This is a genomic window from Pseudomonas sp. LBUM1646 (assembly GCF_059716165.1).
On sequence record NZ_CP166810.1, the window covers coordinates 6,867,333 to 6,925,003 of the forward strand.

At 60.2% G+C, this 57,671-nt stretch carries 48 protein-coding genes (2 of these 48 cut by a window edge); 22 read left to right on the top strand and 26 right to left on the bottom strand.

What is annotated here, in order from left to right; translation table 11 throughout:
• Positions 1 to 838, bottom strand: the 5' portion of a protein-coding gene (locus tag ACA071_RS31435) for a HipA domain-containing protein (protein ID WP_497642540.1). The gene continues 515 nt to the left of window position 1, outside the view; 838 of the gene's 1,353 nt are visible here — the first part of the coding sequence; it begins with the start codon at positions 836 to 838; its stop codon lies beyond the left edge, outside the window.
• Between the two features lie 241 nt (positions 839 to 1,079).
• Between ACA071_RS31435 and ACA071_RS31440 the strand changes: the two genes are divergently transcribed.
• The gene (locus ACA071_RS31440) at positions 1,080 to 4,037 is read left to right on the top strand and encodes an autotransporter outer membrane beta-barrel domain-containing protein (protein WP_497642541.1); all 2,958 of its coding nucleotides are present in this window, start codon (positions 1,080 to 1,082) and stop codon (positions 4,035 to 4,037) included.
• A gap of 201 nt (positions 4,038 to 4,238) precedes the next feature.
• Positions 4,239 to 6,461 carry an autotransporter outer membrane beta-barrel domain-containing protein gene (locus ACA071_RS31445; RefSeq protein WP_497645414.1) on the top strand — a complete coding sequence of 741 codons (2,223 nt, stop codon included), beginning with the start codon at positions 4,239 to 4,241 and terminating at the stop codon, positions 6,459 to 6,461.
• Positions 6,462 to 6,608: 147 nt separating this feature from the next.
• On the opposite strand, the gene oadA is transcribed toward ACA071_RS31445, so the two are convergent.
• Positions 6,609 to 8,417, bottom strand: a complete 1,809-nt coding sequence (gene oadA, locus ACA071_RS31450) for a sodium-extruding oxaloacetate decarboxylase subunit alpha (protein ID WP_497642542.1) — start codon at positions 8,415 to 8,417, stop codon at positions 6,609 to 6,611.
• Between the two features lie 11 nt (positions 8,418 to 8,428).
• Positions 8,429 to 9,844: an acetyl-CoA carboxylase biotin carboxylase subunit gene (locus tag ACA071_RS31455; RefSeq protein WP_169372405.1), complete on the bottom strand. Its 1,416-nt coding sequence runs from the start codon at positions 9,842 to 9,844 to the stop codon at positions 8,429 to 8,431.
• Between the two features lie 190 nt (positions 9,845 to 10,034).
• Between ACA071_RS31455 and ACA071_RS31460 the strand changes: the two genes are divergently transcribed.
• Positions 10,035 to 10,997, top strand: coding sequence for a LysR family transcriptional regulator (locus ACA071_RS31460; RefSeq protein ID WP_497642543.1), 963 nt, complete (start codon positions 10,035 to 10,037; stop codon positions 10,995 to 10,997).
• Here the strand turns inward: ACA071_RS31460 and ACA071_RS31465 are convergent.
• From ACA071_RS31465 to ACA071_RS31475, 3 genes are all read right to left on the bottom strand, one after another.
• Positions 10,939 to 11,151, bottom strand: coding sequence for a PA3496 family putative envelope integrity protein (locus tag ACA071_RS31465; RefSeq protein ID WP_497642544.1), 213 nt, complete (start codon positions 11,149 to 11,151; stop codon positions 10,939 to 10,941). The genes ACA071_RS31460 and ACA071_RS31465 overlap by 59 nt on opposite strands.
• Positions 11,152 to 11,347: 196 nt before the next feature.
• Positions 11,348 to 12,214, bottom strand: coding sequence for a transcriptional regulator HexR (hexR, locus tag ACA071_RS31470; protein ID WP_008027445.1), 867 nt, complete (start codon positions 12,212 to 12,214; stop codon positions 11,348 to 11,350).
• Between the two features lie 273 nt (positions 12,215 to 12,487).
• Positions 12,488 to 15,361: an EAL domain-containing protein gene (locus tag ACA071_RS31475; protein ID WP_497642545.1), complete on the bottom strand. Its 2,874-nt coding sequence runs from the start codon at positions 15,359 to 15,361 to the stop codon at positions 12,488 to 12,490.
• A 258-nt stretch (positions 15,362 to 15,619) separates the two neighbouring features.
• Between ACA071_RS31475 and uvrD the strand changes: the two genes are divergently transcribed.
• The 4 genes from uvrD (at position 15,620) to ACA071_RS31495 (ending at position 19,973) form a co-directional block, all read left to right on the top strand.
• A complete protein-coding gene (gene uvrD, locus ACA071_RS31480) occupies positions 15,620 to 17,803 on the top strand; it encodes a DNA helicase II (RefSeq protein WP_497642546.1) in 2,184 nt (727 codons plus the stop codon).
• Between the two features lie 127 nt (positions 17,804 to 17,930).
• Positions 17,931 to 18,371 carry an EamA family transporter gene (locus ACA071_RS31485; protein ID WP_497642547.1) on the top strand — a complete coding sequence of 147 codons (441 nt, stop codon included), beginning with the start codon at positions 17,931 to 17,933 and terminating at the stop codon, positions 18,369 to 18,371.
• 179 nt (positions 18,372 to 18,550) lie between these two features.
• Positions 18,551 to 19,417, top strand: a complete 867-nt coding sequence (locus tag ACA071_RS31490; RefSeq protein ID WP_497642548.1) for a Tim44 domain-containing protein — start codon at positions 18,551 to 18,553, stop codon at positions 19,415 to 19,417.
• Positions 19,418 to 19,565: 148 nt separating this feature from the next.
• Positions 19,566 to 19,973, top strand: coding sequence for an SMI1/KNR4 family protein (locus ACA071_RS31495; protein ID WP_007943369.1), 408 nt, complete (start codon positions 19,566 to 19,568; stop codon positions 19,971 to 19,973).
• Between the two features lie 160 nt (positions 19,974 to 20,133).
• Here the strand turns inward: ACA071_RS31495 and ACA071_RS31500 are convergent, their stop codons facing one another.
• Complete coding sequence (locus tag ACA071_RS31500; RefSeq protein ID WP_497642549.1) at positions 20,134 to 21,897, bottom strand: cation:proton antiporter; 1,764 nt, start codon at positions 21,895 to 21,897, stop codon at positions 20,134 to 20,136.
• Positions 21,898 to 22,100: 203 nt separating this feature from the next.
• Between ACA071_RS31500 and ACA071_RS31505 the strand changes: the two genes are divergently transcribed.
• A complete protein-coding gene (locus tag ACA071_RS31505) occupies positions 22,101 to 22,583 on the top strand; it encodes an acyl-CoA thioesterase (RefSeq protein WP_128874549.1) in 483 nt (160 codons plus the stop codon).
• A 102-nt stretch (positions 22,584 to 22,685) separates the two neighbouring features.
• On the opposite strand, the gene pdxY is transcribed toward ACA071_RS31505, so the two are convergent.
• On the bottom strand, positions 22,686 to 23,558 hold the full coding sequence (gene pdxY, locus ACA071_RS31510; RefSeq protein WP_497642550.1) for a pyridoxal kinase PdxY: 873 nt from the start codon (positions 23,556 to 23,558) through the stop codon (positions 22,686 to 22,688).
• Between the two features lie 119 nt (positions 23,559 to 23,677).
• Between pdxY and ACA071_RS31515 the strand changes: the two genes are divergently transcribed.
• Complete coding sequence (locus ACA071_RS31515) at positions 23,678 to 24,091, top strand: DUF3301 domain-containing protein (protein ID WP_092275874.1); 414 nt, start codon at positions 23,678 to 23,680, stop codon at positions 24,089 to 24,091.
• A 91-nt stretch (positions 24,092 to 24,182) separates the two neighbouring features.
• Here the strand turns inward: ACA071_RS31515 and ACA071_RS31520 are convergent, their stop codons facing one another.
• On the bottom strand, positions 24,183 to 25,148 hold the full coding sequence (locus ACA071_RS31520; RefSeq protein ID WP_497642551.1) for a CobW family GTP-binding protein: 966 nt from the start codon (positions 25,146 to 25,148) through the stop codon (positions 24,183 to 24,185).
• A 27-nt stretch (positions 25,149 to 25,175) separates the two neighbouring features.
• Here ACA071_RS31520 and ACA071_RS31525 point away from each other — a divergent pair, with 27 nt between their 5' ends.
• Positions 25,176 to 25,532: an NADH:ubiquinone oxidoreductase gene (locus ACA071_RS31525; RefSeq protein ID WP_497642552.1), complete on the top strand. Its 357-nt coding sequence runs from the start codon at positions 25,176 to 25,178 to the stop codon at positions 25,530 to 25,532.
• On the opposite strand, the gene ACA071_RS31530 is transcribed toward ACA071_RS31525, so the two are convergent.
• From ACA071_RS31530 to dksA, 3 genes are read right to left on the bottom strand one after another with little or no spacing between them, the layout of a single operon-like run.
• Positions 25,529 to 26,161 carry a DUF1826 domain-containing protein gene (locus ACA071_RS31530; protein WP_497642553.1) on the bottom strand — a complete coding sequence of 211 codons (633 nt, stop codon included), beginning with the start codon at positions 26,159 to 26,161 and terminating at the stop codon, positions 25,529 to 25,531. The two genes, ACA071_RS31525 and ACA071_RS31530, sit on opposite strands and share 4 nt — an antisense overlap.
• A complete protein-coding gene (zigA, locus tag ACA071_RS31535; protein ID WP_497642554.1) occupies positions 26,161 to 27,366 on the bottom strand; it encodes a zinc metallochaperone GTPase ZigA in 1,206 nt (401 codons plus the stop codon). Before zigA ends, ACA071_RS31530 begins: the two co-directional genes overlap by 1 nt.
• Before the next feature lie 27 nt (positions 27,367 to 27,393).
• Positions 27,394 to 27,798: an RNA polymerase-binding protein DksA gene (gene dksA / locus ACA071_RS31540; protein WP_497642555.1), complete on the bottom strand. Its 405-nt coding sequence runs from the start codon at positions 27,796 to 27,798 to the stop codon at positions 27,394 to 27,396.
• Between the two features lie 124 nt (positions 27,799 to 27,922).
• Here dksA and ACA071_RS31545 point away from each other — a divergent pair, with 124 nt between their 5' ends.
• Positions 27,923 to 28,300 carry a glutamine synthetase gene (locus ACA071_RS31545; protein ID WP_497642556.1) on the top strand — a complete coding sequence of 126 codons (378 nt, stop codon included), beginning with the start codon at positions 27,923 to 27,925 and terminating at the stop codon, positions 28,298 to 28,300.
• Here ACA071_RS31545 and ACA071_RS31550 read toward each other — a convergent pair.
• Positions 28,297 to 29,499 (bottom strand): N-acetylmuramoyl-L-alanine amidase, encoded by a 1,203-nt coding sequence (locus ACA071_RS31550; RefSeq protein ID WP_497642557.1) that lies wholly within the window; start codon positions 29,497 to 29,499, stop codon positions 28,297 to 28,299. The genes ACA071_RS31545 and ACA071_RS31550 overlap by 4 nt on opposite strands.
• 86 nt (positions 29,500 to 29,585) lie before the next feature.
• On the opposite strand from ACA071_RS31550, the gene folE2 reads away from it, so the two are divergent.
• The 7 genes from folE2 to ACA071_RS31585 are packed head-to-tail and all read left to right on the top strand — an operon-like array spanning position 29,586 to position 35,717.
• A complete protein-coding gene (gene folE2, locus ACA071_RS31555; RefSeq protein ID WP_497642558.1) occupies positions 29,586 to 30,485 on the top strand; it encodes a GTP cyclohydrolase FolE2 in 900 nt (299 codons plus the stop codon).
• Positions 30,482 to 31,150 carry a metal ABC transporter ATP-binding protein gene (locus ACA071_RS31560; protein ID WP_497642559.1) on the top strand — a complete coding sequence of 223 codons (669 nt, stop codon included), beginning with the start codon at positions 30,482 to 30,484 and terminating at the stop codon, positions 31,148 to 31,150. The genes folE2 and ACA071_RS31560 overlap by 4 nt, the downstream gene beginning before the upstream one ends.
• Positions 31,150 to 32,016 (top strand): metal ABC transporter permease, encoded by an 867-nt coding sequence (locus tag ACA071_RS31565; protein ID WP_497642560.1) that lies wholly within the window; start codon positions 31,150 to 31,152, stop codon positions 32,014 to 32,016. Before ACA071_RS31560 ends, ACA071_RS31565 begins: the two co-directional genes overlap by 1 nt.
• Before the next feature lie 11 nt (positions 32,017 to 32,027).
• Positions 32,028 to 32,903: a metal ABC transporter substrate-binding protein gene (locus ACA071_RS31570; protein WP_497642561.1), complete on the top strand. Its 876-nt coding sequence runs from the start codon at positions 32,028 to 32,030 to the stop codon at positions 32,901 to 32,903.
• Positions 32,900 to 33,460 (top strand): gamma carbonic anhydrase family protein, encoded by a 561-nt coding sequence (locus tag ACA071_RS31575; protein ID WP_429513261.1) that lies wholly within the window; start codon positions 32,900 to 32,902, stop codon positions 33,458 to 33,460. The genes ACA071_RS31570 and ACA071_RS31575 overlap by 4 nt, the downstream gene beginning before the upstream one ends.
• Before the next feature lie 2 nt (positions 33,461 to 33,462).
• Positions 33,463 to 34,800: a dihydroorotase gene (locus ACA071_RS31580; RefSeq protein WP_497642562.1), complete on the top strand. Its 1,338-nt coding sequence runs from the start codon at positions 33,463 to 33,465 to the stop codon at positions 34,798 to 34,800.
• Positions 34,801 to 34,823: 23 nt separating this feature from the next.
• Positions 34,824 to 35,717, top strand: coding sequence for a His/Gly/Thr/Pro-type tRNA ligase C-terminal domain-containing protein (locus ACA071_RS31585; RefSeq protein ID WP_497642563.1), 894 nt, complete (start codon positions 34,824 to 34,826; stop codon positions 35,715 to 35,717).
• 76 nt (positions 35,718 to 35,793) lie between these two features.
• Here ACA071_RS31585 and ACA071_RS31590 read toward each other — a convergent pair whose 3' ends face one another.
• On the bottom strand, positions 35,794 to 36,315 hold the full coding sequence (locus ACA071_RS31590) for a DUF3617 domain-containing protein (RefSeq protein WP_497642564.1): 522 nt from the start codon (positions 36,313 to 36,315) through the stop codon (positions 35,794 to 35,796).
• A gap of 131 nt (positions 36,316 to 36,446) precedes the next feature.
• On the opposite strand from ACA071_RS31590, the gene cls reads away from it, so the two are divergent.
• On the top strand, positions 36,447 to 37,886 hold the full coding sequence (gene cls, locus ACA071_RS31595) for a cardiolipin synthase (protein ID WP_497642565.1): 1,440 nt from the start codon (positions 36,447 to 36,449) through the stop codon (positions 37,884 to 37,886).
• Here cls and cfaB read toward each other — a convergent pair.
• The 5 genes from cfaB to hflK (ACA071_RS31620) all read right to left on the bottom strand — a co-directional run bounded on the left by cfaB (position 37,883) and on the right by hflK (ACA071_RS31620) (position 45,254).
• Positions 37,883 to 39,067, bottom strand: coding sequence for a C17 cyclopropane fatty acid synthase CfaB (gene cfaB, locus ACA071_RS31600; RefSeq protein ID WP_497642566.1), 1,185 nt, complete (start codon positions 39,065 to 39,067; stop codon positions 37,883 to 37,885). The two genes, cls and cfaB, sit on opposite strands and share 4 nt — an antisense overlap.
• A gap of 226 nt (positions 39,068 to 39,293) precedes the next feature.
• Complete coding sequence (locus tag ACA071_RS31605; RefSeq protein WP_497642567.1) at positions 39,294 to 41,204, bottom strand: cation-translocating P-type ATPase; 1,911 nt, start codon at positions 41,202 to 41,204, stop codon at positions 39,294 to 39,296.
• A complete protein-coding gene (gene hflK / locus ACA071_RS31610; RefSeq protein ID WP_497642568.1) occupies positions 41,201 to 42,259 on the bottom strand; it encodes a protease modulator HflK in 1,059 nt (352 codons plus the stop codon). Before hflK (ACA071_RS31610) ends, ACA071_RS31605 begins: the two co-directional genes overlap by 4 nt.
• Positions 42,256 to 43,296 carry a protease modulator HflC gene (gene hflC, locus ACA071_RS31615; protein WP_497642569.1) on the bottom strand — a complete coding sequence of 347 codons (1,041 nt, stop codon included), beginning with the start codon at positions 43,294 to 43,296 and terminating at the stop codon, positions 42,256 to 42,258. Before hflC ends, hflK (ACA071_RS31610) begins: the two co-directional genes overlap by 4 nt.
• Entirely contained in the window at positions 43,293 to 45,254 is a 1,962-nt protein-coding gene (hflK, locus tag ACA071_RS31620; RefSeq protein WP_497645415.1) for a protease modulator HflK, read from the bottom strand. Before hflK (ACA071_RS31620) ends, hflC begins: the two co-directional genes overlap by 4 nt.
• A 224-nt stretch (positions 45,255 to 45,478) precedes the next feature.
• On the opposite strand from hflK (ACA071_RS31620), the gene lpdA reads away from it, so the two are divergent.
• Positions 45,479 to 46,879, top strand: a complete 1,401-nt coding sequence (gene lpdA, locus ACA071_RS31625; RefSeq protein ID WP_497642570.1) for a dihydrolipoyl dehydrogenase — start codon at positions 45,479 to 45,481, stop codon at positions 46,877 to 46,879.
• A gap of 108 nt (positions 46,880 to 46,987) precedes the next feature.
• On the opposite strand, the gene ACA071_RS31630 is transcribed toward lpdA, so the two are convergent.
• The gene (locus ACA071_RS31630; RefSeq protein ID WP_497642571.1) at positions 46,988 to 47,464 is read right to left on the bottom strand and encodes an Lrp/AsnC family transcriptional regulator; all 477 of its coding nucleotides are present in this window, start codon (positions 47,462 to 47,464) and stop codon (positions 46,988 to 46,990) included.
• A 145-nt stretch (positions 47,465 to 47,609) separates the two neighbouring features.
• On the opposite strand from ACA071_RS31630, the gene ACA071_RS31635 reads away from it, so the two are divergent.
• On the top strand, positions 47,610 to 48,239 hold the full coding sequence (locus ACA071_RS31635; RefSeq protein WP_497642572.1) for a LysE family translocator: 630 nt from the start codon (positions 47,610 to 47,612) through the stop codon (positions 48,237 to 48,239).
• Between the two features lie 3 nt (positions 48,240 to 48,242).
• On the opposite strand, the gene ACA071_RS31640 is transcribed toward ACA071_RS31635, so the two are convergent.
• The 6 genes from ACA071_RS31640 to ACA071_RS31665 all read right to left on the bottom strand — a co-directional run bounded on the left by ACA071_RS31640 (position 48,243) and on the right by ACA071_RS31665 (position 56,480).
• Positions 48,243 to 50,384 (bottom strand): hypothetical protein, encoded by a 2,142-nt coding sequence (locus tag ACA071_RS31640; protein ID WP_497642573.1) that lies wholly within the window; start codon positions 50,382 to 50,384, stop codon positions 48,243 to 48,245.
• A complete protein-coding gene (locus ACA071_RS31645) occupies positions 50,371 to 51,567 on the bottom strand; it encodes a DUF3142 domain-containing protein (RefSeq protein WP_497642574.1) in 1,197 nt (398 codons plus the stop codon). Before ACA071_RS31645 ends, ACA071_RS31640 begins: the two co-directional genes overlap by 14 nt.
• Before the next feature lie 71 nt (positions 51,568 to 51,638).
• Entirely contained in the window at positions 51,639 to 52,460 is an 822-nt protein-coding gene (locus tag ACA071_RS31650; RefSeq protein WP_497642575.1) for a class I SAM-dependent methyltransferase, read from the bottom strand.
• The gene (locus ACA071_RS31655; protein ID WP_497642576.1) at positions 52,454 to 53,608 is read right to left on the bottom strand and encodes an acyltransferase family protein; all 1,155 of its coding nucleotides are present in this window, start codon (positions 53,606 to 53,608) and stop codon (positions 52,454 to 52,456) included. The genes ACA071_RS31650 and ACA071_RS31655 overlap by 7 nt, the downstream gene beginning before the upstream one ends.
• Complete coding sequence (locus ACA071_RS31660) at positions 53,605 to 54,909, bottom strand: glycosyltransferase (RefSeq protein WP_497642577.1); 1,305 nt, start codon at positions 54,907 to 54,909, stop codon at positions 53,605 to 53,607. The genes ACA071_RS31655 and ACA071_RS31660 overlap by 4 nt, the downstream gene beginning before the upstream one ends.
• Complete coding sequence (locus ACA071_RS31665) at positions 54,903 to 56,480, bottom strand: glycosyltransferase (protein WP_497642578.1); 1,578 nt, start codon at positions 56,478 to 56,480, stop codon at positions 54,903 to 54,905. The genes ACA071_RS31660 and ACA071_RS31665 overlap by 7 nt, the downstream gene beginning before the upstream one ends.
• A gap of 440 nt (positions 56,481 to 56,920) precedes the next feature.
• Here ACA071_RS31665 and ACA071_RS31670 point away from each other — a divergent pair, with 440 nt between their 5' ends.
• Positions 56,921 to 57,671, top strand: the 5' portion of a protein-coding gene (locus ACA071_RS31670) for a GDP-mannose 4,6-dehydratase (RefSeq protein WP_497642579.1). 164 nt of this gene lie beyond the right edge of the window; 751 of the gene's 915 nt are visible here — the first part of the coding sequence; its start codon is at positions 56,921 to 56,923; its stop codon lies beyond the right edge, outside the window.

The following is a 57,671-nucleotide window of genomic DNA, read 5'->3' on the forward strand; positions in this document are numbered from 1 at the left end:
TACCGGGCGTGGTTATTTGTGCCAGAGAGTAGATCGACTCCACAGCAAAACGCTCGACCCCCAGAGGGGACACGTGACGATCAAAACGCTGCATCCACAAACTAGGCTTGGTCGCCTCTTCTAATGCCAAGCCCTGTTCTGCCACCGTCTCGATGCCTAGCGTTTGTAATGCCTTGTAGTAGTGGTACTCACTTCTGAGAATGTCCTGATCGTTCCTGTTTCCTTTATTGCGAGAGAATTTCACGAACCAATGCTGGGTAACGTCTGCGTCGTCCAGTACTGCATCGGGATATAGATTTCTGTCCTTGCCCTGAGCCAGCAAAAGCTTTGGTGCCTCGCCGCCGGCTCCCGTTGCCCCACCCATTTCAGCGCCCTGCTCATAGGCATACTCAAGAAACCGGTTATCACGACTAATGACATCCTGGCGTTTAAACCCTATTGGCTCACGCTGATCTACCGCCTCGGCGGATTCCTTTATGCGCATATTGCCAATCGGTGCCGGAGTGCTTTTGGCCAGTAAATAAAGATCGGCACTGATGTCAGCAGGCTTGTCGCGAGCTATGCGTGCCAACAGAAATTTCTTGGCCGCGCCAGCAGGCGCAATGTCATGCACAAATGCTGGCGTGTTGGATCGCCGGCCATTCCATTCCAAGGGAAATCTGGCACTCACAGCTGTAGCAAAAGGTGTCCCAATATCCTCATAGTTCTCGAAAAGATAAGCTTGTTCGTAACCAAAGCTGCATCGACTTTCGAAGCCCTTTTCAGAACTATCGAAACTTAAAACCATAGCGTCGTGCCATTTCCGGCCCGTATAAATCTGTAAAGTCAGGTTATACATGTCGTCAACACCTGCATTTAATTGCATTTTTCGAAGGCTATCTCATATTGATAATGCAATATAGTGCATATTCGCCAATATAATCGCCTTACCAAACGCAATAAAATGCAGATTTTGTTTCACCAAACCACATAAAAATGCAAAACAATGCGTATGTCTCTCTCCTTACTCCCAGACATCATTCTGTAAAAACCCTCCGCTATACAAGACAGCCCGCTTATAACAAAAAGGCTGTCCACCCATGCCCTTCTTGCCCCAGCGTCTCGCCCTGACCATCGCGCTGCTGATCAGCGCCACCGCCGCCCACGCCAAAACCGTGCAGATCGACACCGCCACCACCGCTGCGCAGACCCTCGGCGGGAGCGACACCCTGACGATCTCCACCCCTGGCAGCATCACCAACAGCGGCAAGACCGTCAGCCTGAAGGACAAGACCAGCGGCGCCGGCGTGGTGATCGATAACTCGGGCAAGATCATCTCCACCGGTGGCCGGGCGATCGACAGCAGCGGCGACCTGACTCAGGCGCGCAACTACAGCATCTATAACCGCAGCGGCGGGCAGGTCCTCGGGTTCAATGATGCGTTGCGCATCGACAGCAACTTCGCCAGCGGCAGCCTGTTGATCGATAACAGCGGCATCATTCGGTCCACCACCGGCCAAGGGCTGGACATGGATGCGCTGCGCAGTGACAACGTGAAAACCACGATCATCAACCGCGCGGGCGGGCTGATTCGTGGGGATGCCAGCGACGGCATGAAGACCGGCGCCAACGCGACGATTACCAACTACGGCGAGATCTCCACCGGCGACTCGCACAACGCTGACGAGAAGTTCGACGGCATCGATATTGATACGGCGACCGGCGTGACGGTGACCAACTACGGGACCATTTCCGGCGGGCGCCACGGCATCACTACCGATCTCGGCGCCACCCTGGTCAACTACGGCCAGATCACCGGTCGCAATGGTTCGGGTTTCGGCTCCGATGGCGACGGTACAGTGATCAACCACGGTACGATTACCGGCGCGTACTCGGGGCTGCAACCCAACGGTGACGGCGATGGCGTGGACATCGACAACATCGCTCACATCGAAAACTACGGCACCATTCAAGGCGTCGGCGCGGGCGGCGTGGACAAGGGTGGTTTCGCCAACGGCAGTGAAGGCATCGCGTTGGGCGGCGGTTATGTGCTGAACGCCAAAGGTGCGCTGATCAGCGGCGCCAACAGTGCCATTCTGGTGGACGACGGCAGCGGCGGCTCTGGCGTGGCGGCGACCACGCTGGAAAACTTCGGCACCATTCAGGGCCTCGACGGTTTCGGCGTGAAGTTCGTCGGCGAGTTCGCCGACAGCGTGATCAACGGCGGCACCATCACCGGCAGCAACGGCCTGGCGCTGGACCTCGGCGGCGGCAACGACAGCCTGACTTTGCGCAACGGCAGCCACTTCGTCGGCGTGGTCGATGGCGGCAGCGGTTACGACCAAGTGGTGATGGACGACGCGGCGGGCGGCAGCTTTGGCGCCAGTCGGAATTTTGAATGGCTGGAAGTGAAGCAAGGTGCCTGGACCCTCACTGGCAGCGGTGATTTCAGCGACGGCGGCGCGGTGCGCAATGGCGCGACGCTGATCAACCAGGGCGGGATTGCCGGCAGCCTGACGGTGGATGCGGGCGGCGTGTATGCCGGCGGTGGTTTGGTGGGCAATCTGCTGGTCAACGGTACGTTGCAGACCAACACCCTACTCGGCACCGCGACCATCGCTCACGATTTGACCTTCGGCAGCGGCGGCAGCCTGGCCTACGGCGTGAATGCCGATGGCAGCAGCGCCCCAGTGATCGTCGGCGGCACCGCCAATCTGAATGGCGCTACTCTGGCAGTGAATCCCGGCAGCGGCACCTATCCGTGGCAAAGCCACTACACCGTGCTGCAAGCCGCGAGCATCAACGGCGCATTCGGCAACGTCACCAGCGACTACGCGTTCCTGACGCCGACCCTCGCTTACACTCCGACTCAGGTCGACCTGACCTACACCCGCAACGACATCGACTTCAACCAATTCGCGGCCACCGGTAACGGCAACAACGCCGCCAACAGCCTGGCCTCGATGGGCAAAAACAACGCGCTCTACAACGCCTTGCTCAACACCACCAACGCCACAGCAGGCGCGGCGATCGAGCAATTGGCCGGCGCGAGCAACGCCAACCTGACCAGCGCCACCCTCGGCGCCAGCAGCCAGATTGGCGGCAGCATGCTCTCGGCGATGCAGCAAATGGGCGGTGGCTCAGGCTTGCTGGTGGGCCTCGATCAACGGGACACGCCAGTCCTCGCGTCCACCGGCGTACCGTCCGAAGCACGCAACCTCAACGACCCGAATGCCCAGGGCCGACTCTGGCTGCAAGCCATCGGCGGCTACGGCAAGATCGACGGCGAACATGGCAGCAGCGGTCTGGAACAACGCACCAAAGGCAGCGTGCTGGGCGCCGACTGGGCGCTCAATCCACAATGGCGATTGGGTGTGCTCGGCGGTTACTCGAAAACCGATCTGGATGCCACGGGTGTCGATGGCAATGTCGAGAGCTGGCACGCCGGGATCTACGCCCTGCGCCAAAGCGGCCCGTTCGCGCTACGCCTCGGCGCCGCCTACAGCGGTCATCAAGGCGAAAGCAAACGCACCGTCGCCTTCAACGGTTTCAACGATCGGCCAAAAGGTGATTACGACGCTGACAGCCAGCAAGCCTTCGCCGAACTGGGTTACGCGCTGGGCAGCGGTCGACTCAGCGCCGAACCCTTCGCCAACCTCGGCTACCAGCGTTATCACCGCGACAGCTATCAGGAAAAAGGTGGAGCCGCCGCGTTGCAGGTCGACGAACAAACTCAGGACAACTTCAGCAGCACCTTCGGCGTACGCCTGGCGCACCTGAGCACCCTGGATAACGGTATGAGCCTGACCCCGCGCATGACGGCTGGCTGGAAGCATACGTATGGCGATGTCAGCAGCTCGACTCGCCAAGCGTTTGTGGTCGGTGGCACGGCGTTCAGTGTCGATGGCAGTTCGCTGGATCGTGACAGTCTGGTGCTTGAGGCCGGGCTGGATCTGGGCATTTCGGCGCGTCATAGCATCGGCGTTGCCTACAGCGGCGAGATGGGAAGTAACAGCCGTAATCACGGGTTGATTGGGCAGTGGCGAATGAGTTTCTGACCGTTGTGATAGCTGGCGACGTCTGGATTGGTTGTAGGTAAAAGCGCCAGTCACAGCAGGTAAAAACTGCCGTTCCCCTGCGGCTGGCTTTTTTCGACAGATAAATCTGACACAACCTGCAAACCTGCCGGAACCGGCTGACATCGCCACCTATAGCCTCTCTCTTAAAGTTTGGTCTTCTGTCAAAAGAGATCAAACTCGATGTCTGCTCAACACAAATTTCGACCACAACACCTCGCTCTGGCCATTGCGCTGGCGCTGGGATGCGCTGAATTTTCAAACGCTCAAGAGCTGTCTACTCACACCGAACCGACAGCCCCTCCCGAGGTAATGGAACTACCGGATGCCGAGCTTAAGAGCGATCCGTTTGACAGGCTTCAAACCTTTATTACGGCTGAAGACACCGCTACCGAAGTGATCGACTCACCTCAGCGTGTTGTAAAAGGAAAAGATGTCAACGATCTCATCATCGTGGGGAACGGTGGCAGCATCAAAGGTCGGGCTGATGGCGGCGGCGGAATCAACGTCATGCATCTTGACGCTTCTGACGGTGGCGAACTGGGCGACACGCGTAACTTCGACGGCCTGCTCCATTCGCAGGGCGCGTGGACATTGACCAGTAAGAGCGATTTCAAAGAAGGTGTGATGGTGTTCAAGGACGGCATTCTGACCAACAACGGGAAAATCCTGGGTGGTGCGATTGCAATAGGACAGCTCATCAACAAAGGCGATATACGGGGCAACGTGTCCGTCGAAGAAAGCGGTACTTTCGCAGGTGCCGGCACCGTCGGCAGCCTGGAAGTGCACGGCCTCGTCGACGTCAATAGACTGCATGGCGCCCCCAGGGTCAAAGGTGACTTGAGCCTTTTCGACACAGCCGTATTGGCCTACGAGGTCAATCCCGATGGCCCTGGAGAAACGATCAAGGTCGGTGGCACTGCCAACCTGGGCGGTGCCACGCTGAAAATCGTCGCAATGCCGGCTGAATATCCGCAAAGCAGCCAGCACACCATCATCGAAGCCAAAAAGGTCGAAGGCGAATTTGGCAAGGTCCTCAACGACCTGGCCTACATGACCCCTACCGTGCATTACGACAAAAAGAACGTCGGCCTGACCTACGCCCGTAACGATGTGCCTATAGAGAGTCTTGCCACCACCGAGAACTCACAGAAGTTCGCCGAAAGCATCGAAGAACCACAAAACATCCCGAAAACTCAAAGACCGTCTGACAACGCGAACACAGTGATCGCCGAAGTGACGCCATCCACTCCCGCCGAGACTGCCGAAGCAGCTCCATCCATCGCGGCAGAAACGCCCACACCAACGCCGGCCACCATCGCCAGCACTTCAGTCACAGCTCAAAAACCAGCCCCCACAACGAACGCCGCCGTCACCGCTCTGCTCGCCTCCAACAAGCAAACAGCCTCACTGGCCCTTGAACAACTGGCCGGTTCCAGCAACGCCAATCTCGCCAAAGCGACCCTGAGCAGCGTCGATCCGGTCAGTGGCAGCATGCTCTCAGCCATGCGTCAGCTGGATAGTACTCAAGGAACCCGTAGCCTGCGTGAGAGGAGCAGTGCACCACGCCTGGCCGCCGGCAGCGAAGACAATAGCCGGGTCTGGCTGAAAGCACTTGGCCACGGCGGGAAACTGGATCGCGATGCTGACCCCTTGCAACACTCGACCAAGGGTTTGCTGCTTGGAGCGGACTGGAGCATCGACGAGGAATGGCGCCTGGGGGTAATGGGCGGCAAATCCCGAACTCAGCTGGACAGTCGTGAACTCGAAGGAGATCTCGACAGCTGGCACTTGGGTGCTTATGCATTGCGCCAGAACGGTCCGATGTCACTTCGTCTTGGCGCGACTTACAGCAGCCACGACGGCAGCACGGATCGCCGGGTGGCTTTCACAGGGTTCAGCGATCGTCCCAAAGGCCGTTATGACGCCAGCACCCAGCAAGCTTTCGCCGAAGTGGGTTACAACCTGGGCCGCGCAAACGTCAGCATCGAACCGTTTGCCAGCCTCGGCTATCAACGCTATCAGCGTGACGGCTACACCGAAAAAGGTGGGGCCGCAGCACTGAAAGTCAATGAACAGACCCAGAGCAACATGAACAGCACGTTTGGCCTGCGTCTGGCGAAGGTCGATACCTTGGATAACGGCATGCGACTGACGCCGCGTTTCAGTGCCGGCTGGAAACACACTTACGGTGAGCTCAACACCCACACCCGCCAACGATTGGTCGCTGGCGGCAGCAACTACACCGTTAACGGTGTGGAACTGGATCGCAACAGCCTGCTGGTTGACGCGGGCCTGGATCTGGGGGTTTCGGCAAACCACAGCGTTGGGGTTGGCCTGACCGGCGAGATCGGCAGTGACAGCCGTAATCACGGCGTAACAGGACAGTGGCGGATGGCGTTCTGATCAACAACTGACATACCACAGCTATGTAGGAGCGAACCGTCGCACCGCTCGCTCCTACAATGGTGTGTCGTGACCTCAAAAAACAGGCAAAAAAAAGGGGAGCACATGCCCCCCCGAGGTTTAAAGCGGTCTATCGAGGCTGTTAACTCAGCCTTCGATCTCGATCAGGATTTCGCCCGGGTTCACCCGGTCGCCCTTGGCCACGTGGATGGCAGTGACTTTGCCGGCGATGGCGGCCTGGACTTCAGTTTCCATCTTCATGGCTTCGGTGATCAGCACGGATTGCCCGGCTTTCACCGTGTCGCCTTCCTTGACCAGCACATCGACGATGTTGCCTGGCATGGTGGTGCTGACGTGGCCCGGTGCCGTGGCTTGCTTGCGCTTGCTGCTGCCGCCGCTGACGAATTCGTTGAGCGGTTCGAACACCACTTCTTCCGGCATGCCATCGATGGACAGGTAGAAGTGACGCTTGCCTTCAGCCTTGACGCCGACACCGGTGATGTCGACGCGGTAGGTTTCACCGTGGACGTCGATGACGAACTCGGTCGGCACGCCTTCGCCACCAGCCGAGGTCACGCCACCGGCTTCAGGAATCGGCAACAGCACTTCAGGTGTCAGGGTGCCGGCGTTGCGTTCTTCAAGGAACTTGCGGCCGATGTCCGGGAACATGGCGTAGGTCAGCACGTCTTCTTCGGACTTGGCCACTGCACCAATTTCGGCACGCAGCTTGGTCATTTCCGGCTTAAGCAGGTCGGCCGGACGAACGTCGATCACCTCTTCGCTGCCAATGGCCTGACGACGCAGTTTCTCGTTCACCGTGCCCGGCGCCTTGCCGTAGCCACCTTGCAGGTAGAGCTTCACTTCGTTGGTGATGGTTTTGTAACGCTCGCCAGCCAGCACGTTGAAGAACGCTTGGGTGCCAACGATCTGCGAGGTCGGGGTCACCAGCGGCGGGAAGCCGAGGTCTTCACGAACCCGCGGGATTTCAGCCAGCACTTCGCTCATGCGATTGAGTGCGCCCTGCTCTTTCAGCTGGTTGGCCAGGTTGGAAATCATCCCGCCCGGTACTTGGTTGACTTGCACGCGGGTGTCGACGGCGGTGAACTCGCTTTCGAACTGGTGGTACTTCTTGCGCACGGCGTAGAAGTACAGACCGATCTCTTGCAGCAGCTCCAGGTTCAGACCGGTGTCGAACTCGCTACCTTTAAGGGCCGCGACCATCGATTCAGTGCCTGGGTGGCTTGTGCCCGAGGCGAAGCTGGAGATCGCGGTGTCGATGTGGTCGGCGCCGTTTTCGATGGCCTTGAGTTGGCACATGGTGGCCATGCCAGCGGTGTCGTGCGAGTGAATGAACACCGGCAGCGACTGCTCGGTTTTCAATGCTTTGACCAATTCGCCGGTGGCGTACGGAGTCAGCAGGCCAGCCATGTCCTTGATTGCCACCGAGTCGCAACCCATGGCTTCCATTTGCTTGGCTTGCGCCACAAAAGCGTCAATGGTGTGCACCGGGCTGGTGGTGTAGGCGATGGTGCCCTGGGCATGTTTGCCGGCGGCTTTTACGGCTTCGATGGCGACGCGCAGGTTACGCACGTCGTTCATGGCGTCGAAGATGCGAAACACGTCGATGCCGTTGACCGCGGCCTTGGCGACGAAGGCTTTGACCACATCGTCACTGTAATGGCGGTAGCCCAACAGGTTCTGGCCACGCAGGAGCATTTGCAGACGCGTGTTAGGCAGCGCCGCGCGCAGTTGGCGCAGACGCTCCCACGGGTCTTCTTTGAGGAAGCGTACGCAGGCGTCGAACGTCGCGCCGCCCCAGCATTCCAGCGACCAATAGCCGACTTTGTCGAGCTTGTCGCAGATCGGCAGCATGTCTTCGGTGCGCATGCGGGTGGCGAGCAGCGATTGGTGGGCGTCGCGCAGGATTGTGTCGGTTACGTGGATTTTCTTAGTCATTGGAGTATTCCTCACAGGCCTGCGTGGGCGGCGATGGCGGCGGCGATGGCCAGGGCCAGCTCTTCGGGTTTGCGCTTGATCGAGTAGTTGGTCAGTTCAGGGTGGGCTTCAACGAAGCTGGTGTTGAACTGGCCGCTACGGAATTCCGGGTTACGCAGGATTTCCTGGTAGTACGCGGCGGTGGTTTTGACCCCTTGCAGACGCATGTCGTCGAGGGCGCGCAAGCCACGGTCCATCGCCTCTTCCCACGTCAACGCCCACACCACCAGTTTCAGGCACATGGAGTCGTAGAACGGCGGAATGGTGTAGCCGGTGTAGATCGCCGTGTCGGTGCGCACGCCGGGGCCGCCGGGCGCGTAGTAACGGGTGATCTTGCCGAAGCTCGGCAGGAAGTTGTTTTTCGGGTCTTCGGCGTTGATCCTGAATTGCAACGCGAAACCGCGGTGCTGGATGTCTTCCTGTTTCACCGAAAGCGGCAGGCCGGACGCGATGCGGATCTGCTCACGGACGATGTCGATGCCGGTGATTTCTTCGGTGATGGTGTGTTCCACCTGCACCCGAGTGTTCATCTCCATGAAGTACACCTCGCCCTCGGCGAGCAGGAACTCCACGGTGCCAGCGTTCTCGTAACCCACAGCCTTGGCCGCACGCACCGACAGGTCGCCGATATAGGCGCGCTGTTCCGGGGTCAGTTGCGGGCTCGGGGCGATTTCGATCAGCTTCTGGTTACGGCGCTGGATCGAGCAGTCACGCTCGAACAGGTGCACCACGTTGCCAAAGCTGTCGCCGAGGATCTGCGCTTCGATGTGTTTTGGATTGACGATGCATTTTTCCAGGAACACTTCCGCGGAACCAAAAGCTTTGGTCGCTTCAGAAATGACCCGAGGGAACGCTTGTTCAAGATCTTCTCGGCTATCGCAGCGACGGATACCCCGACCGCCACCACCGGAGGTGGCCTTGAGCATTACCGGATAACCGATGCGGTCGCCTTCAACCAAGGCTTCGGCGATGTCCGCGACATTGCCTTCAGTCCCTGGGGTGACCGGCACGCCCGCCTTGATCATGCTGCGACGGGCTTCAGTCTTGTCGCCCATGCGGCGAATGACTTCAGCCGATGGGCCAATGAACTTGATGCCGCGCTCTGCGCAGATATCGGCCAGTTCAGCGTTTTCCGAGAGGAAACCGTAGCCGGGGTGCAAAGCATCGCAACCGGTTTCTACCGCCAGATTCACTAGCTTGCGCGCATTCAGGTAACCGGCCAGTGGGTCGGCACCGATGCTGTGGGCTTCGTCCGCACGCTTCACATGCAAGGCGTGCCGGTCGGCATCGGAATAGACCGCGACCGAGCGAATGCCCATCTCGGCGCAGGCACGCACGATTCGTACGGCAATCTCACCACGGTTGGCGATCAGGATCTTTGTTATCACTTGGAGGTTCCCTTGAGCCGGTGGTACCCACGACCTGTTAGGCCAGGTCGACGCGTGACTAAATGTTTCGATTTAGTCGCAGCCCCACACTAGCCCCCATGAGGGATTAACAAAAATGATTAATAATTGGGTCAGGCATAAGTAAAGACTTATAGTTGACTCACCAGCCTGCGGTGAGAGCGTCTATAAAATGCGTAAGTCATTGATGCGTATGACATTGCGTCAATTACAGATCTTCAATGAGGTCTGCGATCTGAGGTCCTACAGCCGAGCAGCTGAGGAAATGTCCCTCACACAACCTGCCGTGAGCCTACAGATTCGTCAACTTGAGGAGCTGATCGGTCAGCCGTTGTTCGATTACGTCGGCAAAAAACTCTACATGACAGAGGCCGCCGAAGCCTTGCAACGCGCCAGCCGAGACATTTTCGGGCGCCTGGAAAACCTCGATATGCAGTTGTCGGACATGCAGGGATCGTTGCAGGGCCAACTGAAACTGGCGGTGGAATCCAGCGCCAAGTATTTCGTACCGCACCTGTTTGCCGCGTTCAAGCGCCAGCATCCGGAAGTGAACCTGCAACTGACGGTGGTCAACCGTGGGCAGGTGATCCGGCGCCTCTCCGACAACCGCGATGATTTGGTGATCATGTCCATGGTGCCGCAGGACATGGGGTTGGAGTTTTTGCCGTTTCTCAACAATCCGATCGTGGCGGTAGCGCCGCCGGACCATCCTCTTTGCCACATGGGACCGCTGCGCTTACAGGATCTGGAGCCCTACACGCTGTTGTTGCGCGAGCCCGGCTCCGGGACGCGAATGGCCTGCGAAGAGTATTTCAAAGAGAAGCGCGTGCACTTCAACCAGACCCAGGAGGTCGCATCAGCCGAAGCTCAGCGGGAATGTGTGTTGGCGGGTCTGGGCGTCGCGCTGTTGACGCGCCACGCCCTGAACCTTGAGTTGGCGACCGGCGGATTGATCGAGTTGCCAATCGAAGAGCTGCCGCTGTATCGCAGCTGGTGTCTGGTGCAGGCCAAGGCCAAACGCCTGTCACCGGTAGCGCACGCGTTCCTTGCGTTTATCCGCAGCGAACGGGTGCAGATCAGCGCCCTGGTTGGGCGTTTCGACGGGAAACTGCGGGAGCTGCCTGCCAATAGTTGAGTTCCAGCTCGTCAGGAAAATCACCAATCTCGGCCAGAAGCTGGCGGCGTTCGCAGCGATCTTCGATAGCACGGCGAAATTCCATGCGGCGCTGGTCTTCTTGCTGACGACGGGTTTTGAGGGCGCTGTTGCGTTCTTCGTAGGGCTGGGCCATTTCGAGTCTCCCAAGGCGATTACGGGAGTTACACGATGAACGCTGGGGATGACGGTTTGGCGGCGGGTGGGTTACAGGAATGTGAATATTGGCAGGCTCTGCAGACAGCCAAAAAGCAAAGATCGCAGCCTTCGGCAGCTCCTACGGGTGTTCACATTCCCCTGTAGGCGCTGCCGAAGGCTGCGATCCTTTGATCTTAGTCGTCCAGCGCTTTCACCGATTTAGGCGACAGTCGCAAGCTGCGAAGGCTGCGCTTGACGCTCTTGAGGTGGTTGACCAGGCTCGGGCCGCGCGCCATGGCCACGCCCATCGCCAACACGTCGATCACCACCAGGTGGGCGATGCGCGAGGTCAGCGGTGTGTAGATTTCGGTGTCTTCGTGCACATCGATCGCCAGATTGACGGTCGACAGCTCGGCCAGCGGCGTCTGGCTCGGGCACAAGGTGATCAGCGAGGCGCCGCTTTCGCGCACCAGGTTCGCGGTGATCAACAAATCCTTGGAGCGCCCGGACTGGGAAATGCAGATCGCCACGTCGGTCGGTTTCAGCGTCACCGCCGACATTGCCTGCATATGCGGGTCGGAGTAGGCCGCCGCAGTCAGCAACAAACGGAAGAATTTGTGTTGGGCATCCGCCGCCACTGCACCCGACGCGCCAAAGCCATAGAACTCGACCCGCTGCGCCTGAGACATCAGCGACACCGCCCGCTGCAACTCCACCGGATCGAGCTTCTCGCGAACCTCCATCAACGTGTGCAGGGTGGTGTCGAAGATTTTCAGGCTGTAGTCGGCGACCGAATCGTCTTCATGAATCGCGAACTGCCCGAAGCTCGCACCGGCCGCCAGACTCTGCGCCAGCTTCAACTTCAGATCCTGAAAACCCGAGCAACCGATAGCGCGGCAAAAGCGCACGATGGTCGGCTCGCTGATGCCCACGCTGTGGGCCAGGTCAGCCATGGAACTGTGCATCACCGCCGCAGGATCAAGCAGCACGTGGTCGGCGACCTTGAGCTCCGACTTGCGTAACAGGTGACGGGACTGGGCGATGTGTTGCAGCAGATTCAAAGGGGTGGACTCTTTGTTATTGGCAGTTGCCGGGGATGTAGCACGCTTGTAGTTATACTACATGAATCTGCTTTTTGCCTGCTCAATGCGTAACTCAATATCCCCATTCCACGCGTCGTGCGCTCCATGTAGCACCTTTGGTCCTTGTAGCAGCTGGCGCAGCCTGCGTTCGGCTGCGCAGCAGTCGTGAAACCTGAATACTGAATTTTCCTGTTAAACCGCAGAATGCCTATTCACGGCTGCTTCGCAGCCGAACGCAGCCTTCGGCAGCTGCTACAAAGGATTTGCGTCCTTTCGCAGCAGCTCAGCCAGATCAGCCGCTTCCACCGGACGACTGATCAAATAGCCCTGCACTTCATCGCAGCGCTCGCCGTTCAAAAACGCCAGCTGCTCTTCTCGCTCCACGCCTTCAGCCACGACTTTCAATGACAAGCCATGCGCCATGGCAATGATCGCCCGGGTGATCGCCGCATCCTCACCGCCCTCCCCCAAGCCACGGATAAACGCCTGATCAATCTTCACGTAATCCACCGGGATGCGCTTGAGGTAACTCAGGGACGAATAACCAGTGCCAAAATCGTCGATCGCCAACTTCACGCCCAAATCACGCAGCTGCTGGAAGGTCGCGATGATGTGTTCGACGCTGTCCAGCAACTGGCTTTCGGTGAGCTCCAGTTCCAGGTAATGCGGCGCCAGACCGGTTTCCTCCAGCACCTGCCGTACCAGGCTGACCAGTTTGCCCTGACGCAACTGATGCACTGACAGGTTGACCGACACCCGTATCGGCTCAAGCCCCTGGCGCTGCCATTCGCAGGCTTGCCAGCAGGCCTGGCGCAGCACGAACTCGCCGATCGGGCCAATCAGCCCGGTTTCCTCGGCCAGGCCAATGAAATCGCTGGGAGGCACCCGACCCATGGTCGGATGATCCCAGCGCACCAGGGCTTCGGCCGCGTTCAGCCGGCCAGTGGCGAGGCAGAGTTTCGGCTGGTAAAACACCTTCAACTGCTTTTCTTCGATGGCTTTGCGCAGTTGGTTCTCAAGCTGCAAACGCTCAAGGGTGCTGGCTTGCAGGCTGTCGGTGTAAAACTGGAAGTTGTTACCGCCCAAGTGTTTGGCGTGCTGCATGGCCATATTCGACTGACTGACCAAGGCAGAAACTTCCCGCGCGTTGTCCGGCAACATGCTGATGCCCATGGACGCGCTGACCACCAGTTCATGCCCTTCGACCGTCACTGGCAAACGCAGCTTGGTCGACAAGCGAGTCGCCACTCGCGCCAGGCTCGACAGGTTGCCGTAGGCGTCGAACAACACCGCGAACTCGTCGCCGGAGAGCCGCGCGATGGTGTCCGCCTCCGGCAGCGCATTGACCAGCCGCCGGGCCATTTTCTGCAATAGCTGGTCGGCGATTTCATGGCCGAGGCTGTCGTTGAGCAACTTGAAGCGATCCAGATTGATGTGCAGCAACGCCAGGCTGCGCCGACCGCCCTGGCGCACCCGCTGATGCGCCTCGCGCAGCCGTTCGCGGAACAGCGAACGGTTGGCCAGGCCGGTGAGTTCGTCGTAATGGGTCAGGTAGCGCATACGCTCTTCGGATTCGCGACGCGCAGAGAGATCGGCGAAGAAGCCGACAATGTGACTGACTTTCCCCCGACTATCGCGCACAGCGTTCAACTGTAGCCACTGCGGATAGAGCTCGCCGTTTTTGCGGGTTTCCACCAGTTCGCCTTGCCAACTGCCATGTTGCTCCAAGGCTTGGTGAATCGCGGTGTAGTGCCGACGGGCATCACGGCTGCACGGCAACTCGACGACGTTGCGCCCGAGCATGTCCTCGATGTCGTAGCCGGTGACGCGGCTGAACGCTTGATTGACCGCAATCAGCGCGTAATTCGGATCGAAAATCACAATGCCTTCGCTGGCCGCTTCGAACACCGTCGCCGCCAATTGCCGCTGTTCTTCCTCGCCTTTGCTGGCGCTGATGTCGCGGCGGGTGCCGACCATACGAACCACACGGCCATTTTCGCTGCGCTCCACCGCACGGCCACGGTCTTCGATCCAGACCCAATGGCCATCGCCATGGCGCACACGGTATTCGATCTGGTAATCCTCACTACGGCCCTTCAAATGCTCGACCAGCGCTCGTTTGAGGGGCGGCACGTCATCGGGGTGCAGCCGCGGCCTGAGGTGACTGAGCATCGCCGTCACGTATTCCGGCGCCAGGCCGAACAGCTCCTGGATTTGCGTGTGATGGACCTCGTCGGTTTGCAGGTTCCAATCCCACAGCCCCAGCTCACTGGCCTTCAGCGCTAGGGCCAGGCGCGCTTCGCTCTTGCTCAAGGCTTGAGTGGCGGTGACCAGTTCCTGGCTACGCTGGGCAACACGGTTTTCCAGTTCGACCTGGGCTTCGCGCAACTCTTCTTCGGCGCTGCGGCGCTGATCGATTTCCTTCGCCAGTTCGTGATTGAGTTGGTCGCCCTGGGCTTGAGCAAGCTGCAAATGCTCGATCAGCGCCTGATTCTGGAAGCGCCGCAGTAAGCCGCGATCGATTAGCCGATTGACCTGCCAGGCCACCACGCTCAACGCGCCCAGCAGAATCAGGCCGAACCAGCCCCAGCCCTGCTGCTGTTCATCGCCGCCCCAGAACATATAGCCGATGGCCGGCAACAGACAGGGCAAGGTAAAGGAGAGAAACGCCGGCAGGCTGACGGCGTAGGCCACGCTGGCCGAGAGTGCTGCAGCGCCGATCAGGCCGAAGACCCAGGCTTGCTGGATGAAGGTGTCGACGGGCACCAGGGCGATGCCGGCGCCGGCGAGGGTCAGGCCGGTCATGGCCGAGCCCAGTAAAAACATGCGAATCCAGATCGGATGGGCCTGGCGGTTGGGGATCGCCGAATCGAAGGCCGCCACTTGAATCACCCGCAGCGCCACCAGTGACAACAACCAGACCAGCCAGACGCTGACCAGGAAGTATCGTTGCGGGCTCCAGAGCAAACCGGCGCAGACCAGACCATTGATCAGCATGAACAGCGTCGGCAACAGCGAGCCCTGGTACAGCAGGCGCGTGCGTTCGACCGCCATTTCCATGGCGTACTGCTTGCGGATAACCCGGGGCTCTACAGAGGGGCCCGACAGGTCGGAACTGAGGGTCATAGGCAATATTCTTGTTCTTATAATGAGCGTGTTGAGCCCGAATTGTGCACGGAGCATACACAAGCAAGCGCCGGGACCAAACTGCTCCAGATCACAAAGTAGACCAAAGTATCGACCACCGATGTCGCTGGAAAAGCGCCCGAGCAAGCCCCGCCGCCGCTTGCAGCCAGTGACCGACCGGTCGTCCTCCGTCGATCTTTCATCGGCTAATTCAAAGCGATGTTTGCCCGGTGTGGCGCCGCCCCCTAGAATGCCCCGATGCGCGATGATCTCTCCCTTTTGCTGAACTCCCTCAACGATGCCCAACGCCAGGCCGTAGCTGCCTCCGTGGGTCGTCAGTTGGTCCTGGCCGGTGCTGGCTCCGGTAAAACCCGAGTGCTGGTGCACCGTATCGCCTGGTTGATCCAGGTCGAAAACGCCTCGCCCCACTCCATCCTGTCGGTGACCTTCACCAACAAGGCCGCTGCCGAGATGCGTCATCGCATCGAGCAGTTGATGGGGCTGAACCCGGCCGGCATGTGGGTCGGCACCTTCCACGGCCTGGCGCACCGCTTGCTGCGGGCGCACTGGCAGGAAGCCAAGCTGAGCCAGACCTTCCAGATTCTCGACAGCGACGACCAGCAACGGCTGGTCAAGCGGGTGATCCGCGAGCAGGGCCTGGACGAGCAACGCTGGCCGGCCCGTCAGGCCCAGTGGTTCATCAACGGGCAGAAAGACGAAGGTCTGCGCCCGCAACATATTCAAGCCAGCGGCGACCTGTTCCTGGCCACCATGCGCAGCATTTATGAAGCCTACGAGGCCGCGTGCCTGCGCGCCGGCGTCATCGACTTCTCCGAACTGCTGCTGCGCGCCCTCGACCTGTGGCGCGACAATCCAGGTTTGCTGGCGCACTACCAAAAGCGCTTCCGACACATTCTGGTGGACGAGTTCCAGGACACCAACGCCGTGCAGTACGCTTGGTTGCGGCTTCTGGCCAAGGGCGGCGATAGCCTCATGGTGGTCGGCGACGACGACCAGTCGATCTACGGCTGGCGCGGGGCGAAAATCGAGAACATCTATCAGTACTCCGACGACTTCCCGGACGCTGAAACCATTCGCCTGGAACAGAACTACCGCTCCACGGCCGGCATCCTCAAGGCTGCCAACGCCCTGATCGCCAACAACACCGGGCGCATGGGCAAAGAGCTGTGGACCGATGGCGGCGAAGGCGAAGCCATCAACCTGTACGCCGCGTTCAATGAGCACGATGAAGCACGCTACGTGGTGGAAACCATCGAAAGCGCGCTGAAAACCGGTTTGGCTCGCAGCGATATCGCGATTTTGTACCGCTCAAACGCCCAATCACGCGTTTTGGAAGAAGCCTTGCTGCGCGAGCGCATTCCGTACCGCATCTATGGCGGCCAGCGCTTCTTCGAGCGGGCGGAAATCAAGAACGCCATGGCCTACCTGCGCTTGCTCGAAGGCCGTGGCAACGATGCGGCGCTGGAACGAGTGATCAACGTTCCGGCTCGCGGCATCGGCGAGAAAACCGTCGAAGCGATCCGCGACCACGCCCGTCACAGCGATGTGTCGATGTGGGAAGCCATGCGCCTGCTGGTCGCCAATAAAGGCCTGACCGGTCGTGCTGCCGGCGCGCTTGGGGCGTTTATCGAGCTGATCGAGAACCTCGCGGCCAAGTGCATGGAGATGCCGCTGCACCTGATGACCCAGACTGTCATTGAGCAGTCGGGGCTGATTGCCTATCACGAAGCGGAAAAAGGCGAGAAGGGCCAGGCTCGGGTAGAAAACCTTGAGGAACTGGTCAGCGCCGCGCGCAACTTCGAAAACGCTGAAGAAGACGAAGACCTGACGCCGCTGTCCGCGTTCCTCGGCCATGCGTCGCTGGAAGCCGGCGACACCCAGGCCGACGAGCATGAAGACAGCATTCAGCTGATGACCCTGCACAGCGCCAAGGGCCTGGAATTCCCTTACGTGTTCCTGGTGGGCATGGAAGAAGGCCTGTTCCCGCACAAGATGAGCCTGGAAGAACCCGGTCGTCTTGAAGAGGAGCGCCGCCTGGCCTACGTCGGCATCACCCGAGCGATGCAGAACCTGGTGATGACCTATGCTGAAACCCGACGCCTGTACGGCAGCGAAACCTACAACAAGGTGTCGCGTTTCGTACGGGAAGTGCCGAAAGGCCTGATCCAGGAAGTGCGGTTGTCCAACAGCGTCAGCCGTCCGTTCGGCGGCGGCCAGCAGCAGAGTTCCAGCAGCCTGTTTGGTGGCAGCGAGATCCCGGACACCGGTTTCAGCCTGGGGCAGGCTGTGCGGCATTCGGTGTTTGGCGACGGCGTGATCCTCAACTTCGAAGGCGCCGGAGCGCAGGCTCGGGTGCAGGTGAACTTTGGTGAAGGCAGCAAGTGGTTGATGCTGGGTTACGCGAAGCTGGAAGCGATTTAGTACGGCCAGATCATTCCCACGCTCTGCGTGGGAATGCATCCCGTGACGCTCCGCGTCACAGCGGACGCAGAGCGTCCATGGCGGCGTTACCACGCAGAGCGTGGGAACGATCAATGGAGGAACGCTCATGGGCTCAGGCTTCTTTTCCTCCTGGACATTCTGGGCCCTGTTGTCGGCGGCATTCGCGGCGATGACCGCCATCTTTGCAAAGATCGGCATCGAAAACGTCAATTCCGACTTCGCCACCCTCCTGCGCACGATGGTGGTGCTCGTCAGCCTGGCCTTGATTTTGTACGCCACGGGCCAATATCAGTCATTAGGATCGATCTCTGCCAGGAGCTATCTGTTCCTGCTGCTGTCAGGGCTGGCGACTGGTGCCTCATGGATCTGTTACTTCCGCGCGCTGAAACTCGGCCCGGCCTCGCTGGTCGCCCCCGTCGACAAACTCAGCGTGGTACTGGTCGCGGTGCTCGGGGTGTTTCTGCTGGGCGAAAGACTCGACCTGCGCCAATGGGGCGGAATCGGGTTGATCACGGCCGGCGTGGTCCTGCTGGCACTGCGACGCTAGGTTTCCTTCCTACAACGCTTATCTACTTGTCCTACGGACGAAAGGTAAAAGGCCCTATTGCGCTGACTGAAGCTGAACGCAACCTGTCAGGCAAAAGCCCGAAACACTCTGCCGCTAGCCAGTGACACTTCAGCTGTGCAACATGGCCCGCGTGCAATCCACAAATGGGAATTCCCCTTATGAAACGTTTTCTTAGCATCGCCATGGCGCTGTGCATCGGCCTGACGATGAGCCTCGACGCCAATGCCAAACGCTTTGGCGGCGGCAAAAGTGTCGGCGCTGCGCCGACCCACCAGACCAGTCAAATGGCGCCTTCTTCTGCCGCGGGCGGCGCTGCTGCTACCGCGGGTGCTGCCGGTGCCGCTGGCGCCGCTGCCAAGGCCGGCGGTGCTTCGCGCTGGCTCGGTCCTCTGGCCGGTATCGCTGCCGGCGGCCTGCTGGCCTCCATGTTCATGGGCGGCGGCTTCCAGGGCATGCAGATCTTCGACATCCTGATCATGGCCGTCATCGCCTTCCTGATCTTCCGTTTCATCGCCGCCCGTCGCCGCAAGCAACAGGAGCACCTGGCTCCGGCTGGCGCGCCGATGCATCGCGAAACGTTCGAGAACAAGCCGGCCGGCGGTTCGATCTTCGGTGGCTCGGCAGCACCTGCCGCTCGTCCAGTGATCAACGCTCCCGCCTGGTTCAATGAACAGAACTTCATCGAAGCGGCCCGCAGTCACTTCCAGTCGCTGCAGCAGCACTGGGACGCCAACGAAATGGACAAGATCGCCGAGTTCGTGACCCCGCAAATGCTGGAGTTCCTCAAGCGCGAACGTGCCGATCTGGGCGACGGTTTCCAGTCGACCTACATTGATAACCTCAATGTCCAACTGGACGGTGTGGATGATCGTGCGGACAAGACCATCGCCACCCTGACCTTCAGCGGTGTGTCGAAGACCTCGCGTTTCGACCAGGGCGAAGTGTTCAGCGAAAGCTGGAACATGGAACGTGCACAGGGCGAGAACCAGCCTTGGCTGGTCGCCGGTATCCGCCAGAACGGCTGAACCGACGCGCGTTAAGCCTGTCGCAATGTTATCCCTATAAAAAGCCCCGGCCTCGGCCGGGGTTTTCTATTTCGCGGTTGCATCTATAGCGAGCTACTGTATAAACCGCCCCAACTAAACCGCGCCATCAAGCAAGAGGATCCCGGACGTGGAAGAAATCATCGAACAACTGCGTGAAGCCAACGAACCGGTACCGGTCCCCTTGGAGTTGCCCGACGAAGATCAGATCGTGGAAATCGAAGAACAGCTGTTCATCGACATCCCGTTTGTCTTTAGAGAATTTTTGCTGACCGTCAGCGACGTGGTCTACGGCAGCCTGGAGCCGGTCACCGTGACCGACCCGCAATCCCACACCTACCTGCCGGACGTTGCCGCCAACGCTTGGGACGCGGGTGTTGATCGCAGCATGATCCCGATCTGCCAGGACGGTGATGACTACTATCTGGTCGAAGAAGACGGCACCGTGGTGCTGTGGCAAGCCGAAGAAGAACTGATTGCCGAAGAAACCTGGGAATCGGTATGGCACTGGGCGCGGGACGTCTGGCTGGAAAGCTGATCAAACCCAACTTACCCGTGTAGCAGCTGCCGAAGGCTGCGTTCGGCTGCGAAGCAGCCGCAAAATCGGGCAATGAGGTGTTTCAGGTTAACCGTGTCATCCGGGTTTACGACGGCTTCGCAGCCGGACGCAGGCCGCGCCAGCTGCTACAGGCCTGAACTCAATGCCCGGACGCATCCTTGTGGTTGTCCAGGGTTTCCAGCAAGGCCACCTGCATGCGCGTGTGCACGCGGATGAACCAGCGCCAGAGCAACGCCGCCACGGCGGCCGTGACCACGGCGATCAGCACCAGCAACTTGTTGGTCGGCAGAATACTGGCCGACAAGGCTGCCAGCAGCAGGAAAATCACCAGCAGCGAGAGGATCGGGATCACTTCGGCGATCACCCGGTGCACTCGCTGTGTGTGGCGGCCGGCCATTTCCGGTTTCACACCCATCTCCGCCAACAGCATCGACAAGGCCTTGAGCTTGCGATAGGCGGCGATCAGGAACGGCAACGACAACAGCAACGCCCCACCCCAGATCAACGCTTTCTGCCAACTCGGTTCGCTGATCCACGCTTGCAGATAAGTGGACATGCGCTCGGCGAAAAACGCGCCCGAAAAGAAAATCGCGATCACCAACGCCAGATTGACCCCAACCTGCAACAGAATCCGCCGAATCATCGACGCCAGCAGCGCGCCCTCGCCTTGCGGCTGAATGCTGCGCAGCCATTCGCCATACATCCCCAGCACGCGGCTCAGGCGCCCCGGCATGACCGCCGCCAGCTTAATCGACAGTGGATCGGCTGCGCGGATCAGGTAAGGCGTCAGCAGCGTGGTGATCACCGACACAGCGACGGCCACCGGATAGAGGAAATTGCTGGTGACCTGCAAGGTCATGCCCAACGCGGCGATGATGAAGGAGAATTCACCAATCTGTGAAAGACCCATCCCGACCCGCAGTGAGGTGCGTCCGTCATTGCCGGCGATAAAGGCGCCGAGGCCGCAGGACAACATCTTGCCCAACACCACCGCCACGGTAATCACTGCAATCGGCCAGGCGTATTGCAGCAGGATCAGCGGATCAAGCATCAGCCCGATGGCAACGAAGAAGATCGCGCTGAACAGGTCCCGAACCGGCTCGATCAAACGCTCGATTTTCAGCAACTGCCGGGACTCAGCCATGATCGCGCCAATCAGGAAGGCGCCGAGGACCATGCTGTATTCAAGTTTGACCACCAGCAGGCAAAAGCCGAAACACAAGCCCAGCACGGTGATCAACAGCATCTCGTTGCTTTCGAATTTGGCCACGTAGGCCAACAGCCGCGGCACCAGCAGAATGCCGATGACCAGCGCGACGATCATGAACAGCGAGAGCTTGCCCACCGTGGAAAACACTTCGCCAGAGCTGACGGTGCCGCTGACCGCGATGCTCGACAGCAAGGCGATGATGCCGATACCGAGGATGTCTTCGACGATCAGCACACCGAAGATCAACTGGGCGAAACGCTCGTTCTTCATCTTCAGGTCGTTGAGGGCCTTGACGATGATGGTGGTCGAGGAAATCGCCAGGATCGCCCCAAGGAACAGCGAGTCCATGGTGTTCCAGTCGAACCAGCGGCCAATTTCGTAGCCGATCCAGATCATCAGCACGATTTCCAGGAACGCCGCGATAAACGCCGTGGCCCCGACCTTGAACAGCTTGCGCAGGCTGAACTCCAGGCCCAGGCAGAACATCAGGAAAATCACCCCGAGTTCGGCGAGGGTCTTGATGGTCTCTTCGTCGTGGATCAGGCCGAACGGCGGTGTGTGCGGGCCGATGATGAAACCGGCGACGATATAGCCGAGGACCACCGGTTGTTTGAATCGATGAAAGAGCACGGTCACCACACCCGCGACCAACATGATCACTGCCAAATCCTGGATGAAACTGATGGCATGCATGGTATGGGGCTCCTTGAAATCGACTTCCCGGAGCGTAACACCGCGACTTCCGGCAGAAAGGCGGTGCAATATATGGAAACAGATCGATCCGCGCGTGACGGCAGCCCCTTGCCCGGCGTCCCGATAACTGTTGGTTTTGAAAAGCCGACCACGCACCCGCAGAGGTGCGCTCCCGAAATCCTGCCTTGACCCGTGAGAACGCTATGGAACCCGGAAACGCCCAACTGTCGATGACGGTATTGATGACCCCCGACATGGCCAACTTCTCTGGCAATGTCCACGGCGGCACCCTGCTCAAATACCTCGACGAAGTGGCCTACGCCTGCGCCAGCCGTTATGCCGGTCGCTACGTGGTGACCTTGTCGGTGGATCAGGTGATTTTCCGCGAGCCGATTCATGTCGGCGAGCTGGTGACCTTCCTGGCATCGGTCAACTACACCGGCAATACCTCCATGGAGGTGGGCATCAAGGTGGTGACCGAAAACATTCGCGAACGCTCCGTGCGCCACACCAACAGCTGCTTCTTCACCATGGTCGCGGTGGATGACCAGCGCAAACCGGCCGCCGTCCCACCGCTGCAACCGCAGAACAGCGAGGACAAGCGCCGCTTCATGCAGGCCCAGCAGCGTCGGCAGATTCGTCAGGAACTGGAAAAGCGGTATCAGGAAATCAAAGACGACGCCTGAGGCATTCGCTCTTTAGATCGCCATCGCGGGCAAGCCTTGCTCCTACGGATCTGAACCGAACGCGCACGATGCGAACGACTCGGACCTGTAGGAGCGAAGCTTTTAAAGGCTGATCGGGGTTGCTTCGAACCGCACCCGCGGATGCGCGATCCGGTCCTGCGCCCGTACCAGCTCCAGCTCATAGCTGGCGCACGCCTGGGTTTCCAGCAGCACTTCATGCACCGCGGCAGCGGTGAACTCGAACGCCGCCACCAGGCTGTCGCCCAACAGCACGCGAGCCAGGAACAACCCGGACGTCAGGTCACCCACACCCACCGGCTGACGCGGGAATGCCAACAACGGCCGACGCAAATGCCAACTTCCCTCGGCGGTCACGAGCAGCATCTCGAAAACCTCTTCAGGTTTGCCGGGATAGTCCAAATGCTTGACCAGCACAGCCTTCGGACCACGTCCCAACAGCGCTCGCGCCATGGCCAGGCAATCGAACAGCGACTGCGGCTTGCGCCCCGAGAAGCTGTCCAGCTCCAGCTGATTGGGGCACATAAAGTCCGCTACAGCGGCGGCTTCCTCCAGCAGGAAGTCGCTGACCTCGGCCGGCACGCTGCAACCCTTCTCCGGGTGGCCCATCACCGGGTCGCACAGATACAGCGCCTTGGGGTTGACCGACTTGATCCGCGCCACGCCCGTGAGGATCGCCCGGCCTTGGGCGGCACTGCCGAGGTAGCCCGACAGCACCGCATCGCAGTTGCCCAGCTCGCCAATCGCCGCGATCCCTTCCACCAGCTCGGGGATTTGATGAGGCGGCAATATTTCGCCCGCCCATTGCCCATATTGTGTGTGGTTGGAGAACTGCACGGTGTTGAGCGGCCAGACATTCACCCCGACCCGCTGCATCGGGAAAACCGCGGCGCTGTTGCCAGCGTGACCGAACACCACGTGGGACTGGATGGCGAGCAGATGGGGCGTACGTTTCATGCGGTGAGTTTCCGTAAAACGATTGAAATTCGAGCCGCGCAGTATGCGACTAAACACAGCCTGTACGACAGACCGGCGACACAGTTAAGCTGGCACTATCTTGTTGGAGCACTTTGTTGATGCTGACCCTCGGAAATATCTTCGTGCTGATGCTGCTGGCCACCGGCGGCGCGTGGCTGTGGCATAACCACGGTTTGCGCGAGCGCGCGCTGGAACGGGTCAAGCAGCATTGCGCCAAACTCGAAATCGAGTTGCTCGACGGCAACGTGGCGCTGAAAAAAATTGGTTTTATCAAAGATGCCAATGGTCGTCGGCGTTTGGCGCGTGTGTATAACTTCGAATTCACCGTGACCGGCGAAACCCGTCATACCGGGACCATTACCCAATTCGGTGCGCACAGCGCGCAGATTGAACTGGCGCCCTATCCGATGCCGTTCGACGACACGCCGCCGGTGGTTGAGGTGGTTAAACCTCGTGGTGAAGTGATTGAGATGAGCCAGTGGCGGCAGGAACACACTAAGTGGCGTCCTTGAATTAAAAGCAAAAGATCGCAGCCTTCGGCAGCTCCTACAGGGATTGCATTCCAAATGGAGGGGTTGCCGAAGGCTGCGATCTTTTTATTTTTTAACTCGACCGGCAGTCGACTAATGCTCTTTGCAACGCATCGACATCCTGCGGCTCACTGAAGATCAGCTCAATCCGCGAATCCTGCCGCCATTCACTCGCTTGCCAATCCAACACCGAGTTATCCACCGCATTCGCCGAAACCCAGCCTTCGACGCTGTGGATAACCAGTTTCGCCCGCCGCCAGGCAAGGCGTTCAAGCCATTGGGCCACTCGCACTGCATCGAACGTCTGACTTGGATGCCAACGCCAACCAATGCTCCAGCCACCCTCCTGTTCCTGGCTCAAGCAAATGGGAAACGCGGGATCGGTCCAGATAGCGGGCATCTGCGCCAACCCCTTGGGGACGATGAAGTTATCCACACCCGCGACAGCCTGACTCCCTAGCCCCGGCAATTCGCGCAATGGCAAGACCGCCTGCTGTGTCCAGTAAATCGGCCGCGTTGGCAGCTGCGCGGCAATTCGCTGACGATCAGCGTCATCAAGGTCTTCTGACTTGTTCAGCAGCAACAAACCCGCGCTGTTCAACGCCTCCTGTTGCGCCGTCGGCAGCGGTTTTCCGGCCGCGAGTGCCTGGGCATCCAGCACTAGCACACATGGCTGAACCGCCAGCACGCCCTGCCACGGCGCCTCGTTCAACTGCCGCAGCAACTGCGCCGGATGCCCCAGCCCGGAGGGTTCGATAAACAGCCGATCCGGCCGCGCCTTGCGCAGCAACCGCCCGAGACCGACCTGGAACGGCGCACCATTGACGCAACACAAACAGCCCCCGGCCACTTCGCCCAGTGCGATACCATCGGCGTCCTGGGTCAACAGCGCGGCGTCGAGGCCGATCTGGCCGAACTCGTTGATCAATACCGCCCAGCGCTCATTCGCCGGCCGCTGTGCCAGCAGGTGCTTGATCAGGCTGGTCTTGCCGGAACCCAACGGACCGGCAATGACGTGAGTGGGGATGTTCTGCAACATGGTCGAAGTTTTCTGAGGAGGTAGAGGATGCGGTTGATGGGATTGTCGTTGCTGCTGGCGCTGACGTCGGGCGAGGCGCTGGCCCAGGCGTGTGTGGTTCACAGCACGGCGGAACGGCTCGACGTGAAAGTCTGTCAGCAAAACCGCAACATCCCGGAAAAACTCTTCGCTGACGGTTTCTGCCAGCCGAACCTTCCGGGGCAGAAAGTCGATGTGCAATACGTCGACCAATGCCCCACTGGCGCCTTCGGCGTGTGCAGCAATGCCCAAGTCGCCAATATGCCCTACCGCCAGGATATTCACTATTACGGCGTGGCCACCGATGCGGCGTATTTGAAGCCGTTTTGCGAGGCTCAGAGCCAGGGAAACTGGCTCAACCCCTAGCTCAGCCAGTCGAGTGTCAGGATTAACCGACGCTCGCCCGGCGCCGGTTGTGGCGAACGGTGGATCAGGCCGAAGCCTTCGTTGCCGTGCCACTTCTCACCTTTGAGTAGCGCCACGTCGCCGCTGTTGACTTGCTGGATCTGCGACTGGGGTTCGGCCTCGGGTCTGCCCAGTTTCTGACGATCCATCGCCCCTTCTTTCAGCCACTGGCTACCGACGCCGGCATAGGTGGTGATCAGTCGAACCGGCACGTGATCGACGTGGAAGCGTGGGCACATGGCTTTGTCGAGCACTCGCAAGCGCAGGCCGACGCGCCTGGCGCCGAGCAAACAGGCGAAGGCGCTGACCAGCCAGGAGACGTCGGCGATGAAGCCTTCGTAACCTTCGAGGTCGCTGAAGCCTGAGGCCAGTCCACGCAGGATGGGTTCGGTGTCTTCGGTGAGCAACTCCATAGACAGTGAATCGGCCAGCGGTTCGTTCAGGGACAGTAGCAAACTGGCGAAATCGGCGATGTGGAGCGGCAGTTGGCGCTGCCAGACGGCGAGATTGGTGTCGTCATGGAGGATTTTTGTCAGGACGTTCGGGCTGGCGCCGTGATGCTGGCGAGTTGGCCGAGTCAGGGCCAGCATCAGGCCGCCTCTTCGTGCCAAGGGCCAAACGGGTCGGGCAACAGGCGCCAGCTCTCGATCCCTTGGGCCATTTCATCGTCCGTCAGCAGGCAGCTATCGAGTTCGACGGTAAGCTGCGCGAAGTCGATGTTCTGGCCGATGAACACCAGTTCCTGGCGGCAATCACCCGTGGTCGCCGTCCAGTTTTCCATGATCCCGGCGGTGCTTTCTTCGTCCTGAGGCCATTGGGTTTTCGGCACGAAACGCCACCAGCGCCCGGCGAACCCGTGGCGCATCAAACCGCCAGCCTGGGACCAGCTACCGGCATCCATGTGCTTGCTGGCCAGCCAGAAAAAGCCCTTGGAACGCAGCAGTTTGCCGTTCACCCAGGGTCGGTCGATGAAACTGAAAAAACGCTGGGGATGAAACGGCCGGCGTGCCCGATAAGCCGTCGAGGCGATGCCATATTCTTCGGTTTCCGGCACGTGCTCGCCGCGCAATTCCTGCAACCAGCCTGGCGCCTGGGCGGCTTTTTCGAAGTCGAAGCGGCCGGTGTTGAGGATCTTTTCCAGCGGGATTTCGCCCATGACCATCGGGATGATTTCCGCCTGTGAATTGAGCCGTTCGAGGATCGCGATCAATTCCTGGCGCTCGCTGCTGCTGATCAAGTCGATCTTGCTGATGAGGATTACGTCAGCAAATTCGATCTGCTCGATCAGCAAATCAGTGATTGAGCGTTCGTCCTCCTCGCCCAGGGTTTCACCACGGGACGCGAGGCTTTCGGCGGCCTGGTAGTCGAGCAGGAAGTTCATGCCGTCGACCACGGTGACCATGGTGTCGAGCCGCGCGATGTCGGCCAGGCTCTGGCCTTCTTCATCGCGGAAGGTGAAGGTTTCCGCCACGGGCAGCGGCTCGGAAATGCCGGTGGATTCGATCAGCAGGTAATCGAAACGACCGTCCTTGGCGAGTTTGCTGACCTCTTCCAGTAAATCTTCCCGCAAAGTGCAGCAAATGCAGCCGTTGCTCATTTCCACGAGTTTTTCTTCGGCGCGGTTCAGGCTGACATCGCGCTGGACTTCGCTGCCGTCGATGTTGATCTCGCTCATGTCGTTGACGATGACGGCGACGCGTAAATTATCGCGATTACGTAGTACGTAATTGAGCAACGTACTCTTGCCGGCGCCGAGAAAGCCCGACAGGACGGTCACGGGAAGACGATGGGGCATCAGGTATTCCTCACAGGTTGTGGCCGGTCAAAGCGCCCGTTGATGGCGTTCGCGCAGCTCTTCACGTTCTTTGGCTTCGATACTCAGGGTGGCGGTGGGCCGCAGTAGCAAACGCTTGAGGCCGATCGGCTCGCCGGTTTCACGACACCAGCCGTATTCGCCGCGAGCCAGGTGTTCGAGGGCTTCATCGATCTTGTCCAGCAGCTTCTTTTCCCGCTCCAGCAGGCGCAGTTGCCATTGACGTTGTTCTTCGGCGCTACCGATGTCGGCGGGATCGCTGTTGGGTTCCTGCTCGCGCAAAAGGTCGAACTCACCGGCAATGCGCGTTTGTAGCTCGCTGCGTTGAGCCAGTAACAGGTCGCGGAAGAAACCTTGCTGGGCGTCCTTCATATAATCCGCGGCGGGTTGAGCCAGGAGTTCTTGTTCAGTCATGAGTGGGTCACAAGGGTGGGCGTGTTTTTAATGTTATAGTATAACAACACAAACAAGCCATCCCCTCTTGTCCGCCACGACAAAGGGCACGATGCTTGAACCCGTTCGCTCCTTGAGAAATGCCATGGGAAACGTCCTGAAGTGCACGCTGCTGAGCCTTTCGCTAGTGATTGCCGCCGATGCCTGGGGACAGATCCCGAGCCTGGCCACCTGCACCCGCAGCGCCAATCTGCTCGCGTGTGTCGACCCCGACGGTAACGCCTACAGCGTCAACACCGTCGGCAGCACGATCTATCTGCGGGGCTTTGAGGTGGCTGGAAAACGCTATTGGGCGCAGACCAGCAGCCGCTACGGGCAACTGACGTTTTTCACCGGCCTCGCCTCCGACGGCGAAGCCTGGGTCGGCTACAGCCGTCGCGTTGGCTGGACCACCATTAATCGGTTTTCCAGCTCCGGAGGTAGTAGCGGCAAGTTCACCTGTAGCCGAATGACTGGCTGCTAGACCTGCGCTTTTTTCTGCTCCTGCTGCCAGGCGAGGTAGCTGTTCATCGGCGGATTCTTCTGGAAATAGCGCTGCAAACCTTCGAACAAACCGTCAGCGACAGCCTGCTGATGCCGCGCCGTGACCAGCCGCTGACTGTCGCGGGCGTTGGAAATGAAGCCGGTTTCCACCAGGATCGACGGCACGTCTGGCGACTTGAGCACCGCAAAACCGGCCTGCTCCACGCGCTTCTGATGCAGCGTGGTGATGCCCGCCAAGCTGCCGAGCACGGTGCTGCCCAGTTGCAGGCTGGCGGCGATGGTCGCGTTCATCGACATGTCGAGAATCACCCCGGCGAGCATCGGGTCCTTGTCCTTGAGATTGAGCAGGCTGGTGGCGCCCAACAGGTCCGCGCCGTTCTCGCGCTGCGCCATGAACCTGGCCGTGGCCGAGGTCGCGCCGCCTTCGGACAGGCAGTACACCGACGCACCGGACGCGGTGAGCCGTGGCGCGGCATCGGCATGCACCGAGATGAACATATCAGCGTTGTGCTTGCGGGCGATCTCCACGCGTTTGCGTAGCGGAACGAAGAAGTCGTCGTTGCGCACCAGCTTCACGTCGAAGCCCTTCTCTCGCTTCAGTCGTTTGGCCAGCAACTGCGAGATCGACAGCACCACGTCTTTTTCCCGCTCACCTTTGGCGCCGACCGCGCCTGGGTCTTTGCCGCCGTGGCCGGGGTCGACCACTACGATGATGTCGCGTTTGGGGTGGGCCTTGTCGATGATCGGCTCACGCATTGGCGCAGCCGCGATTTGCAGCGGCGCAGCGGTTTTCAGATCGAGCACCAGCCGATGACCCTGCCCGTCCTGTGGCGGCAGCAGAAAGCTGTTGTGCTGCACCTGCTCGCTGAGGTCGAGCACGATTCGCGTGTCGCCATGCCCGTAATGCCCTGAGCGAATCGAGCGGATCACCGTGTTGTTCAATGCCAACTGACTGAAATCGCCGCTTAGGTTCGCGCCACTCAAATCAATGATCAATCGCTCGGGCGCACTCAGGGAAAACGTCTTGAATTGCACCGGCCCGCTCAGATCGAACACCAATCGCAACTTGTCATCCGAACGCCAGAGCCGTGCGTTGCGAATCTGCGTGGCCGAAACAGCAAAGGGTAAAGCGAAGGCCGCGCTGGCCAGAATCCAGTTGAGCAAGTGACGTCTGTGCATGGTGAAAGCCCGCTCGTGAAAAAGGCATCGTCGATTTAGATGTAATAATATAACATGCCAAATCAACTCCCACGATGGACCTGCTCATGAATGCGCTGACTCTGCCGGATATCGCCGCGCAGGCCTCACGCCAAGCCCTGCCACTGGAGTGGGTGGGCATGTGCGGCATTGCTCTTCCTGTGTTATTCGATGGCCAGCGGCTGAGTGCCAAGGCGGATGCTGGCGTCAGTCTCGACGACGGCGAGGCTCGCGGTATTCATATGTCGCGGCTGTATCTGGCGTTGGAAATGCTCGAACAGGGAAGCCTCACGCCGGCGTTGTTGCGCAAAGTATTGCTGCGTTTTCTTGAGACTCATGAGGGGCTATCCAACAGCGCCTATCTGAAAATTCACGCAGATCTACTGCTGAAAAGGCCAGCACTTGTCAGTCCATTGGCCGGTTGGAAAACCTATCCAGTCATTGTCGACGCCCGTTTGGAAAACGATATGTTCCACGTGGAACTAAAAATCGACGTGGGTTATTCCTCCACTTGCCCGTGTTCGGCAGCGTTGTCGCGCCAACTCATCCAACAGCAATTCATCGATGATTTCGCCAACACGCCGTTGCAACACGCCGACGTTTTAGCCTGGCTCGGCTCCACCAAAGGCATCGTCGCCACACCTCACAGCCAACGCAGCACCGCGCAATTGCAGGTGCGTCTGGATGATTATCTCGATAACTTGCCGTTGATTGCGGTCATCAATGACGCTGAAGCTGCCCTCGGCACAGCAGTCCAAACAGCGGTAAAACGCGCCGACGAACAAGCCTTCGCCCTGGCCAATGGTCAGAACCTGATGTTCTGCGAAGACGCCGCACGACGTTTGAACTTGGCCCTCAAACGCTCCCCAGGCATCAACGGATTTCACGTGCGAGTCGTACACGCCGAAAGTCTCCACGCTCACGACGCCGTCGCCGAAAGTCGGTGGAGCTGGGAGTCAGTCACATGATCCGCTGCCAATCCCTACGCTGGGGCGCACCCGGCCAACCCCTCACACCAGCCTTAGATTTCGAGTTACCCGAGAGCAGTCTGACCGCCGTGATCGGCGCGAATGGCTCGGGCAAAAGCAGCCTGCTGAAAGTCATCGCCGGCCTACAAAAACCGCTGGCCGGTAAAATCCTGCTGGATGTTCCACGCAAGGGCGGCCTCTCATTCCTGCCCCAGCAACAACACCTGGACCGACAATTTCCTATTAGCCTGCGAGAGTTGGTAGCCGCCGGTTTCTGGGGCGGCAAGCAGTCACCAGAGATTCGCAGCCAACGCCTGAAAAACACCCTTGAAGATTGGTGCCTGACTGGCCTTGAGAATCGCCCATTGATGGCCCTCTCCGGCGGCGAATTACAGCGCGCCCTACTCGCCCGTTTGAGTCTCGCCGAAGCCCCATTGCTGCTACTCGACGAACCCCACGCCTCCCTCGATGAACTCGGCCAGGAACTGCTCTGGAAACACATCCACACCTGGCAAGCCGCCGGTCGAACCCTGGTCGTCGTATGCCATGACCTGGCCGCCGTTCGCCAACACATCCCACAAACCCTGCTGATCAAAAGCAGCGGCTGCACGCTCGGACTCAGCACCGATCTGATTCGCCAACAACCTCAGACGCAGGTGGCCTGATGATCGCCGCCGCGCAACTTTGGCAACCGTTCCACGAGTTCGTATTCATGCGTCGGGCGCTGCTCGGCGGTTTGGTTCTCGCGTGCAGCACCGCACCACTCGGGGTATTTCTGATCCTGCGCCGCATGAGTCTGATTGGCGATGCGGTCGCCCACGGCATCTTGCCCGGTGCGGCGCTAGGCTTCTGGTTTGCCGGTCTCAGTCTTCCGGCGCTGACCATCGGTGGCCTCGGCGCCGGTCTGAGCATGGCCGGGCTCGCAGCCTGGATCACCCGTCGCACCGGTCTGCGGGAAGACGCCAGCCTCGCCGCGATCTACCCGATCTCCCTGGCCAGCGGCATCCTGATCCTCGGTCTCGCGGGTAAGCGCCTGGACCTTTTACACCTGCTCTTCGGATCAGCGTTGGCCGTTGACGGCCCGACATTGACCGGCATGTTGTGGGTCTCCGGCTTCAGCCTGATCGCCATGGCGCTGATCTACAAACCGCTGTTGCTGGACACCCTGGACCCGCTCTTCCTGCAAACCGTCAGCCGTCTCGGGCCACTCGCCCACGGCGTCTTTCTGACCCTCGTCGTGTTGAATCTGGTGATTGGTTTCCAGGCCATCGGTGCGTTGATGGTGGTCGGTCTGATGATGTTACCGGCCGCCGCTTCACGCTTCTGGAGCCGCCGTTTACCAGTACTCATGGCCATCGCCGCCGTGCTCGGCTGCCTCTCGGTGTGGTGCGGTTTGCTGCTGTCGTTCTATTACTCGCTGCCCAGCGGCCCGGCCATCGTGCTAGTGGCTGGCGGTTTGTATCTGCTGTCCGTGGTGTTCGGTCCGGTGCACGGCTTGCTGCGCCGCCCGCCTTTGCTCACATCCCAATGAGGTGTTTCACGATGCGCGCTTTACTCGTGCTGTTCAGTTTGATGCTGTCGATGTCGCTGTCTGCCGCGGAAAAACTGCAGGTGGTCACCAGTTTCAGCATCCTCGCCGACATGACCCATCAAGTCGGCGGCGACCACATCCAGATCACCAACATGGTCGGCCCGGACGCCGATGCCCACACCTACGAGCCGACCCCGGACGATGCAAAAGCCTTGCTCAAAGCAAAGCTCATCATCAAGAACGGCCTCGGCTTCGAGCCATGGCTGGATCGCCTGGTGACCAGCACCGAAACCAAAGCGCCGGTGATCAGCGCCAGCCACGGCGTGATTCCTCGCTCGCTGGACGAAGACGGCGAAACCGTTCCTGACCCGCACGCCTGGCACAACCTGGCGAACACCGAACTGTACATCGCCAACATCACCAAAGCGCTGATCGCCGCCGACCCGGCGAACAAGGCTGACTACCAACGCAACAGCCAGGCCTACCTGAAACAGATCTACACGCTGCTCGCCGAAGCCAAAGCCAAGCTCGGTTCGTTGCCACCGGGTAATCGCAAGATCGTCACCTCCCATGACGCCTTCGGTTATCTGGGTCAGGCCTACGGCATCGACTTCATGGCGCCTCAAGGCTTGTCCACCGAGCGCGAACCGTCGGCGGCGGAAGTGGCGGCGTTGATCACCCAGATTCGCCAGGCCAAGGTCAAAGCGGTGTTCATGGAAAACATCAAGGACGCCCGCCTGCTCAAGCAGATTGCCGATGAAAGCGGCGCGTACATCGGCGGCACTCTTTACTCCGATGCACTCGCAGCAACCGGCCCGGCCAGTACCTTCGCCGGGCTGTTCGAATACAACCTCAACACCCTCTACGACGCGTTGAGCAAGCCATGATCCGCAAGAATCCTTCAGGTGATCTGCCGCTGATTGCGGAGTCCGCGTACGTGGATAAAACCGCGATCATCTGCGGCAAAGTGGTGATCGGCGAGAACGTTTTCGTCGGCCCCTACGCAGTGATTCGTGCCGACGAAGTCGATGCATCGGGCGAGATGGAGCCGATCACCATCGGCGCCAACTCGAACATCCAGGACGGCGTGGTCATCCACTCCAAGTCGGGCGCGGCGGTGACCATCGGCGAGTTCAGTTCCATCGCCCACCGTTCCATCGTTCACGGTCCCTGCACCGTCGGCGACCGGGTGTTCATCGGCTTCAACAGCGTGCTGTTCAACTGCTCGGTGGGTAACGGCTGCGTGGTTCGGCACAACTCAGTAGTCGACGGCCGGGACTTGCCTGCGGCCTTCTATGTGCCGTCCACTACTCGCATAGGCCCCGGCACCGACCTGTCGCAGTTTCCGCCGGTGAGTGTCAGTGCCTCGGAGTTTTCCGAGGACGTGGCGCGCACCAACGTTGATCTGGTGCGCGGCTACAAAGCCCTGCAGAACGAGTTCTGACCATGAGCAGCGTGCTGATTCGCAATGCCCGGTTGGTGAACGAAGGTCGTGAGTTTGACGGCGATCTATTGGTCAGCAATGGTCGTATCGTCAAAATCGCCAGCAGCATCGAAGGCGAAACGGCGAACGTGGAGATCGATGCGCGGGGTCATTGGCTGCTGCCAGGGATGATCGACGACCAGGTGCATTTCCGTGATCCCGGGGCGCCGGACAAAGGCAGTTTCTACACCGAATCCCGAGCTGCGGTGGCGGGTGGCATCACCAGTTTCATGGACATGCCCAACACCCAGCCGGCCACCCTCACTCTCGATGCGCTGGCCGATAAAAAGCGCCGGGCGGCAATCAATTCAGTAGCCAATTACGGCTTCCATTTCGGTGTGAGCAACGACAACCTCGACACCGTTGCCGCGCTCAATCCTTGCGAAGTCGCCGGGGTGAAAGTGTTCATGGGCGCGTCCACCGGCAACATGCTGGTGGACGATCCGCGGATTCTTGAACGGCTGTTCGCCGAGGTGCCAACGATCCTGTTGGCGCACTGCGAACACACCCCGAGTATCGACGCCAACGCCGCGACCTTGCGAGCGTTGTACGGTGAACACATTACGGCCGAAGCCCATCCGCTGATTCGCAATGCCGAGGCGTGCTTTCGCTCCTCCTCAATGGCCGTGGACCTGGCCAAGCGTCACGGCACGCGGTTGCATGTTTTGCACCTGACCACAGCGCTCGAACTTGAATTGTTCGAAGACAAACCGTTGAGCCAGAAACACATCACCGCTGAAGTCTGTCTGCATCATCTGCTGTTCGATGATCGCGACTATCCGAGCCTTGGAAACCTGATCAAGTGCAACCCGGCGATCAAGTCCCAGACCGACCGCGACGCTTTGCGCCAAGCCCTGCTGAGCAACCGACTGGATGTAATCGGCAGCGATCATGCGCCCCACACCTGGGCCGAAAAACAGCGACCTTACAGTCAGGCACCGTCCGGTCTGCCGCTGGTGCAACACGCCCTCCCGGCGCTGTTGGAATTGGTGGCGGATGAAGTGCTGCCCGTCACCACCCTCGTGACCAAGACCAGTCACCGGGTGGCTGATCTGTTCGCGATTCCCGACCGTGGTTATTTGCGCGAGGGCTATTGGGCCGATCTGGTGCTGATCAAACCCGAGCCGGACGGCGTCCTCGTTTCCCAGCAACCGATCCTCTCCCAGTGCGGCTGGACGCCCTTCGTCCAACATCGTTTGCGCCATAGCGTCAGCACCACGCTGGTGTCGGGGCAAATTGCCTGGCACGCCAATCGTCTACATGACAGCTGTCAGGGATTGCCCCTGCGGTTCATGCGCTAACGTCCACATCCCGAGAAGCGACCATGATCCACATCACCCTGCCCGACGGCTCACTGCGCGAATACGATCAACCACTGTCCGTGTATGAGCTGGCGGCGAGTATCGGGCCCGCGTTGGCCAAAGCGGCGGTGGCCGGCCGGGTGGACGGTATTTTGGTGGACTGTGGGTTTGTGATTCAGGGTGATGCCCGGGTCAGTATTGTCACGCCTCAAGAACCGGATGGACTGGAGATCCTGCGCCGCTCCTGTGCGCTGATGCTGGCGATGGCGGTCAAACAACTGCATCCGAGTGTCCTGTTGCTCAAGGGATCGGCACTGGGTGACGGGTTCTTTTATGAGTTTGCGCTGCAGCGAATGTTAACGCTCGCCGACCTGACTCCGATTGAAGAGCGCATGCACATGCTTGCGGCGACCAACCATTCCATCCGACAGCGGCCATTGTCCTCAACCGAAAGGCATTCGGTGTATCGCCTGGGAGACGCCGAATACTTGACCCACGGTCCCCACGTTCCCGCCACCAAAGTGCTGCAAGCCTTCGCCCTTGATCATGTCGGCGGCACGTCACTGCAACGGATCTACGGGACTTGCTGGCCCAGCCAGCAGGAGCTGGCGCATTGGCGATCGCCGCCTCAAGTGATGGTCGTGAACATCGACGAGCGCCAGATTGCTTATACCCAATCGGTGACCGAGGAGCTTCGACGTAGCGGTGTGCGTGCTCAGGCAGATCTGCGCAACGAGAAGATCGGCTACAAGATTCGCCTGCACAGCGAACGGAGCGTGCCGTATCTGTTGGTGGTCGGAGAAAAGGAAAAGGACGGCGGGTTCGTCAGCGTGCGCAGTTGCAGCGGGGAGGATTTTGGGCGGATGCGGATTGATGAGGTGTGTGGGTTTTTACATCCTAAAGATTGCGGAGTTTGAAAGTACGCCATCGCGGGCAAGCCTTGCACCTACAGACATCACCGTCCGTAGGAGCAAAGCTTGTTCGCGATTGCTTTTAAGCCCTAGGCTTCACTGTCCCGCAATCCTGCCCAAGCCAAACAGCGCGGGTATCCAGACTGCCCTTCTGCTGAATGCCGGTCGCATTGAAAGTACCATTCACCTTGGTGGTGAACTCACGATCACTGAGGAACGTAGCAACACCCGCGCCTTGCGCTTTCGGACAACTGAAGCGGAATTTCCACTGGTTGCCGGTGCGATCAGTGATTTCCTGTTTGCAGCCCGATTGCGGATCCGTCAGCGGAATGTTGTCGGATGCGACTTGAGCCTGCGTCAGACACGCACGAATCCCCTTGCCGCCCATGGTGATGCCCTGCTTCTCCAGCTGCGCCCGTTGCTCCGGGGTCATCTGACCTTGCAACTGGCCGAGGATCAATTGCAGATCCGGCAGGTTCTGGTCATCGACTTTCATGTTGCTTGTGGTCAATTCCCACAGACCCGGTTGCAACATTTGCGCCTGAGCAACTACAGGAAGGGACAAACCAAGGGCCATGGCCAAACCCAGCAGACGAACGTTCATCGAGTAACTCCTGATCAATAGTGGCCGTTAGACGTCAGCCATGTGCTTCGGTTCATGGGCCAATTAAATAGCGACATTCTGCACGGAACATGGTCTTTTACGTATTGAATCTTCAGGAGCAAGGCTGCCCCATGGATTATTTTGGACCGCACGTTTTCGGTTATCTGATCGCGTTACTGCACTCGCTGGGCCTGATTGCCGCCATCCACGCCGTGTTGACCGTTCGGACTGCCCAAGGCTCGATCGCCTGGGCCCTGTCGTTGCTGTTCATTCCTTACCTGACGCTTATCCCGTACCTGGTCTTCGGCCGCAGTACCTTCGATGGTTACATCAAGGCCCGACGCCAGGCCAACGAAGAAATGCGCAAGGCCATCTCCGAGCTGAACTGGCGTCCCTGGGTCGAAGAAGCCCTGACCGCCCGCGCGTCCAATGCCTACGCGTCCTTGAGGGCGATGCCGAAACTGGGGCGCATGCCATGCCTGGCGAACAACGAAGTGCGCCTGTTGATCAACGGCACAGCCACCTTCGAGGCGATTTTTGAAGCGATCAGCCACGCGAAGGAAGCGGTACTGATCCAGTTCTTCATCATCCACGACGACCGCCTCGGCCAACGCCTGCAAACCCTGCTGCTGAAGAAAGCCGCCGAAGGCGTGGCGGTTTATCTACTGTACGACCGCATCGGCAGTCACTCGTTGCCCCATAGCTACGTGCAGCCATTGCGTGATGCCGGTGTCGAGGTCAAAGCCTTTGCCACCCGTAGCGGTTGGCTCAACCGGTTCCAGGTCAATTTCCGTAATCACCGCAAGATCGTGGTCGTAGACGGTGTGCTCGGGTTCGTCGGCGGGCACAACGTCGGCGACGAATACATGGGCGAAAAACCACCCTTGGCACCCTGGCGCGATACTCACGTTCAGGTACGCGGGCCGGTGGTGGCCTGCATGCAGGAATCCTTTGCCGAAGACTGGTTCTGGGCCGCCCGCTCACTGCCGCCGCTGATCCTGTCGGACGTTTACCCGGACGACGGCGTGCTCTGCCAATTGCTGGCCAGCGGCCCGGCGGATTCCTACGAAACCTGTTCACTGTTCTTCGTCGAAGCCATCCATGCGGCGACGGAACGCGTGTGGATCACCAGCCCCTACTTCATTCCGGACGAAGCAGTTTTCGCCGCATTACGCCTGGCGGTCCTGCGCGGTGTGGACGTTCGATTGCTGTTGCCGTCGCGGCCGGATCACCGAATCGTCTACGCCGCCTCCAGCCTCTACGCCTTTGAAGCCGTACGCGCGGGCGTGCGCGTGTTCCGTTACGAGCCCGGTTTCCTGCATCAGAAAGTGGTGTTGATCGACAGCGAAATCAGCGCCATCGGCAGCGCCAATCTGGACAACCGTTCATTCCGGCTGAATTTCGAAGTGATGTTGCTGACCGTCGACAGCGCATTTGCCGCCGAGGTGGAGCAGATGCTCAATGACGATTTCGCCCAAGCCCACGAAATCGCCAAAGAAGAAAGCCGGGAGACCCACCGCCTGCAACAGATCGGCATGCGGGTCGCCCGGCTTATTTCCCCGATACTTTAAGGGGTGTAGATGTCGTCGCGGGTCCAGGGCAGTTCATGGCTGCCATCCGGGTGGGCTTTCACCGCGAGAATCTGGTGCAGATTGATCCAGCCCTTGGCGAACGCATAAGCGCAACCGGCCAGGTACAGCCGCCAGATTCGCAACGCCTGTTGCGGCACCTCTTTAGCGGCGGCTTCCAGATTGTCTTCCAGGCGTTCGCTCCAGTGGTCGAGGGTGCGTGCGTAATGCAGGCGCAGGCTCTCGACATCGACGATCTCCAGCCCGACCTCGCTGATCTCGGCAGAGATCATCGACAGGTGCGGCAGTTCGCCGTTGGGGAACACATATTTCTCGATAAAATCACCGGCACCGCGTCCCACCGGACGGCCGTCGGTGTACTTGGCGGTGATCCCGTGGTTCATCACGAGGCCACCCTCCTTCACCGCGCCGAACAGAATTTTGCAGTACTCGGCCAGGTTCGCATGGCCAACGTGTTCGAACATGCCGACGCTGACCACCTTGTCGAAGCGCCCGTCCTGAGGCAGGTCGCGGTAGTCGAGCAATTGCAGCTCAATCAGATCTTCCAGGCCTTCTTCTTTGACCCGTTCCTGGGCCAGGGCCAGTTGCTCTTTGCTGAGGGTGATGCCGAATACCTTCGCGCCAAACTCACGGGCCGCATACCGCGCCAACCCACCCCAGCCACAACCGACATCCAGCAGGTAGTCGCCCGGTTGCAGCCGCAGCTTGCGGCACAAATGGCGGAACTTGGCTTGCTGGGCTTGCTCCAGGGTTTCACTGCCGGTCTCAAAATAGGCGCAGGAATACGCCATGTCGCTGTCGAGCCACAGCTGATAAAACGCATTGGAGAGGTCGTAGTGGTAGGAAATCGCCTTGGCGTCGGTTTCCTTGTCGTGGACGAGGCGAACCGGCTGGCTGTCCGCGTCACCGAGCATTGCCTGGCTCCATTCATCGCACACGCGGATCACGTCGCTGATGGAGCCTTCCAGCTCAAGTTTGCCTTCGACAAACGCCGCTCCTAGCGCATCAAGACTTGGATGAGTTAACTGGGTAACCATTTGCGGGTCCTTTACCACAATGGTGACGCTGGGCGTCGGCCCCAGATTGAATTCATGGCCATCCCAGAGTCGCAGGCGAAGCGGTAGCTGCAGATTCTGTAAGGCCGGTGGAAGTTGCGCGAGCATGGAAAATCCCCCTTATTTCAGACGTCTGATGTGAGGGTAGACCATCCTAGAAAAATAGCTGGCTATCGATTTAATAGCCTTTTTCTATATAGCTCGCGACGCTTCAAACCGCCGTCGTGAATCTGAAAAACAATGGTCCACACCTAGATGACTACAAAGTGAGCACACAGTTCTAAAAGTCTATATCGCTGAGACCTCCCGGTTTAGAGCGTTCTCGATGGGTATATCAGACTTCATCTTTCAACTTGAGTAGCGGTTCCTGAAACCGCAGCAAACGCCCGGCGTTGCCCAGTACCAACAGCGTGCTCAAGTTGTGCAGCAACGCGGCAATCATCGCCCCTGCCGCACCGAGCCAGCCGAAGGCCGCGAAGGCCACGATCGCCAAGGTCCAACCCAAACCGATGATCACGTTTACCTGCAACGTCTGCCGGCATTGGCGACTCAGCCGAACACAGGTCCCGAGCCGACGCAGATCACTGCCGATCAGCACGATGTCCGCCGACGCGAGGGCGATGTCCGCCCCACCCGCGCCCATGGCCACGCCGACGACGCCGGCCTTCAGCGCCAGCGAATCGTTGATGCCATCGCCGACCACCATCGGCCGGAAGCCGTTACCAATTTCCGTCATTACCCGATTGAGTTTGTCTTCGGGCAAGGCCTGGGCTTCGACGTCGCTGATACCGACATCCCGAGCCAGGGTATGCGCGACGCTTTGTCGATCGCCCGTGAGCAGCAGTTGCCGACCCAAACCCAGCTCGCGCAATTCATTCAGGGCAAAGCGTGCTTCCGGTTTGACCGTGTCTGCCAGCAACAGCCAGGCGAGGAATTCACCGTTCAGTGCCAGCCCGGCAATCGGCCCGTCGTGTTCGGGAACGGCGGAAGTGGCGATGCCCAACTGCGCGAACAACTCTGGCCGACCGAGCGCCGCCTCACCCTGTTCAGTCATGGCCACCACGCCCAACCCTTGGCGTTCGTGAATGTCCGAGAGCAGCAGGAAATGCTCCTGAGTCACCAGGCTGGCCAACGCCCGACTGACCGGGTGACTGCTTGCCGAACCAAGACTGGCGGCGAGTTTCAGCACGTGACTGCGGTCCTCCAACGGGCTGTCGATGGATTGCAGGCGCAAGGTGCCAAAGGTCAGCGTCCCGGTTTTATCCACCACCAGCGACGTCAGGTCTGCCAGCTCTTCGAGGAACGCCGAGCTGCGAATCAGAATCCCGTGACGTGCCGCCACAGCGACTCCGGCAATCGCCGTGGCTGGTGCCGACAACACCAGCGCACACGGACAAGCGGCCACCAGCACCGCGAGCATCGCTTGAGCATCGTTGGTGACGAACCAAGTCACCGCCGCCAGCAACAACACCAACACCATGTAGCTGCCGGCGTAACGCTCGAGCAAACGGGTAATTGGCGGCTTGGAACGCTCGGCGCTTTGCATCAGCGCGATGACCTTGCCGAGGGTCGATTCGTTGCCGGTGCGGGTCACTTCAATGCGCAACAGACCATCGAGATTGATCGCGCCACCGAACACGGTCATGCCGACCACCGCCTCCAACGGCACGGATTCTCCGGTAATCGATGCAGTGTCGAGGCTCGCTTGACCGGACAATACCCGGCCATCGGCGGGCACTCGATCTCCGGCGCGCACTTCCACCCTGTCGCCAGCCTTGAGCGTGCGGTTGTCGACTTCAATGATCACGCCATCAGCCTGGACCTTGCGCGCATGGCTGCGAGTCAGTTTGCCAAGGGCGTGAATCGCCTCCTGAGAACCGATCACGCTGCGCTCTTCCAGCACGTGACCGAAGATCATGATGATCGGCAGCAAGGCCGCGGTGAGTAAATCACCGGTGGCCCAGGCACCGAGCATGGCCAGGGCGATCAACTGATCGGTGATCCCATGCAGGCTTGGGTAACGCAAGCTGTACCAGGCCGAACGCATCACCGGCACGGCCACCAGCAACGAAGCGAAGCCCAGCAGCAATTGGCTGACCCCGGTTTGCTCCGGCGACACCCAGCGCCAGATCAATCCGAGCCCGAGCAAACCAAGGGCGAGCATCGCCAAGGTCAGTTGGCGCGCGGCGCTGCGTTGCTCGGCCGAGGACAACATGCTCGGAACGGCGGCGGTTTGGGCAGTCATTGTGCAGCTCCCTGAATGATCAGGCGGGAATCGTCTTTCGGATCGACCGTGGTCACCGAGCCGGCCTGACCGAGAATCTTCGGCATCCGCTCACGGTAAATACGCAGCAGCATTTGTGGGTCGGTGCCCTGCTGTTGTGCTTGGGCCAGGCTTAGCACGGTAGCGGTATCGGCTGAAGCTTTGGCCAATCGTTCACTGGCTTGGGCGTGAGCCACTTGCAGGGTGCGGTCGGCTAGTTCGTTGGCGGACTGGGTGAGTTTCTCGGCGTCGGTACGGGCGTTGGCCACGGCTTTGTCGGCCTGCTGACTGGCGGTGAGTACGGCGTTGAACGCGTTCACCGCAGGTCCGGGCAGACTCGATTGCACATCGACCCGGGCCACTTCAATCCCAATCCCCTGCCCGGTCGCGGTCAATTCAGCCAGGCGTTGGTTGATGCCCTGCACCAGATCACCGCGCAAGCGTTCCCGGCGTTCAGCTGCCTTGTTATCGGCGCCGATCAACTCTGGGCGCGCCACCAGAATGGTGTCCAGATCCCGCGCGGCAGTGAGCGCCACGGCGCTGCGAGTCACCAGACGATCCAGCGCCGGCAATACATGTTCACCTTGCAGGACGAAGTCGTACGGCGCGGTAACTTTGTAAAACACCCGCACATCGAGTTGCACCACGCCGGCATCACCGGTCAGTAAATACCCGGAGCCGGCGAGTGCATCACTGAGCGGCGTAGCAAATGTCGCCACGCGATCAGCCTGCAATGCCACATCACTTCGCAGCAGATTTTCTACTCGACGCTCAATGACCCGATCCGCTGCCGGCAACAAAATCACCTGTTCAAACGGCCGCGGCCACGCCAACAACAGACCGGCATTCTGGATGCGATCCAGCGCACCAAAGTGCAAAACCACGGCGCGATTTTGTGGATCAATCTGCCGCACATTGGAGAATGCCCAGGCCAAAGCAGCCAACACCGTGACCGCGTAAAGCGCCAAAAAAGCCAAGCGCCCGGCCTGAATCCAGGGGCTGCTTAATTCATTTGTTCCACGTGGAACCAAATTCATGGCTGCGATCCGGACTTGTTGTCGAGGTTCGGCGGACCGTCAACCAACACCCGGAATGGCGCGGCGTCGGTGCGCAAAATCAATTTGGTCCCCGGTGAAACAATCGTGCCCAAGGTGTCGAGCGAGCGCAGTAAGTTGTAGAGCTGCGGCGATCCGGCATAGGCGCGACCATAAATCTGTGCAGCTTCGACGCGGGATTGCGCTTCGATGTCGGCGGCTTTCACCGTGGCATCAGCCTGCACGATTCGCGCATCACGCTCAGCGGCGGAACGGATTTGCGCCGCTTCGCGCTTGCCGATAGCGGTGCGTTCGGTGGCAATTGTTTCACGCTCCGCGCGCATGCGATCGACGGTGGCGGTGAGTGTCACCGATGGCAGCGTCAAACGTTCGATGCCGACTTGCAGCACCCGCACGCCATAAGTGGTCAGCAACTGCTGATCGATTTGCTGACGCAACTGCGCTTCGAAATCGGCGATGTGCACCTGATTAGCATCGGTGTTCACCAGGTTGGCCAGGTCAAAACTGCTGGCGGTGGTTTCCAGTGCCGAGCCAACGAAGGTGCGAATCTGCCGCGCCGCTTCATCTGGCTGGTTCTGCACCGCGCGCATAAAGCGCTGCACGTTGTCCGGATCACCCTGCACCTGCCACGCCACGTACGCCTGAACGATGATGCGCAAACCGTCCCGCGTACCGACATCCTGCAAACCGCTGGAAGTGGTTCGCAAGCGTAGATCCACGGGAATCGCCGCTTCAAACGGCGCCGGCCAACGCCAGCCCAGACCCGGCTCCAGCAACACCCGCGACGGATTGCCGAAACGGGTAATCACCGTGGCCTCCCCCGAGCGCACTTGCACCAGGCTTGCTGCCGCGACGGCGAACGCCACCAGCAGCGCCGCCCAGCCCATGCGCCGCCACGGGAATGGGCCGGCTTCCTGGGGATCACCGTGGTGATGGTGATGATGACCGTGGTGATGCCCGCCATGGCCGTGATCGTGGCCAGTGTGGTCATCGTGATCGTGAGTATTCGACTGGCTCAATGGGTGGCTCCTGGCTGAGCGGTGTTACGCGGCGACGCAGGGTCTGCCGGCAGCGTGAACGTACGCAGGTCAATGGTCGGCGCGTTGCTGCTGCCGCCCAGGCGATGGTCGAGAACCAGTAGCTTGGCGTTGGCTAGGCCTTGGGTTAGCTGACTGAAATATTGCTCCAGCACAAAGGCCTGGCCGGCGCTGGCGTAGGCTTTGCGCTCGGCGCTGAAGCGCAGGTCTGACGCCTGCGCAGTCGCGTTGATTTCATGGGCATTGGCGGTGGCTTGATCACGGGCAATACTGGCCTGCAATTGCGCCTGGTTCGTGGCTTCCGCTGCGGCACCGCGCTCACGGGAGATCAATGCCTGGGCGCCAATCTGCGCCGCCTGCACAGCGTGATAAGCGTTGGCAGCGCCGGCCGGCGGGTGAATCGCCTCGACCACGGTGGCGAGAATTTCCACGCCGCTGTCGAGTTTTTTCAGGTCAGCCTGAACGGCGCGACCGATCTCTTCGCCCAGCCCTACCCTGTCCTCGCCGAGCAAACCGTCGAGGGTTCGCGAGGCGAAGTCATGCACCAGAATCCGGCTGGCGGTGCTGCGAATCAGCGTCGGCACATCAGCGCTGTTGTAGGTCGCGGCCAGTGCGTCCTTATCACTGAGGCCAATGCGATAGACAAAGCGCACGTCCATGTTGACGATCTGGAAGCTCTGTTTGTCGGCGCGGCTGCTGGCGATGACTTGGGATTTATCGTTCACATGACTGGCGTCCCACAAGCGATTGGCAATCGCCGGTGCCGGGCCTTCTGCCGGTTCGGCCACCACTGGCGCGGTGGCTTCACTGCTGGTGGCCAACTCATGGACCACGCCGTTTTCGACGCCCAGCACCCGGCCCAACGGCCAAGGCAAACCCGCGTGCAAGCCCGGGCCGAACACCTCCACCGGTTTGCCGAAACGTTCGTAGATCCCACGCCCTTGCAACGGGATTTCGTGAATGCCGGTGAGCGACCAACCGACAATCGCCACCACCGCCAGCACCGGAAAGAACGCCCGGCGCATATAAGTGAAGGCCCAGATTTGCCGCAGGTCGATGCCGAAGCGGTTGTGCAATTCGTGCTGCAACGCCAGCAATGGTTGTGGCGGCCAGCGCAGCATGTCAGCGACAAAGCTGCGCGCCAGCAATGAGGGTTCAAGTTGCTCACGCTGTGGACTGAACAGCGACAGCACCGCCCGCAGCAACAGTTCGACGGCCACCAGCCCCGGCAGCAAACCGATCAGCACCGCCAGACGCACTGGCCAGACTGAGGTTTCATTGCCGAACAACAGGCAAAGCGCGCCCAGTACCAGGCAAATAATCGCTACGCGCGTCAGCTGTGCCAGAGCCCCTGCTTCGGGCCATTCGGCGGTGTTTTCCTGGGCCAGTTGACGCTCCAGCACCAGCAGACCGAAAGCCAGCAGCAGTGACAGCGCGGCGCCGATACTGGCGGAGACACCCAGCGTGGCCGGGGTTAGCGCTAGGCTCCAGAACTGTTCGATGCTGAACAACGCCAAAAACGCCCATCCAGCCAGCCAAAACGTCGGCGCGCCGATCTGCGCCAGCATGTGCAGCCAACGCTGGCTGAGCCGATCCAGCAATCGTTCGTACCAGCCCACCGGCGCAACGGTTTCCTCGTCGACGACGACAGGCACAGAGACGCTCGGATTCAATGCCTGCGCGCGCCATTGGGTCACCCACCACGCCGATTGCAAACCGGCGACCAGCACCAGTAAACCGGCGCTCTGACTTACCAGCAGCGCAGCCCACAGCGACTGCGGCGCAAACAACCCGGTGAAAAACGCCAGCAACAGCCCTACCGCCGCCACGGCGCTCAGGCCGATTGCGTACTGACGCAGCCGTCGCCCGTGAAACAGCGCTTGCTGAAAGCGCGGCAACCCGGCTACTTGCGTTCCATCGACATCAAGATCGACTTGCATACCACCCCAGTGTTTATCGTTGCTGACGTCGAACCCCGTCACATCTCGTTACCTTATAACGAAAGTGGTGAAATTTCCGTTCTAAATCGCTCTATCTAAAGGTGCGCAACCTGTCGCTTGGCTGAAGCCTTGACCGAAATGCTGCGCAACGCACATATTACGTTCGTAATTTTTATCAACAGCTACGGTTACCGATCCGGTCCCTTCACTCCAGGAGTAACAGCATGAGCACCTATGACATCGTGATTCTGGGCGGAGGCCCGGGCGGTTATAACGCTGCGATCCGCGCAGGCCAACTGGGCCTCAAAGCCGCTTGCGTCGAAGGCCGCGCCACCCTCGGCGGTACTTGCCTGAACGTCGGCTGCATGCCGTCCAAGGCGCTGCTTCACGCTTCCGAACTCTACGATGCGGCCATGGGCGCGGAATTTGCCAACCTGGGGATCGAGGTCAAACCAACCCTCAACCTCGCGCAAATGATGAAGCAGAAGGATGAAAGCGTTACCGGGCTGACCAAGGGCATCGAGTTTCTGTTTCGCAAGAACAAAGTCGACTGGATCAAGGGCTGGGGACATATCGACAGGCCGGGCAAGGTCACCGTGACCGATAGTCAGGGCGCCAAGACCGAGCTGAGCGCCAAGGACATCATCATCGCCACCGGCTCCGAGCCCACTCCCCTGCCCGGCGTGGACATCGATAACCAACGCATCCTCGACTCCACCGGCGCGCTGTCCCTGGTCGAAGTGCCGAAGCATCTGGTGGTGATTGGTGCCGGGGTGATCGGTCTGGAGCTGGGTTCGGTCTGGCGGCGCCTGGGCGCTCAGGTGACGGTGGTCGAATTCCTCGACCGGATCTGCCCCGGTGTCGATGGCGAGGCCGGCAAAACCCTGCAGCGCTCATTGACCAAGCAAGGCATCAGTTTCAAGTTGAGTTCGAAAGTCACCAGCGCCACCACCTCGGCCAACGGCGTGCAGCTCAGCGTCGAGCCTTCCGCCGGTGGCACCGCCGAGTTGCTGGAAGCCGATTACGTACTGGTGGCCATCGGGCGCCGGCCTTACACCCAAGGGCTGGGGCTGGAGAACGTCGGCCTCGCCACCGACAAGCGCGGCATGCTCGCCAACAAAGGGCACCGTACCGAGGCCGCTGGTATCTGGGTGATTGGCGACGTCACGTCCGGGCCGATGCTCGCGCACAAGGCTGAAGACGAAGCCATGGCCTGCATCGAGCAGATCGTCGGCAAGGCCGGCGAGGTCAATTACGACCTGATCCCCAACGTGATTTACACCCGACCGGAGCTGGCCAGCGTCGGCAAGACCGAAGAACAGCTCAAGGCTGAAGGTCGCGCCTACAAGGTTGGCAAATTCCCGTTCACCGCCAACAGCCGAGCGAAAATCAACCACGAGACCGAAGGCTTCGCCAAAGTGCTGGCCGATGAGCGCACTGACGAAATCCTCGGCGTGCATCTGGTCGGCCCGAGCGTCAGTGAAATGATCGGCGAATATTGCGTAGCCATGGAGTTCAGCGCCTCGGCCGAAGACATTGCCCTGACCTGCCACCCGCACCCGACTCGCTCCGAGGCATTGCGCCAGGCGGCGATGAATGTGGAGGGGATGGCGACGCAGATGTAGCCCTGATGATCGTTCCCACGCTCCGCGTGGGAATGCCTCAAGGGACGCTCCGCGTCCAGTGACGCGGAGCGTCACGGCTGCATTCCCACGCGGAGCGTGGGAACGATCCTAACTCGCGGGTAAATGTTCTAAAGGCAACGCCCCCGGCGTCTTCACTGTGTGAATCGCAAAGTTGCTACGGATATCACTCACCCCCGGCAACTTCAGCAACCGCCCGGTGAGAAACCGGTCATAGGCACGCAGGTCCGGCACCACCACCTGCAGCAGAAAGTCCGACTCCCCTGACACCAGAAACGCTGATATCACCTCCGGCAGCGCCGTCACCGCCTCACGAAACGCGTCAGCCTGTTCATCGTTGTGCCGTTCAACCTTGACCCCGACAAACACCGTCAACCCCAGCCCCACTTCATCGCGATCGAGGTTGGCCTGATAGCCGCGAATCACCCCCGCCTCTTCGAGCATCCGCACCCGGCGCAAGCACGGCGAAGCCGACAAACCGATCTCCTCAGCCAATTGCACATTGCTCAGGCGCCCATCCCGTTGCAGGGCGGCAAGAATCTTGCGGTCGTAGGCGTCCAGTTTCATGGTTTGGCAGATCCTGATGGTCAATGCTTCATAACGTGGCAGGTTATGCCAATCCAATAAGTTATAGAAGCGAACTACGCAAGCACCTGCCCTGCCCTCCCGCCCTAGACTGACCCTACCAAATCGACAACGAATGGGGTGCAACGTGGCGGGACTCTGGCTGTTTTTCATGGCGCTGGCGGTGGTGTATCTATTGCCTGGGCCGGACATGATTCTGCTGCTGCAAACCGGTGCCCGTCAGGGCAAAGGCGCAGCGCTGGCCACGGCGATTGGCCTGGGCATCGCCCGAGGTTGTCATGTGGCCTTGGCGGCGCTGGGGCTGGCGGCGTTGTTCAAAGCAGCGCCCTGGACCTTCGATGTGGTGCGCCTCGCCGGGGCCGCGTACCTGTTGTGGATCGGCATTCAGTGCCTGCGCACCACCATGCTGCCGAGCCTGAATGGCGCAGGCGCAACGGCCGAAAAACCGCGCTGGCGGGAATCGATCCAGCGCGGTTTGCTGACCAACCTGCTCAATCCCAAGGCGCTGTTGTTCTGTTCGGTGTTACTGCCGCAGTTCATCAATCCTCAGGCCGGCCCGGTACTCGCTCAGTTCGCCACCCTTGGCGTGATGCTGGTCGGTGTCGGTTTGCTGTTCGACAGCGCCTACGCGCTGGTCGGCGCCGCGCTCGGGCGTTGGCTGCAACGCAGCCCGTCCGCCCAACGTGTACAGCAATGGCTGTTCGGCAGCCTGTTGATCGGTTTCGCGGTGAGGCTAACCTTTGTTCAACAGGCTTGAGCCTTACTGCGCTTTACGGCGACGGCGGTTGATCAACAGCAAAGCCGCCGCCACCACGACCACCACACCGCCAATCTGCACCGGCTTCTTGTAAGGCCGCAACGCTGAACGCACGGAATCCGTGGCCTGAGTCACGTAGCGTTTGCTGGCGTTTTGAAAGTCCGGATAAGGGCACTGATGGCCGAAGTCTCCGGCCCAGGTTACGTACGGGCCTTCCTTGACGTAGCGTTGATAGAACGCGCTTTGCTCCTCAAGGCTGGAATTCCATCCCGAAGCCGCACACAGCACGGCCGCAAAGGCCTGACTGGTGTGCGGTAAATTGTCGGCGGCGCGACTGGCCAGTGCCGTGGCGACGAATCGGTAGTGAAAACGAACGTCTGGCTGAGCAGCGCTGGCCTGTTGGCGCTGGACCTCACCCTCGGACACCAGCGGTCCGACTTTCAGTTCGGTGGTCTCCAGGCTGTAGTTACCATCGAACAACGAGGCGTAATCCGGAGCCATCTCATAGCCGAGGATCTCCATCCCCCACTGTCGAGCCAATGCGCCGGCGTTGAACAACGCGGCGGCGCGAGTGGTTGGCCACCAGGCAGCATCGGCCTCTTGACGTAACTGTGCGTAGGCCTTGGCCTTGTTCTGCAAATCGACATTGTCGAAGTACCCCGGCGCTTCGTCGTATCGCTCTTCACGCAACAACCGCCGCCCGAGCAAATCGCGCAGGCTCGCGGCCACCGGCAACGGCACATAGTTGTCGCGTTCCTGCTGAGTCAGCGGCGGCACTGCCGGCACTTGCGTGTCGACGTAATGCTTGAGTTCATCGACGGTCAGCACTCGCTCGGCAACGGTGGCCGCATCGAGCCAGTAAACGCCTTTACTGCGATAGAGCTGATCGAAGGCTTGCAGGTAATCGCCCCGTTGCAGGGCGAGGATCGCGCTTTCACCCTCGACCCGGCATTTGGGCTGGACGATGATGCCTTCAAAATCCCAGTCAGGTGTGGGCCGCTCGCCCCAGGATTCATTCTGCGGGAACGCCTGGGCCGCTTTCGCATAGGCTGCGGTCGCCGCGGTTTTATCGCCCTCGCGCAGCGCCAGTTTGGCCCGCACCCACCACGCCAGGCCGCCGTCGCCGGCGTGTTCGACGAAGGCCTTGGCGCTGGCGTAGTCGCCCTGTTGATAATTCAGTGCTGCCAGGCGATCGGCATTGTCGAGGCTGCCGCGCGTACTGACTTGCAGCCGTTGGATAAGTTTTTTCTCGCCCGGCGGTTGTCCATCAAATGACCAGCCAACGCGACTGATCAACGAGGCGGTGATCAATTGCTGAACGGTTTTGCCTTTGAGTAACACGGTCAACTCATCGTCGGGCAGCGCCGTGAGTTCAGCCATCAACTGCTTGAGCGAGGAGTAACCCACCGCCGAACCGTGGATGTTTTGCGTGGCGTAGAGCTCGATCGCGCGGTTCCAGTCACCCGCCGTGCGAACGACGCGCGCTTCTTCGCCGAGGCTGGCGACGCCCAGCTCCAGTGGGTCGCTGAAGCCATCAATGCTCAGTTGACGAGTCTGCTCGAAAGCCTTCTGCGACTGGGCCAGCAGATCCGGCCCGGCGTCTGCCTCGGCACTCATTTCATACAGCGCCCGGCCCAACGAATACGCCGCCCAGGTGCTGCGCAGCGCCCGTTGATCCGCTGGCAGTGCCAGCACTTTCTGGAAATATTCGGCAGCCAGTCCGTGATCCCCGGTGTTGAACGCCACGGCGCCCGCCAGATACAGCCGCAGATCAACCGGCAGACTCGCGCCGTGAATCTCCACCTGATGCGCATCCGTCAGGCTGCGCAGTTTTTTTACCAGCGCTTGCTGTTCAACGGTCAAACCGGACTGCTCGGCGTTATCCCGTTGATCGGTGTAGGACGGCGTCTCGCCGTAGCCGTTGTCCACGCTGTTGGTCGCAGCAGTGACATTCTTCAGCCCGGCAATGGCATGCCCGAGGCGATTGATCTCGAATTTGAAGTTGCCTTCCGGCAGTTCCGCCAGTGACTGGCCACGATCGTCCAGCAGGCGCATCGGGAAATCCGGCCCGCAGGCCAGCGCCGAACCCAGCGGCAAACTGAGGCTCAGGCAGAGCAGATGGCGGGGCCAGTTACGGGTGAACATTCGAACCTCCTTGATCAATATGTGTACAGCGTGCCCAACCAATGGCGCGTTGTCCGCCGGCCGGAATTCGGCCGTCGCGCAGGCGGGTGAAGGTAAGCAGATCCGGGCTTTGTTGCAACGCATAACCGGCCAGGGCATCGGCGCCGTCACAGCCTTGCACCGCCAGTGTCAGGCGTTCAGGCCAGGCATTGTCGAGATTGCCCTGGTTGGTGACGCTGATGTCATAGAGGCCGCTTTGTTCGGAGAGTTGCAGGTTGAGCCGACTGTCGAGCACATCACCGCGGGCCACGGCGCCCAGGGTCGCCAGGCTCCAGGCGCGGCGATCACCGGCCAACGGCAGGCGAAACCAGATCAGCCCGGCGAGGTGGGTCGGCGGATCGTTGCGCAAGTCCAGGGCCAGTTGGCGCAGTTGCAGCGGGTCGGCCAACAGTTCCCGGCGTTCACCACCGCGCTCGATGGGCACTTCGCTTTCCACGACCGGTGCGCCACTGGCCCCCGGCAACAACGCCACGCCATACGCCGGCAGGGCCAGATAGAAGGGTTTAGCCGTCACGCGGCTCCAGGCCTTGGCCCATTGTTTGGCCTGATCCACGTCGAACAAACCCCGGCGCGGATCACTGACTGCATGCACCTGCAATACGCTGCTATCGACCGTTGCCAACAGCCCAGGCAGTTCAGGGCTGTCGAGCCAGGCCGGCAATGCGGTGATGCTCAGCGGTAAGGAGGCCGGCAGTGCGGCGCGCAACTGCGTGAGGAATGCCCGATAGGCCGGCAGTCGAGCGTTGCCGGCATCGTGGTCGACTTCCACGCCGGCCACGGTCAAGCCTTGGGTTTGCCAGTCGCCAAGCACTTGCTGGACTTGCGCAATGACCTCGTCCTGATCCAGCGCCTTGAGTTGACCATCCAGGCGAATCACCGCGATCAGCGGCCGAGCGTCCTGTTTGAGCAACGCCGAATCGACCCGCGCCCGTTTCCAGCCTTCCTGGGGAAAGGCCTGCAACGCCAGCACGCGCAAAGTCGAAAAATCGGCATGACTGTCCCGCAGCGCGGCTTCGTGGGCCGGGGTCCATTGCCGTTGCCAGATGTAGAGTTGTTGATCGAGTGGGGGTGCGTCGTGTTGCTCGCAACCATTGAGCATCAGCAAAGCGGCAAGTAAAGCCGCCAAACGAGTGAAAAAATACATGAAGCCCCTTGAGCCGAATCCGATCCCTTGTAGCAGCCTTCGGCAGCTGCTACGACGGATGCATTATGCGCTTAAGGCTTGCGGGCGATGATCACCTGACTTTTCGCCACCACCGCGTCCAGCGCTTGTTTGATCTGCGCGCCCCGTGGCGAATCGAGGATCGCTTTCCAGGTATCGGCCCAGTGGTTGAGCAACGGGTGGTCGGCATTGCTGAAATCGACCTTGGCTTCCCAGAACAACAGCATCCACATCGACCAGTAGAACCCGTACTGACTGTGGCTCAGCACTTCCAGCCCGGCGTCGCTGACCATCGCCTTGAACTGTTCTTCGCTGATGATGCGAATGTGGTTGGGCTTCTGGAAGTACTCCGGCGCGGCGATATCTTTTTGCAGGTCTTCGGAACTTGGGTGCGGAACGCTGAGCAAATACAGTGCACCCGGCTTGCCAACCCGCACCAGTTCGGCGAGGAACTGCGCCGGATCGTCGACGTGCTCGATGACTTCGGTGGACACCACGCGGGTGGCGGTGGCATCGGCAATCGGCAGCGGATTGCAGTCGGTGACGTGGCACTCAACGCCCCGGGCCGGGGTATCGCCCAGGCGCTGGCGCGTCGCTTCGACCTTGGCCGCATCGATGTCGGCAATGATGATCTTCGCCCCACGCATCCCGCAGAAATGCACGTTGCCGCCATCACCGCAGCCGACGTCCAGCAAGGTGTCCTCGGCGGTCACCGGGAAACCGGTGAACAACTCGCCGGTTTCTTGGTTGAACCAGCCGCTGAGCATCGCATCGTGCAGGCCGAGCATGTACGGGTCGACCTTGTAGGGGACCGGTGCCACGGGCTGCGCAGGAGCGGGCGTGCCCGCCGTGAGTTTCTTCAAAATGCTCAGCATGAGGTAGCTCCAGAGGATGGGACGGCGGTTCGAGACGTGCTCAGACGTTGCACCAGCGAAGCGCCGCGATGACGCATGGGCATTTCAACGAAACGGTAATTGAGCTCGCACAACAGGGCGATCAGCCCGCCGGCGAGCAGGATCGTCAGGATCGGATGCCCGGCCGGACTCGGCAGACCGGCCGCCTGCAAACGGAAGATCAGCTCACGCACCAACAGATAGGCCGGAATGTGGATCAGGTAAATCCCATAGGAACGACTGCCGATCCAGACCATCAGACGCTTCAGCAAACCCGGTGGCATCAGGTAGTCACGGTTGTAGGACGCGATCCAGACCAGCACCGCGCTGAGCACGGCAATCGCGCCGATCCGGTAATTGGTGAAGGTAAAGCGATCGGTGGCAATCACACTCAGCGCCAACGCCAGGACCAGCAGCACCGACACGCCAGCCCAGGGCCGACGCAAAAATGTCGGTTCCCAGCGCACATAGTCCGGGCGTGCACTCCACATGGCCAACAGAATACCGAGGGCCAGTGCATCGGTGCGCACCACCATCAGGATCGGCGTGCGCAAGGTGAACAACTGCACCGCGACCAGCACCAGCAACGCCCAGACCAGGTACTTGCGGCAGACCAGGATCAGCAGCGGGAATAGCAGGTAGAACTGCTCCTCCAACGACAGGCTCCAATAGACGAAACTGGTGCCGTATTCGTACTGATAGAAGCTGTCGGCAAAGCGGAAGTTGGCGTACTGCGCGACCCCGGCCAGCGTCGCCTGAAGGTTGGCGTGCAACGTGCCAAAGGCCCCGGAACGGTTGATCAACACGCAGGCCAGCAGCATCAGCGCCAGCCACAACCACGCCGACGGCAACAAGCGAAAGGCCCGTCGCAACCAGAAGTTGCGCGTCTGCTGCCAGTATTCCTGGCGCGTGCTGCAACCTTGCAAGGCCGGGATCAGGCTGCGCGCAATAACGAAGCCCGAGATCGCGAAGAACAGATCGACACCCCACCAGGGTTGCCCCCAGCTGTGGATTTTTTCCAGCAAGGGCACCGTGTCGGTGAACAGACTGCCTTGCAGGTGATGAAACAACACGCCCAGCACCGCAATGCCGCGCAACAGCTCGATGTCCATGATCCGTTTGCTGCTCATGCGTCAGGGGCTTCCATGGCAGATGCAACGCGGGTTTCGAACAAGTCGGCAAAAAAAACTTTCAGGCGCTGTTCGGCGGAAGCCTGGCTGCAAAAGGTCTGCAGGCTGGCCACCGCATGGGCGGACATCTGCGCATAGCGCTCGGGATCACCCTTGGCCACGTCATAGCTGGCCCGATACGCCGTGCACAACGACGCCCAGTTGGTGATGTAGCGCAACGTGCGGAACGCCCGGCGCGGATCGTGGGGCCAGGCGGTCAGTTCGTCAGTGGTGTCAATGATGAATGCGTTGTCGGCATCCAGGTAATCGAGCATCGCCGTGGTGCGCGGCGCCACCGCCGGTTTGCCGCAGGACATGAACTCCATCAGCGGCAGGCACTGGCCTTCACCGTAAGCGCTGTTGACCACGTAACTCGTGGCCTCGACCAGACGCTCGTAATCCACATCCGCCAGGTAGCCGTAAATCAGCACGATACGGCAGCGGTACGGCTGGTTTTTGTACAAGTGATGAAGGATGTCGGCCAGGGCTTCTTCGGCATCGTGGTGCGTCAGTTTGAGCACCAGGGTGGCGTCTTGCGCTTCGCGCAAGGTCACGCAGAAGGCACTGAGCATGTCTTCCCAGTTCTTGCGCCCGTCGCTGGGGTTGAACACCGAGGTGTAGATCACGCCGTCGAGGACGACCTCATGTTCGCTGGCCGGCGCGTCGAAATCGATACCCTCGCCGCTGCGCAAGTGCTCCGGGCCAAAGGCTTGCAGGTCGAGTTGGCGACTGTCCGCCACCACCCCTTTGATCTTCAATGTCACCTGACGGGCCAACGGCTGGCGTTGCAACTGAGCGCCACGGGCGGCAAAACGGTCCCACACCGGCGCGGGCACGGCAACGATCGGATAGTCCGCGCCCATGGCCTCGCGCACGGCATTGACCGTATAGCTGGAGTGCGTGATAGCCGCGCCTGACGCCCGCAACACGGTGCGCCAGTCATTGCGCGGTTCGCCGGCGAACGGCTCGTTGGGAATGGTGCTGAATTCCCAGGCGAACACCGCCAGGGTCGGACAGGCCAGGTGCATCGGCGTGCGATGGGGCGGCGAGAACGACAGGAATACGCAATCTTCGCCGCGCGCCAGGCAATCGAGGTACAGGGCATCGACTTCGGCCTGCGGGTCGTTGACTTCGATCACCTGCCCCAACCGTTCCAGCACGGGCCGGTACTCCTTGAGCACGAAGTAATAGCTGTACTCCGAACGGCCAAGGTTTTTGGCGATGGTGTGCTGGTTGGTTTCCGAATGAATGATGATCAGCATGAGGCGTTATCCGTCACGGCCACAGGCGCCGGGGTCTGGGTGGCCAGCCCGAAGAAATCCGCCAGGTGTTGCTGCACCGGGGCGAACCCGCAGTAATCGTGCATGCGATCGATAGCGGCCCGGGACATGCGCCGGTAGTCCTGCGGTTGCTCCTTGGCCATCCGGTAGCTTTGTTCGTAGGCGGTCTTCAGCGAACCCCAGTCCGGTCGGTAACGCAGGGTGCGGTAAATGATGCGAGTGTCCTGGGGCCAGATGGTCAGCTCTTCGCTGGACGTGACCACAAACGCCACGCTCTCATCGATGTAGTCTTCCATGGCCGTGTGATTCGGGGCGATCACCGGTTTGCCACTGGCCATGAACTCCATCAGCGGCAGGCACAGGCCCTCGCAACGTGAAGCATTGACGTAAAAACTCGCGGCTTCGTAGAGCCGGGCGTACTGCGGATCGTCCAGATAGCCGTGCATGACCACCACCCGACAGGCGAACGGTGAAAGCTGCGCGAGCAGGGTCATCAACTCGTCGTAGTAGGACGACAGGTCGCTTTGGGTAATCTTCAACACCAGCGTGGCGTCATCCGTTTCGCGGAAGGCCCAGCAGAATGCTGTGATCAGTTGATGCCAGTTTTTGCGACCGTCCTTGGGGTTGAACACGGTGGCGTAGACCACGCCGTCAACCCGGGTTTCGACCTGGGCGGTGGTGTCCGGCCACTTCCGCGGTTCGGGCTCAGGCACGGCCACCGTCTGCGGGCCGGCGATGGCCGGCAGGTATTCGGCAAGCCGCGCATGGGCGGCGTCCGACAGCAGGTCGCGGATACCTTCCCAGTACCACTGGCTCAGGAAGTGCGTGCGATGGACCGGGATCGGCAGCGATTTGCCCATGTCCCGGCGCCACATATGCAAGTAATGACGAGCAATGACGAAGCGGCGTTTTAGCGTCAGCGGCGGCGGCTTCGACGCCTCCAGCTCGGCTTCCAGTGCGGCCAGTTCTTCGGGGGTCGGGGGCACCGGAATCAATGCATCGGCACTGAGCCCGAGGGTCCGTGTGTCGAAGATGCAGCCCTTGATGTCCAGGGTCGAACCGGGGTTCACCGGCGCGCTGGTATGTCGGCTACGAATGTCGGCGAAGTTTTCCCACAATGGCGTCGGCAAAACCAGCACAGGGAAGTCTTCGCCCATGGCCCGGCGAATCGCCCGGGCGGTATGACTGGAAAGCGTGATGACCCGCCCCTGGCGCGCGAGCATGTGCGTCCAGTCCTGGCGTGGGTCGTTATCCCACTGCTCGTCGGGAATCGAATCGAATTCCCAGGCCACCACGCAGATCGTCGGGCACTGCAGGTCGTTCGGGGTTTTCTGCGGTGGCGTGAAGGACAGGAACAGGCTGTCTTCGCCAGCGGCGAGCAGTTGCCGAAAGAGGGGATCGACCTCGGCGACGGAGGACACCACATGGACCCGCCCCAGGCTTTCAAGCACAGGGCGATACGCCTTGAGCACGAAGTAGTAACTGTATTCGGGGCGACCGAGGCTCTGGCTGATGGAGCTGTCGTTGACGTCCGAGTAAAGAATGAAATTCATGGCATCCCACGATGAAACCACCGTCCCGGTAGCCCCACTCTATGACGGCAAAGCCTTGGATCGAGTCGGTGATTACCGGCCGTCGTCCATCGTCTTTTTGCCCGTCTACGTTCTTGTTTTAATGGTCAGCTTCGCGGGGTTCGTAACGACTTTCGTAAGACCCCGGACGAACGCTGGATAATCGTGACGAGGGGCATTCTAAACACATCCGTTAAGGATTCGTGAACCGCCCGGCGAGAATAAATCGAGCTACGCTAACGAGAACTGATCAGTCACGGTTGGACCTGTTGAAATTGCTGCGCAATTGGCACAGATTGGCTACCAAACAACTACAACAAATCACTTCACCTGTCTTTCGACCAGGAAATCCACCCGGTCCGTCAGACATCTCCGTAAAGCCTGTGGGGAATGGACGAAGTGAATGACCAAGGGGCCGCTGTTTGAAAAAGCGTCTGTTCGTTACGGGTCTCAGTGGATTCGTAGGACAACACATCCAATCCCGCCTGAAGGCTGATGCCTCGCAATGGGAGCTACTGCCTGTCGCTGACCGGTACGATCTCGGCGAACCCGCCAGTCTCGAAGGCCTGTGGCCCGAGATGCCCGACGCGGTCATTCACCTGGCCGGCCAGACCTTCGTTCCCGAAGCCTTCCGGGATCCGGCGCGCACACTGAACATCAACCTGCTCGGCACCCTGAACCTGCTGCAAGCCCTCAAGGCTCGCGGGTTCAATGGCACCTTCCTGTACGTCAGCTCCGGCGACGTCTACGGCCAGGTCAGCGAAGCCCAGTTGCCCATCACCGAACTCCAGCCCCCCTGCCCGCGCAACCCGTATGCCGTGAGCAAACTGTCGGCGGAATTCCTCAGCCTGCAATGGGGCTTGAGCGAAGGCTGGCCGGTGTTGGTCACCCGTCCGTTCAATCACATCGGCACCGGGCAGAAAGACAGCTTCGTCATCGCCAGCGCCGCGCGGCAGATCAACCGAATCAAACAAGGCCTGCAAGCCCCGCAACTGGAAGTCGGCGACATCGATGTCACCCGCGACTTCCTCGATGTCGGCGATGTGGTCTCGGCCTACCTGGCGCTGCTGGCAAAGGGCACGCCGGGGCAGGTCTACAACATTTGCTCGGGGCGCGAGCAGAGCATCCGCAGTTTGATCGAACAGCTGGGGGACCTCGCCGAGGTCGACATGC

Coding starts and splice junctions, on each gene's coding strand:
- ACA071_RS31505 (WP_128874549.1), top strand. CDS start 22,101: ATGGAACCCGGAAACGCCCAACTGTCGATGACGGTATTGATGACCCCC.
- hflK (WP_497645415.1), bottom strand. CDS start 45,254: ATGCAAGTCGATCTTGATGTCGATGGAACGCAAGTAGCCGGGTTGCCG.
- ACA071_RS31580 (WP_497642562.1), top strand. CDS start 33,463: ATGAGCAGCGTGCTGATTCGCAATGCCCGGTTGGTGAACGAAGGTCGT.
- ACA071_RS31570 (WP_497642561.1), top strand. CDS start 32,028: ATGCGCGCTTTACTCGTGCTGTTCAGTTTGATGCTGTCGATGTCGCTG.
- ACA071_RS31445 (WP_497645414.1), top strand. CDS start 4,239: ATGTCTGCTCAACACAAATTTCGACCACAACACCTCGCTCTGGCCATT.
- ACA071_RS31575 (WP_429513261.1), top strand. CDS start 32,900: ATGATCCGCAAGAATCCTTCAGGTGATCTGCCGCTGATTGCGGAGTCC.
- ACA071_RS31565 (WP_497642560.1), top strand. CDS start 31,150: ATGATCGCCGCCGCGCAACTTTGGCAACCGTTCCACGAGTTCGTATTC.
- ACA071_RS31460 (WP_497642543.1), top strand. CDS start 10,035: ATGCGTAAGTCATTGATGCGTATGACATTGCGTCAATTACAGATCTTC.
- ACA071_RS31525 (WP_497642552.1), top strand. CDS start 25,176: ATGCGGTTGATGGGATTGTCGTTGCTGCTGGCGCTGACGTCGGGCGAG.
- ACA071_RS31515 (WP_092275874.1), top strand. CDS start 23,678: ATGCTGACCCTCGGAAATATCTTCGTGCTGATGCTGCTGGCCACCGGC.
- oadA (WP_497642542.1), bottom strand. CDS start 8,417: ATGACTAAGAAAATCCACGTAACCGACACAATCCTGCGCGACGCCCAC.
- pdxY (WP_497642550.1), bottom strand. CDS start 23,558: ATGAAACGTACGCCCCATCTGCTCGCCATCCAGTCCCACGTGGTGTTC.
- ACA071_RS31630 (WP_497642571.1), bottom strand. CDS start 47,464: ATGAAACTGGACGCCTACGACCGCAAGATTCTTGCCGCCCTGCAACGG.
- lpdA (WP_497642570.1), top strand. CDS start 45,479: ATGAGCACCTATGACATCGTGATTCTGGGCGGAGGCCCGGGCGGTTAT.
- ACA071_RS31475 (WP_497642545.1), bottom strand. CDS start 15,361: ATGACCCTCAGTTCCGACCTGTCGGGCCCCTCTGTAGAGCCCCGGGTT.
- ACA071_RS31550 (WP_497642557.1), bottom strand. CDS start 29,499: ATGCACAGACGTCACTTGCTCAACTGGATTCTGGCCAGCGCGGCCTTC.
- ACA071_RS31660 (WP_497642577.1), bottom strand. CDS start 54,909: ATGCTGATCATCATTCATTCGGAAACCAACCAGCACACCATCGCCAAA.
- ACA071_RS31605 (WP_497642567.1), bottom strand. CDS start 41,204: ATGACTGCCCAAACCGCCGCCGTTCCGAGCATGTTGTCCTCGGCCGAG.
- ACA071_RS31500 (WP_497642549.1), bottom strand. CDS start 21,897: ATGCATGCCATCAGTTTCATCCAGGATTTGGCAGTGATCATGTTGGTC.
- hflK (WP_497642568.1), bottom strand. CDS start 42,259: ATGAATTTGGTTCCACGTGGAACAAATGAATTAAGCAGCCCCTGGATT.
- dksA (WP_497642555.1), bottom strand. CDS start 27,798: ATGACTGAACAAGAACTCCTGGCTCAACCCGCCGCGGATTATATGAAG.
- ACA071_RS31530 (WP_497642553.1), bottom strand. CDS start 26,161: ATGCTGGCCCTGACTCGGCCAACTCGCCAGCATCACGGCGCCAGCCCG.
- folE2 (WP_497642558.1), top strand. CDS start 29,586: ATGAATGCGCTGACTCTGCCGGATATCGCCGCGCAGGCCTCACGCCAA.
- ACA071_RS31590 (WP_497642564.1), bottom strand. CDS start 36,315: ATGAACGTTCGTCTGCTGGGTTTGGCCATGGCCCTTGGTTTGTCCCTT.
- ACA071_RS31465 (WP_497642544.1), bottom strand. CDS start 11,151: ATGGCCCAGCCCTACGAAGAACGCAACAGCGCCCTCAAAACCCGTCGT.
- cls (WP_497642565.1), top strand. CDS start 36,447: ATGGATTATTTTGGACCGCACGTTTTCGGTTATCTGATCGCGTTACTG.
- ACA071_RS31490 (WP_497642548.1), top strand. CDS start 18,551: ATGAAACGTTTTCTTAGCATCGCCATGGCGCTGTGCATCGGCCTGACG.
- ACA071_RS31650 (WP_497642575.1), bottom strand. CDS start 52,460: ATGCTGAGCATTTTGAAGAAACTCACGGCGGGCACGCCCGCTCCTGCG.
- ACA071_RS31560 (WP_497642559.1), top strand. CDS start 30,482: ATGATCCGCTGCCAATCCCTACGCTGGGGCGCACCCGGCCAACCCCTC.
- ACA071_RS31545 (WP_497642556.1), top strand. CDS start 27,923: ATGGGAAACGTCCTGAAGTGCACGCTGCTGAGCCTTTCGCTAGTGATT.
- zigA (WP_497642554.1), bottom strand. CDS start 27,366: ATGCCCCATCGTCTTCCCGTGACCGTCCTGTCGGGCTTTCTCGGCGCC.
- uvrD (WP_497642546.1), top strand. CDS start 15,620: ATGCGCGATGATCTCTCCCTTTTGCTGAACTCCCTCAACGATGCCCAA.
- cfaB (WP_497642566.1), bottom strand. CDS start 39,067: ATGCTCGCGCAACTTCCACCGGCCTTACAGAATCTGCAGCTACCGCTT.
- ACA071_RS31585 (WP_497642563.1), top strand. CDS start 34,824: ATGATCCACATCACCCTGCCCGACGGCTCACTGCGCGAATACGATCAA.
- ACA071_RS31440 (WP_497642541.1), top strand. CDS start 1,080: ATGCCCTTCTTGCCCCAGCGTCTCGCCCTGACCATCGCGCTGCTGATC.
- ACA071_RS31645 (WP_497642574.1), bottom strand. CDS start 51,567: ATGTATTTTTTCACTCGTTTGGCGGCTTTACTTGCCGCTTTGCTGATG.
- ACA071_RS31640 (WP_497642573.1), bottom strand. CDS start 50,384: ATGTTCACCCGTAACTGGCCCCGCCATCTGCTCTGCCTGAGCCTCAGT.
- ACA071_RS31665 (WP_497642578.1), bottom strand. CDS start 56,480: ATGAATTTCATTCTTTACTCGGACGTCAACGACAGCTCCATCAGCCAG.
- ACA071_RS31485 (WP_497642547.1), top strand. CDS start 17,931: ATGGGCTCAGGCTTCTTTTCCTCCTGGACATTCTGGGCCCTGTTGTCG.
- ACA071_RS31520 (WP_497642551.1), bottom strand. CDS start 25,148: ATGTTGCAGAACATCCCCACTCACGTCATTGCCGGTCCGTTGGGTTCC.
- ACA071_RS31655 (WP_497642576.1), bottom strand. CDS start 53,608: ATGAGCAGCAAACGGATCATGGACATCGAGCTGTTGCGCGGCATTGCG.